We start from the raw sequence: 54003 nt of genomic DNA, 5'->3' as shown, positions 1-54003 counted from the left end.
TGACGAGAAAGTCCAACGTCTGAGAGACGAGCAGGACGCCAAGGCCCGTGCTTTGGGAACCCGCACAGAGGAGGCGCGCCGCCGCTTCCTGACCGTGGCCCAACCGGTGCTGGAGGGATTGTTGCGCGAGGCCGGGGCGATGTTGATCCTCGAACGGCGCACGGTTTTTGTCGCGGCGGATGCCATCGACGTCACCGACCGGGCCATTGCCCTGATCGACGCTCAGATCGGCGATGGAACCCCTGAGGTACCCGACCCGGTGCCCGCCCCCGATCCCACCCCGGACCCGGAAACGCCAGAGCCGCCCGCGGAACAGGATTGAAGGCGTGCTTGCCCCTGAGCGCCGCCGTTGCTAGGGGTGCGCCAAAACAAGAAAGGCCGCCAGTCATGACCGACACGCTTCTGAGCGCGGATATCCAGCTGATCCAGCGTATCCTGCCGCATCGTTATCCCTTTCTTCTGGTCGACCGCGTCGAAGAGATCGACGGCACGCAGTCGGCCCTGGGGATCAAGAACGTCACCATGAACGAGCCGCACTTCCAGGGCCATTTCCCCGGTCTGCCGATCATGCCGGGGGTGACCATCGTCGAGGCGATGGCCCAGACCGCCGCCGTCATGGTGGGTACGGCGCTGGACATGGCCGACAAGGAGATGAAGGTCTATTTCATGTCCATCGACAAGTGCAAGTTCCGGCGCAAGGTCGTGCCAGGCGACCAACTGAAGATGCGCCTGACCACCCTGCGCGGGAAACCCGGCGGCAAGGTCTGGAAATTTGGCGGCGTTGCCGAGGTCGAAGGCGAGATGGCCGCCGAGGCCGAGTTCACCGCGATGATGGATCTGCCGTCTTGACCGAAACCGTGATCCATCCTTCCGCAGTGGTCGAAGAAGGCGCGGTTATCGGCCAAGGCTGCGTGGTCGGGCCGTTCTGCCATGTCGGGCCCGAGGTGGTGCTGCACGACCGGGTCGAACTCAAAAGCCACGTGGTCGCGAACGGCGCGACCGAGATTGGCGAAGAAACCCTGGTCTTTCCCTTCTCCGTGATCGGCGAAATCCCGCAGGATCTCAAGTTCCGGGGGGAAAAGACCCGGCTGATTATCGGTGCCCGCAACCGCATCCGCGAACATGTCACCATGAACACCGGCACCGAGGGCGGTGGCGGCGTGACACGGGTGGGCGATGACGGCCTGTTCATGGCCGGCTGTCATGTGGCCCATGACGCGCAGGTGGGCGACCGGGTTATCCTGGTGAACAATGCCGCGCTGGCGGGGCACTGCGTGATCGAGGATGACGTGATCATCGGCGGCCTTTCCGGGGTTCACCAGTGGGTGCGTATCGGGCGCGGCGCCATCATCGGCGCCGTGACGATGGTCACCAATGACGTGATCCCCTACGGCCTTGTTCAGGGACCGCGTGGCAAGCTGGACGGGCTGAACCTGGTCGGGCTGAAACGCCGCGGCGTCAAACGATCGGACATCACCGCGCTTCGCGCGGCGTTCCAGATGCTGGCGCAGGGCGAGGGTGCCTTTCAGGACCGGGCCCGCCGTCTGGGTGACGAAACCCAGAGCGATTACGTCCGCGAGATCGTCGATTTCGTACTCGGCGACAGCGACCGCAGCTTTCTGACACCGGGCTGAGCGGACCATGCTGGCGTTGATTGCCGGGCGCGGGGCCTTGCCTGCCGCCGTTGCCGGCGCCGCCGGCGAACCGGTCGTGATTTGCGGCATGGCGCATTCTCCGCCAGACCAGGTCGTGGCCGAGCATCTCTTTGCCATCGAACGGTTGGGAGCCTTTCTGGCCTGGCTCAAGCGGCGGGGCGTGTCGCGGGTCTGCATGTGCGGCTCCGTCGATCGACCGGATGTCGCGGTGTCCCGGATCGGATGGCGAACCCTGCCTCTGTTGCCCCGGGTCATGCGGGCGCTGCGGCGCGGGGATGACGGGGCGTTGCGCATTGCCATCGACATTCTCGAAGACGCCGGGTTCACGGTTCTGGCTGCGCATGAACTGGCGCCGTCCTTGTTGCCGACTGCGGGTGTGCCCACAAGCGCCCAGCCCGATGAGGCGGCAGGCGCGGCGGCGCGCCTCGGGGACCGGATCTCTCAGGATCAGGCGCGGCACGATCTTGGACAGGCCTGCGTTGTCAAGGAGGGCGCCCTCATCGCCCGCGAGGATGACCGCGGCACCGATGCCATGTTGCAGGGGCTTGGCCCCGCGGCACGGGGCGGCGTGCTCTACAAGGCGCCGAAACCGGGGCAGGAGCGCCGCGCCGACCTGCCGGTGATCGGCCTTCAGACTGCCGAGGGTGCCGTTGCGGCAGGTCTGTCGGGAATCGTGATCGAGGCCGATGGTGTCATGGTTCTGGACCTGCCACAGGTGCTGGAGCGGCTGGAAGCCGCTGGCCTGTTCCTCTGGGTGCGTGAAAGGGAAACATGATGCGGGTTTTCATCACAGCAGGAGAACCGTCCGGCGACCGATTGGGCGCGGCGCTCATGGCAGGGCTCAAGGAACTGGTGCCGGATGTGACCTTTCGCGGGATCGGTGGGCCGCTGATGCAGGCACAGGGCCTCGACAGCCTGTTCCCGATGGATGAGATCAGCATCATGGGGATCACCGAGATCCTGCGCGAATACCGCGCGCTGAAGGGCCGTATCCGGCAGACCGCCGACGCGGTTGTGGCGGAACAGCCAGACGTTCTGATCACCGTGGATCTGCCGGAGTTTTCCCTGCGTGTTGCACGGCTGGTCAAGGCCGTGTCCGACGTACGCGTGGTGCATTACGTTGCGCCGACGGTCTGGGCGTGGCGTCCCAAGCGGGCGCAGAAGATGGCCGCGCATGTGGATCAGGTGCTGGCGCTGTTGCCGTTTGAACCGCCCTACATGGAGGCGGCGGGGATCGCCTGCGATTTCGTCGGCCATCCGGTGGTGATGGAGCCGCAGGCCAGCGAGGCGGATGCGGCGGCCTTTCGCACGACGCACGGTATCGAGGGCGAGATGTTGCTGGTTTTGCCCGGCTCGCGCCGGTCCGAGGTGGGGCGGCTGATGCCGGTCTTTGCCCGGGCGGCACGCTCCTTGTTGGGCGCACGGCCGGGTCTGCGGCTGGTGATTCCGGCGGCGGGGCCGGTGGCAAGGGCGGTGCGCGAGGCGGTGGCCGACTGGCCCGGCGACCCGCTGGTGATCGCCCCCTCGGACGATCCGGGCGGGACGCAGAAACGCGCGGCCTTCAGGGCGGCCGATGTGGCGCTTGCGGCCTCCGGGACGGTTTCGCTCGAACTCGCCGCGGCGGGTACGCCGATGGTCATCGCCTATGACATGAGCTGGCTCAGCCGCCAGATCATCGGGCGGATGTTGCGCGTCGACAGCGTGACGCTGGTCAACCTGGTGGCCGAAAGCCGGACGGTGCCGGAATTCATCGGCGCGAAATGTCAGCCTGGCCCAATCGCGGATGCGGTGGGCCAGGTGTTGGAGGCTCCTGGGGCGCAGATCGAGGCGATGGACCTGACGATGGAACGCCTTGGCCGGGGCGGTGAACGCCCGGGTCTTCGGGCGGCGCGCGCGGTTCTTGACCGCCTGCGTGACGGCAATACGTTCACCTGAGTTCGGATCGTGTGACGAAAAAAGGGCCGGAAACCTGCGTTTCCGGCCCTGTTCTTGTAGTGCGTTGCGCGCTCAGAGCAGCGACTTGACCTTGGCGGCGACGCCCTCGGCGGTGATGCCGAAGTGGTCGAACAGGACGTCCGCCGGGGCCGAGGCGCCAAAGCTCTCCATGCCGACAAAGCCGGCCTTCTTGGCGCTGCCACGCTCGCCGCACAGCCAACGATCCCAGCCCATGCGCACGCCGGCCTCGACCGCAACGCGCACCGGACCGGCGGGGGGCAGGACCCGGCGGCGATAGCTTTCGTCCTGGGCTTCGAACAGTTCCCAGCAGGGCATGGACACGACGCGCGTGCCAATGCCTTCGGCCTGCAACAGGTCCCGCGCGGCCAGCGCGATGGAGACTTCCGAACCGGTCGCCATCAGGATCGCCTGACGCTTGCCTTCGGCCTCGGCCAGCACATAGGCGCCTTTCTCGACAAGGTTGGCGTTCTTGTGTTCCAGCCGCACGGTCGGCAGGCCTTGGCGGGTCAGCGAGAGGACCGAGGGCGTGCCGGTTTGGCGCAGCGCGATTTCCCAAGCCTCAGCGGTCTCGACGGCGTCCGCAGGGCGGAAGACCAGCGTGTTCGGCGTGGCGCGGCTGATGGCGACATGTTCCACCGGCTGGTGGGTCGGGCCGTCTTCGCCCAAGCCGATGGAGTCATGGGTCATGACAAAGACGGTGGGTGTCTTCATCAATGCCGCCAGGCGCATCGCCGGACGCGCATAATCGGTGAAGGCCATGAAGGTGCCGCCGTAGGGGCGCACGCCGCCATGAAGGCTCATGCCGTTCATAGCCGAGGCCATGCCGTGTTCACGGATGCCGAAATAGATGTAACGGCCCTTGCGGTTGTCGGTGTCGAAGACGCCCAGATCGCCGGTGAGCGTGTTGTTGGAACCGGTCAGGTCCGCGGAACCGCCGATGGTTTCCGGCATGATCGGGTTGATGACCTCAAGCGCCATTTCGCTGGCCTTGCGGGTCGCGACCTTGGGCGTGGTTTCCGAGACCTGCTTTTTCAACGCCTTGACCACGGCAGACAGCTTTTTCGGCGCCTCGCCGTCCATGACGCGCGTGAATTCCTTTTGCCGCGCCGCGCTGGTCTCGGCGAAACGGGTTTCCCAGGCCTCGCGCTCGGCGGCCCCACGGGACCCGACCTCTTCCCACCATGTCTTGATCTCGGCGGGGATCTCGAAGGGCGCGGAGGTCCAGCCCCAGGCGGCCTTGGCGGCTTCGTTCTGATCCGCGTTGGTCAGCGCGCCGTGACCCTTCGAGGTGTCCTGTGCGGCATGGCCCAGTGCGATATGGGTCTTGCAGGCGATCATCGAAGGCTGCGCGGTCTTCTTGGCTTCGACGATGGCGGCGTCGATGGCTTCGGGGTCGTGGCCGTCGATTTCCTGAACGTGCCAGCCCGACGCCTTGAAGCGCGCAACCTGGTCGGTGCGGTCAGAGAGCGACACCTTGCCGTCGATGGTGATGTCGTTGTTGTCCCAGAAGACGATGAGGTGGCCCAGCTCGTAGCGGCCGGCAAGGCCCAGCGCCTCTTGGCTGACACCTTCCATCAGGCAGCCGTCGCCGGCGATGACATAGGTGTTGTGGTCGACCAGCTTCTTGCCAAAGCGCGCGCGTAGCGCCTCTTCGGCGATGGCGAAACCGACGGAGTTGGCGATGCCCTGACCCAGCGGGCCGGTCGTGGTCTCGATTGCCTTGGCCAGGAAGTTCTCCGGGTGGCCGGCGGTCTTGGCACCCAGCTGGCGGAAGTTCTTGACCTCGTCGAGGGTGATTTCCGGATCGCCGCAAAGGTAGAGCAGCGAATACAGCAGCATCGAGCCGTGCCCCGCAGACAGGATGAACCGGTCGCGGTCGGCCCAGTCGGGGCGCGCGGCGTCGAATTTGAGGTGCTTGGAATACAGAACGGTGGCCACGTCCGCCATGCCGATGGGCATGCCCGAATGGCCGGAATTGGCCGCGGCGACGGCGTCGAGCGCAAGCGCACGGATCGCCGTGGCGCGCATCCAATGATCAGGGTTACGGGTGCGAAGCTCTTGGATATCCACCGGGTTTCGATCCTCTGGCTGGGGGTTTGCGGCGTGAATAGCAGTCCCGCGCCGAAGTGCAAGCCAAGCGCTTGACGTCGCATGAAGGGCGCCGTCTAAGGCCTTGGAAGATAAGGGGGCGCATTTTCCTTTTTCGCTTGTTAAACTTTCATTGACCGGATGCGGGACGATTCGTTCCGTGTCGCGATGGGCCGCGCGGGATTGAGGCCGCGCGGCCGGGCAAGAGGACGAAGCAGGGCAGATGAGCCAGATCGAGGACTTGCAGGCGCGCATCACGCGCGCGCTGGATCGTATAGGACAGGGGATCGACGGGCTGGACCACGGCGCCGCCGAACCCGCGGATTTCGAAGCATTGCGCAGCCGCGCCGAAGCGGCGGAACAGGCATTGGCGGAGGCACAGGAGGCGCTGGCCGCCACCCGTGAGCAGGCCGAGGTGGACCGTGACTCGGCCTTGGCCAGCGCGCGAGAAGCCGCCGAGGCCGAGCGGGACATGGCGGTTGCCAACGCCCTGGCCCAGGCCGAAGAGGCACGCGAAGCTGCCGTTGCCGCGGCCCGCGAACAGGCAGAGGCCGACCGCGATGCCGCGATTGCCGCCGTCAAGTCCGAGGCCGCAGCGCAACTGGAACGCGCCCTTGCCGAGGCCCGGGCAGAGGCCGACACCGACCCGGCACCGGAGGCAGCCCCCGAGACTGGGCCTGAGGCAACGCCGACCGATGCCCTTGAGGTCACGGAGCTGGAAGAGGCGCTGGAAGACGAAAAGATGGCCAATGCCCAGCTTGAAGAGCGGCTGCGCGTGTTGCGCGCGCGTCTGGCAGACCTCGAGGCCCAAAGCGCCGAGGCCCCCGAGCCCGAGACAGCCCCGTCGCCCGAGGCCCTGATCGCGCTGGATGAGCAATTGCAGGACCTGCGCGCCGCCAATGAAGAGCTGATTGCTGCAAACACCGCGCTGCGCGAGGCGAATGCGCAGGGTGTGGGCGATCCGGAACTGATCAACCGGGGTCTGCAGGCCGAACTGGACGCGATGCGCACCATGCGGGCGACCGATGCGGCGGAGACTGGCGCGGTGATCGAGGCGCTTGGCCCGCTTCTGGCCGAAGCCGCAGACGGGGAGGCACGGGAATGAGCCAGATCGAAGTCGAGATCAAGATCGGTGGCCGCAGCTTTGAAGTGGCCTGCCAGCAGGGCGAGGAACAATACCTGTTGTCTGCCGCGCAGCTTCTGGACACCGAGGCGCAGGTGCTTGTGACGCAGATCGGGCGGATGCCGGAGGCGCGGATGCTGCTGATGGCCGGGCTGATGCTGGCGGACAAGACCGCGGGCCTTGAAGAACGGCTGCGCGAGGCGCAGGACAAGCTGAAGTCGGTAGAGGCCGAGTTGGCCGATCTCAGGAGCAAACCCGCGCCAGCCCCCGAGCAACGTGAAGTGCCGGTAATCCCGGCGGACGTGACCGACGCGCTGGCCGAGATCGCTGCCCGTGCAGAGGCCTTGGCCAACAGGTTCGACGAGACGAAGGCCGAGTAGCAGGCGCGTGTCGTCTGCTTCAGCCGTCGAGCTGCCGTGTCAAAGCGCGGCCCAGTTCCACGAACTCGGCCACCTCTTCGGGGCGACGCAGGATGTGGCGCAATCTCAGCCGCAAGCCGTGACGGCTCAGCGCGACGATGGGCTGTTGTGCCTCGTTGCGCCCGCTGCGTGCCTCGAGCAGTTCCGGTGCCTCTCGGAGGGCGTCCAGCGCCGTTTCGCGCCCGGGTGTCGCAAACAATGTCCCTGATCCATCCCCGGGCACCGACCGCAGATCAGCCGCTTCGGCGGCAAGCCCGCCGGTCAACTTGTTCAGCACCATCTGGCCGAAACCGCCTCCGCCCATCTTGTCCAGCATCTTGTCGGCTATCGCGGCGGTCTTTTCGGGAATGTCGGGCCCCAGCAGGGCCATCCCGTCCGGCAGCGCCAGCCGTGGCTGGGTGAACTCCGTCCAATGACTTGTGGTGCCGCCGGTAGAGGAATTGGACCGGAAATAGAGGACCAGTTCCCAGCCTTCGGACCGGTCCGAAATCACGGTTCGGCTTCCGCGCCCGCCGGTTTGCGGCTGGTAGTCGAAGGACCAGCCTCGTTCCGCGCACAGGGTCTTCAGTGCCTCTCGGCGCTTCTGGCTGTGCCGGATGGCATAGGCGATCAGCCCGGTGCCGGCGAAAGAGGCCAATATCAGGACGGCGGCTACGAAAAACTCCACGGTGAAACTCCTGTACTCAAATCCAACCGATCAAAGAAAAACGGGCAGGGAAAGCCCCGCCCGTTCGGTATCATCAGGCAATCACATGGCTCAGGCGTTGGCTTCACGGATCTTGTCGGCGGCTTCCTTGTTGTAGGAAACGCCCTTGTCGTCGAAAAGCTGGTCCAGCTCGCCCGAGAGGGTCATCTCGGTGATGATGTCGCAACCGCCCACGAACTCTCCCTTGACGTAGAGCTGCGGGATGGTCGGCCAGTCGGAGAAATCCTTGATCCCCTGGCGCAGGCCGTCGTCCTCAAGCACGTTCACGTCCTGGTAGTCAACGCCCATGTAATTGAGCACGCCGGCCACGCGGCTGGAGAAACCGCATTGCGGCATCGTCTTGTTGCCCTTCATGAAGAGCACGACATCGTTGGATTTCACGGTGTCGTCGATACGGGTCTTAACGTCGGTCATCTGGGGGTGTCCTGTTCTGTGTGGTCTTTGCTGGTGTCATCGGCCCGATCACTCGTGGTCCCGGTCCGATCCAGTATTCTCGGGGTCATAGTCCTGCGGACCGTAGCTGTCCTCGCTGTCCGGGATCGTGCCCACGAAGGTGGTGTTCGACTCGGGGTCATAGGTCAAACCATAGGTCGATTTGCCTTCCGCTCTGAAGCGTCGGTATTCATGCCACGCCGCATAGACGAAAATGGCAAGAAAGGGCAGAAGCAGCAGGGGGACGATGACGCCTAGGGGCATATGGGATCAGTCTGGAGCCTTTGTTGTGAGAGCGAGGGCATGAAGCGCGCCGCTGGGCCCATCCATCTTGCCCTTCAGGGCTGCGTAGACCGCTCTTTGTTGCTGGACCCGGTTCTTGCCGCGAAAGCTCTCGTCGATGACCATCGCCGACATGTGCACGCCGTCTTCTCCATCGACGGTGATCGTGGCGTCTGGAAAGGACTCGCGCAACAGGTCCTCGATTTCCTGGGCATACATCGGCATATAAGGCGTCTCCACGCGTCTGGTGTCTGATACAGAATTAGTGTGCCAGCGAGCGGCGTGCAAGGCACGCGCATCAAGCCGGGCAGGGGTAGCGGTGGTCAGGCGGCAAGCTCGATCCACACCGGGACATGGTCCGAGGGCTTTTCGCGCCCGCGAATGGCAGAGTCGATCTGGCAGTCGGTCATCAGGTCCGCAGCCGCAGGCGTCAGCAGCAGGTGGTCGATGCGGATACCATTGTTCCGCTGCCAGGCGCCAGCCTGGTAATCCCAGAAACTGTAATGCCCCGGCGCCTGCGTCCGTGCCCGAAACGCCTCGGTGAAACCGAGGTTCAGGATCCTGCGAAAGGCCGCGCGGGTCTGCGGCAAGTACAGGGCGTCCTCGGTCCAGGTCTCGGGCCGGGCGGCATCCTCGGCCTGGGGGATCACGTTGTAGTCGCCCGCCATCAACGCCGGCGTTTCCTCGGCCAGCAGATCCCGGGCCCGGGCTTCCAGCCGTTCCATCCATGCCAGCTTGTAGTCGTATTTCGGGCCCGGTGCCGGGTTGCCGTTGGGCAGGTACAACCCGCAGACGCGCACGGCCTGTTCGTCTCCCATGACGGTTGCCTCGATCCAGCGGGCCTGTTCGTCCGCGTCGTCGCCGGGCAGGCCGCGGCGGACATCCTCGAGCGGGCGCTTGGACAGGATCGCCACCCCGTTGAAGCTTTTCTGTCCGTGCGTCTCGACGTTGTAGCCGCGGTCCTCGAAGGGCTCGCGCGGGAAATTCTCGTCGATCGACTTGATCTCCTGGCAGAGAACGACATCCGGCTGAGCCTCGTCCAGCCAGTCGAGCACCGCGGGCAGGCGGGCCTTGATGCCGTTGATGTTGAAGGTGGCGATCTTCATGGCGCGTTTCTCCTGCCTGTCCGGGGGCCATGGATCGCAGGCGCGGGGCTGACGGTCAAGCGCGTCAGGTAAAGCCCTGTTTTGTATCAGTTTGGTTGAGCTTTGTGACGTACCTGCAACCTATCGGCGTAAAGCCTGGCACAAAGCACCCTCTGGAACCCGCTCGATTCGGGTATGATTCGTGGATTTAGGAGTTTGCAAAGTGCCGTTGCGCTGCAAAGTCCGGATTTATCCACAGAAAATTTGTATCTGTGGATAACCCGTATTGTCGCGCGATCCGAAACGCCTGCGCGAATCGCATCTGTGGATAAACTTTTCCTTAAACAACCTTAACAAGAATTAACTTTTTTGCAAACTATTTTTGCGTGCAGATTTCAAGGGCATAGCTGCTCAACCTGAAAAAGGAGCGATCCCATGACTGCCCTCATCAAGCTGCACACCTCTAAAGAAACCGTTTCCAAAGCGGAAACGAGCGCCTTCGCCGGCGACGCCGTCGAGGCCTTTACCTCGTGGTCGGGCCCGGCCGATGGCGACCTGTTCGCGGGTGCCTCTGTCGAAGCCTACACATCCTGGTCCGGTCCGGCGACAGGTACCCGCGAATCTGGTGATGCAGTCGAAGCTTACACCTCTTGGTCCGGTCCCGCTGCGGGTGACATGGAAAACGGTGGCCATGTCGAAGCCTTCACCAGCTGGTCCGGCCCGGCGCGCGGCAGCCGCGACGCAGGCGACAACGTTGAGGCCTTCACCTCGTGGTCCGGCCCGGCGGCTGGCGACATCGAGAGCGGCGACAACGTCCAGGCTTTCACCAGCTGGTCCGGTCCCGCAGCTGGCGACCGTGAAGCAGGCGACAACGTCGAGGCCTTCACCTCGTGGTCCGGCCCGGCGGCTGGCGACATCGAGAGCGGCGACAACGTCCAGGCTTTCACCAGCTGGTCCGGTCCCGCAGCTGGCGACCGTGACGCAGGCGACAACGTCGAGGCCTTCACCTCGTGGTCCGGCCCGGCGCGCGCCTGATCGACGTCACTGATACCCGGGCGGGGCGCAGTGCGCTCTGCCAAGACAGAGGAGAGCCAAGCGATGAACAATGTCGTCCAACTGACCGTCCCGACCCGGATAGCCCCCCTGGAAGCGCGGATCACCGCGCTTCTGGGAGCCTTCGCCGATCATCGCCGCCATGGCGACGACGTTTTCTGGCTGAAGGAGAACGCGGAGCTTCTGAACATCCTTGAATGCACAGGTCAGGCCGTCGCCCCAGAGGCGCTGGCCCGCCACGCGGGGTTCTACGCCCAGGCGGTGCAACGGCTGGAGTTCTTTCCGCAGTACTACCGTTTCATTCTCTCGCTGGCGCTGGATCTCGAGGACCTCGGGATGCCGGGGTACGAGGCGCAGAAAATGGTGGATTTCGCGGCCCGCGAAGGGCTGGCAGAGGCCGAACTTTCGGACTTGCAGCGTGCCGAGGCGCGGCGCCTGATGACCCGTCGCGGCGTCGATCCGATCCGCGATCCCGGCCTGAACGACCGGCTGCGTGCCTTCTGCTCGCGCACAAAGACCTTTGCGCTGCCGAACAAGAAGGCCGCCTATGAATTGACCCACATCGTCTACTACCTGTCCGAGTATGGCCGCCGCGATCCGGACCTGCCTCCTGAGGCCATCCAGAGCCTGCATTTCGCCGGGCTGACCGCTTTCCTGGACCAGAACGCCGACCTGCTGGCGGAAATCTGCATTGCCCTGCGCCATGCGGGACAGATGCCGCCCGCCGTCTGGACGGCCTGGCTGCAACAGGAAACCGGAGCTTACGGTGTCGTCGCGGATGCTCATGCCTCGATCAACGACGACTATCACGAATACCTCGTGTGCAACTGGCACCAGGCCGTCACCGGCGCGCCCCTGTTCCGCAAGCCGGTCTGCGATGAGCGGCTGCGGTTCGAACGCGGCGCCCGAGCCCAGACCGTCCTGCGCGAGCTGAGCCAGGCGATCTACGGGCTGGACCACCGGTCGGGTGACTGGGACAGGATGCGGCCACGGATGGAACCGTCTCTGTCCCCCGAGGCGCGCGATCTGCTCAGCGTCGCCTCCCAGTCCAGCGATCTGTTCGACGCCTATTTCGAAGGCTTTGCCCGGGCAGGCCGCGCATGACCCGGGTGGCGCTTTCCGGGGCGACGCTGGGCGCGGCGCTCATCCTCGTCTACACCGGCATGATGGCCGCCGCGGACGGGATCACCAAGTTCATCGCGGGCGGATATGCGGCGCCGCAGCTCTTCGTCCTGTCCTCGGCATTGGTTCTGCTGTTCTCCCTGGCGGGGGCACGGGCCGACACAAATGGACCCGGCCTGCGGGTCCGCTCGAAAAAGGCGATGGCGATCCGCTCCGTGCTGACGGTGATCGCATCGCTGGCCTTCTTTCAGGCCTTTCGCCTGCTTCCCTTCGCGGATGTATTCCTGTTCATCGGTCTGATCCCGCTGATCGCGGCTGCCCTATCCGGCCCGGTTCTGGGCGAGACGCCGCGTCCCGCGGCCTGGGCGGCCCTGGGACTTGGTGTTGGCGGTATCCTCTTTTTGATGCCGGGCGGCTTGTCCGGTGCGCAGGCCGGTCATGCCTGGGCCTTGCTGGCCGCCGTGTCCGGCTGTGGCTCGATGTTGGCCGCGCGGGCCATTGCCAAGGTCGAGCGTGCGCCTCTGGCACAGGTCTTCTGGCCCAATGCCGCACTCATGGTGGTGATGGCGCTGGCGCTGCCTTTCGTCTGGAAACCGATGAGCCTGAGCGACCTTGGCTGGGTCGGCGCCTATGCCGCCGCGCTTTTCGCAGCCCGCTATGTTGTCGCCGAGGCGCTGCGCCTGCTGCCGGCCTATGTCGCCACGCCCCTGATGAACCTGCAGTTCGTCTGGATGGTCGTGATCGGGTTCCTGGTCTTTGGCGAAGTTCCGACGCTGGGCACCTGGGCGGGTGTGATGCTGGTGGTCGGATCTGGCTTCTGGCTGGTCTTCGAGGAACACCTGTCGCGGCCCCGTGTCATCCCGGCCGAATGATCCGACGGTCAGCTTGAACCAGAAAGGGCGCCCATATGTGGCGCCCTTTTCCAATTCTTCCCGGCCGGCCCGGACTACATTGAAAACGATGTGCCGCAGCCGCAGGAACTGGTCGCATTGGGGTTCTCGATGGTGAACCGCGCACCGATCAGTTCGTCCGTGAAGTCGATGACCGCACCGGACAGGAAGGGCAAGGACACGGGATCGACAATCACGCGCTCCTCGCCCTCGGCGATGATCATGTCGTCATCGGCGGGGTCGTCCAGCTTGATGTCGTATTGAAACCCCGAACAGCCGCCACCCTCGACGGCCACGCGCAGGGCTTTGCCGTCCGCGCCCGCGCCGATTTCGGCGAGGCGGGCAAAGGCACGGTCGGTCACTTTCGGCGGCAGTTGCATTGTGTCCTCTCAACCTGTTCGGCTCAATATATGCATCACATGGGCCCCTTCAAGCAAGCCGCCCCCTCCCGGTTCGGGAAGGGGCGGCGCAGTGGGCAGTTTACGTGTTTTTGGCGCTTATTGCTGGTCGCCGATCCAGTTCGCGAGGTCGATCGTGTGCTGCGCAAAGCGGCGACCAGTCGACAGTTCGTGGCTCAGGTGCAACCCGACGACCGCGCCGGTCGCGGCATCGTAGATCGGCGCGCCGAGGTCGCCGTAATCGCTCAGGCAATTGTGCTCGTAGGACTTGGCGGGCAGGTAGGCCGGATCGGTTGGCAGCGCGCTGCAATGCTGCATCTGCATGGATCCGCCCCGCGGAAAGCTGAGCATGTAGAGCGGTGCGCGCGGATCGGGCGTGGCCTGGCCCACGCGCTGGATGCGGTCGGCAGAGAACTTCGTGTCGGGATCGGCGATGTGCAGGATCGCCAGCCCGGTTTCCCGGCTGGACAGCTCGCTGTCCAGAGTCAGGACATAGCCCTGCGCGGTCCACAGGCGCTGGTCGGGAAAGACGTGGTCGAAAACGATGCGGATTTCCTCGATCTTGCTGGCGCTGACGCGGGGATCTTCGAGGATGCCCGGCACGCAGGCATAGGAGGTCGCCACCACCGAGGGGCCAAAGACGAAGCCAGAGCAATAGACCGGGCCATAGTCCGTGGTCACGCGGATGCGGCCTGCGCCGCGCATACTGTTGATGACCGAGACCTCATAGCCGTCGCTGTAGGCCGGCGCCGCGAAGGAGATATAGGGCATTTCCTCGACCGGTGTGACATCGACCGAGGGCGTCGGATCGATCGGGGCACCGGCGTTGCGCGGTGGCGGACTGCCTGCGGGCGGCACCGGGGTGGGCAGCGGGCTGCGTGCCTGTTGCGGCTCTACCGGGCTGGGGCCGGGCGGCGGCGTAGCGCCTGGATTCTTGATCGGCTGGGTGACAATCGGGCCGCCCGGCGGGGTCGGGCGCGGCGGGCGCGTCGAGGGATTGGGGGCCTTGGCGGGCGGTGCGCCCGGATTGATCGCGGTGGGGTTCTTGGACTTGATCGTGATCGTGCCATCGTCCTTGTCCGGCTTGGCCGTCGGATCAAGGACAAGGGTTTCGTTTATCCGCTTCTTGGGGTCACTGTCCTTGTCGAGGACAAGATCGGCCAGCGCGGGCGCCGGCAGGGCGAGGGTGATGCAGCAAAACGCGACGCTGCGCAGGGGGCTGAACATGGCTTTCTCCAAGGGTTGAACGCTAAAAAAATCTTGGCCCCAGTCTAGCTTCTCGCCGGAACCCGGCAAAGTAAGGAACCCCGGACGTTTGGGAGAGCGCGGAATTCTCCAAGTGCCTGAAAAGGCTCAATCGGCCATTTCCGGCGCTCGTGGCATCAAGGTCCGCGAATCCGTTGCTGCGATGCCGGACGCGGGGATAAAATCGGTTCTCTACATCTGGTGTATACCGGCGATTGGGCGCCGAATTTGGCGGCCGCGCCGGGGCCCGACCGGGCGGTATGTCGCAAGTCGTTGTTATTGCAAGAGCAGCCGGATAAGAGAGCCGCGGGACAAGCAACTTGGGACTGTTTCACATGCGCGCCAGCTTTGCCTCGACACATGACAGTGCGCGGGGACGCCACTTCCCGGAAGAAGAAAGCGCTCACCGGTCCTGTTTCCAGCGCGACCGCGACCGGATCATTCACTGCTCTGCCTTCCGCCGGCTGAAACACAAGACGCAGGTTTTTGTCGAGCACGAGGGCGATTTCTATCGCACCCGGCTGACCCATTCGATCGAGGTGGCGCAGGTGGCACGAACCATCGCCAATGCGCTGGACCTGAACACCGACCTCACAGAGGCAGTGGCGCTGGCGCATGACCTGGGACACACGCCTTTTGGCCACACTGGCGAGGATGCGCTCCATGCGCTCATGGCGCCTTACGGCGGCTTTGATCACAACGCGCAGACCCTGCGCATCGTCACCCGTCTGGAACGTCATTATGCCGAGTTCGACGGGTTGAACCTGACCTGGGACACGCTGGAAGGCATCGCCAAGCACAACGGCCCCGTGGCGCCGCTTGGTCCGGATGGAACGCTGGTCGGCGAGATCCCGCATGCGCTGGCGGAATACAATGCCCAGGATGACCTGGAACTGCACACCCATGCCAGCGCCGAGGCGCAGGTGGCCGCACTGTCCGACGACGTGGCCTACAACAACCATGATCTGCACGACGGTCTGCGCGCCGGGTTGTTCACGGAAGAAGAGATCACCGCGCTACCCATCGTGGGCGACGCCTACGCCGAAGTCGACCGCAAGTACCCCGGCACGGATTCCTACCGGCGCCGGCATGAGGCGCTGCGGCGGGTCTTCGGGGCGATGGTGTCGGACCTGATCGACACCTCGCGTGCCAAACTGATCGGGTCGGGCGCGCAATCCGCGCAGGAGGTGCGGGACCTTGGCCGTCCCGTGATCGCCTTTTCAGACGCGATGTGGGCCGACCTCAAGCAGATCCGCGCCTTTCTGTTTGCCAACATGTATCGCGCGCCCAAAGTCATGGAACAGCGCGCCCGGGTCACGCTGGCGGTCAACGAGTTGTTCCCGATCTACATGGGAGATCCGACGCTGCTGCCTCAGCGTTGGCAGGGCGACGTCGCCGCGGCCAAGGGCGAAGCGGCGCTGGCGCGGCTGGTGGCGGACTACATCGCCGGAATGACCGACCGGTTCGCGCTGCAACAGCACGCGCGGCTGACCGGGCGCGACGTTCTCGAGGGAATGTGGCCCGGCGACGAGGTCAGCTGACGCCACGCCTCCTCGGGGCCGGCATGCTGCGCGGTTGCGGCGGCGCGGGCGCCTGCTAGTTTGACGCGGGGCATCGGGCCGGGCAGCAGGGCAGGGAGCGTTTCATGGCAGTTGCGGAAACGGGCGGGTTGGATCCCGTCCTGGCCTTCGGGCTGGTTGGGGCGCTTGGGGTCGGCAGCCAGTGGCTGGCCTGGCGGCTGCGCCTGCCCGCCATCGTCCTGATGCTGGTCGCGGGGCTGATCATCGGTCCGGTGACCGGTGTATTGGATCCGGCGGCACAGTTCGGCGACATGTTGCAACCGATGATCGCTGTGGCCGTCGCCATCATCCTGTTCGAAGGCGGTCTGACGCTTGACCTGCACCGCCTGTCGGACGCGGCCAAGGGGGTGCGGCGGCTGGTTTTGATCGGCGCGCCGCTGGGCTGGATCGCGTCTGCCGCGGCCCTGCATTTCGTCGCCGGGCTCAGCTGGGAGTCCTCGGCCGTGTTTGGCGGAATCATGATCGTCACGGGGCCGACCGTGATCGCGCCACTGTTGCGCCAGGCGCGGTTGCAGCGCCGCCCCGCCGCGCTGATGCAGTGGGAGGCCATCGTCAACGATCCCGTCGGAGCGCTGGCCGCGGTGCTTGCCTTCGAGGTCGTCATGGTGCTGCGCACTGCGACCAGCGCAGGCCATGCGATGATCGAGATCGGCATGGGCGTTGCCATCGCCACGGTGCTGGGCCTGGCCGCTGGCTGGAGCGTGGTGCGCGCGTTTCGCCAGGCCTTGGTTCCCGAGTACATGAAGGTGCCGGTTCTGTTCGTCGTGCTGCTTGCGGTCTTTGCACTGGCCGACCATGTCCTGCATGAATCCGGCCTGCTGGCCGTGACGATCATGGGCCTCTGGATTGCCAACGCGAAATTGCCCAGTTTCGCGGAGATCTACCGCTTCAAGGAACATGCCACCGTTTTGCTAGTCTCCGGGGTCTTCATCCTGCTGGCGGCGGGGATGAGCTTTGATCGGCTGGCGGTGCTCGACTGGCGGGCCGGAGCCTTCGTTCTGGCGGTGATCCTGCTGGCGCGTCCCTTGCCCGTGCTTGCGGCGCTGGCCTTTACCAATGTGCCCTGGCGAGAACGCCTGCTTGTCGCGTTCACCGGGCCGCGCGGTGTGGTGTTGGTGGCTGTGGCCGGGCTTTTCGGGGAACGGCTGGCGCAACTTGGCCTGCCGGATGCAGAGCGGATCGCGCCGTTGGCCTTTGCGCTGGTGGCGGCAACGGTCGTCCTGCACGGCTTCACCCTGGCCCCGATGGCGCGCCTGCTGGGGCTGAGTGCATCGCGTCTGCCGGGTGTGCTGATCATGGGCGGATCGAAATGGGCGGTGGAACTGGGCGCGGCTTTGAAGAAGATGGATCTGCCCGTGATCATCGCCGATCCCAACAACGCCCATCTTCGCAGCGCGCGTGAGGCAGGTTTGGACACCTTCTACGGAGACATCCTCTCGGAGGCGGCAGAAGATCGGGTCGACCTGGTGGCCTATGAAAAACTGATCTGCGCCAGCGACAATGACGCCTATAACACGCTGGTGGCGACCGACCTGGCGCCGGAATTCGGCCGCGAGAATGTCTTTCAGGTCAAGCGCGTGCGCGAAACCTCCAGCCGGCATTCCCTGCCGGCCACGCTGGGGGGGCAGGCATTCGGCGCCAACGAAACCTATTTCGAGGCCAATGCCGCCATTGCGGGCGGGTGCGAGTTCCGCGTCACCAAGCTGACCGAGGAGTTCACCGCAGCGGACTGGCGCGCGGCCCAACCCGAGGCAGTACCCATGGCCGAGCTGGGGCCGGGGGGTACGCTGCGCCTCCTGGGACCCGAGGATGAACTGCGCGGCGCACCGGGCACGCGCCTTCTGGCCCGACTGCCGAAACGCGCGGAACGGCAGGCGCCCGAGGCCGCCGCCGAGGACGTTTGACGCCACCCTCCAAAGTGATAGAGACCGGCCAACATTGGAGCCGCTGACATGAACCTGTTTTCCGATATTCGCAGCCTCGTGCTGGATGCCATCGCCGCCTGCCAGTCCGAAGGTACGCTGCCCGACGGGCTGAACACCGATCCCGTGACCACCGAGCCGCCGCGCGATCCGCTGCACGGCGACATGGCGACAAATGCCGCCATGGTGCTGGCCAAACCCGCCAAGGCCAAGCCGCGCGACATCGCCGAGGCACTGGCCGCGAAACTGCGCATCGACGACCGGATCGCCAGCGCCGAGGTGGCCGGGCCGGGGTTCCTGAACCTGCGGCTGGCCCCCTCTGTCTGGCAGGCGCTGCCGGGCCGCATCCTGAAAGAGGGCACCGCTTATGGCCGGTCCGATTTCGGGCAGGGCAAGAAGGTGAACGTCGAATATGTCTCGGCCAACCCGACGGGACCGATGCATGTGGGCCACGCGCGCGGCGCCATCGTGGGCGACGCGCTGGCCTCTCTGCTGGCCTATGCCGGTTATGACGTGACCCGCGAATACTACATCAACGACGGCGGCGCACAGGTCGACGTTCTCGCGCGGTCCGTCTACCTGCGCTACCTCGAGGCGCATGGCCACGAGGTCGAATTCCCCGATGGCACCTATCCGGGCGATTACCTCGTCGAGGTGGGCGAGGCGCTGAAATCCAAGGTGGGCGAGGCCTATATCGACCAACCCGAAGAGGTCTGGCTGGCCGAGGTGCGCGAGTTCGCCACCGACGCGATGATGCAGGTGATCCAGGCTGATCTGGGCATGCTGGGTGTGCAGATGGACCACTTCTTTTCCGAGAAGTCGCTCTACGGTACGGGCAAGATCGAGGCGGCCATCGACAGCCTGAAGGACAAGGGGCTGATCTATCGCGGCGTGCTGGAACCGCCCAAGGGCAAGAAACCCGAGGACTGGGAGCCGCGCGAGCAGACCCTGTTCAAGTCCACCGACCACGGCGACGACGTGGACCGGCCGATCATGAAATCCGACGGCAGCTGGACCTATTTCGCGCCCGACATCGCCTATCACCATGACAAGGTGAGCCGGGGTTTCGACCTGTTGATCGACATCTTCGGCGCCGATCACGGTGGCTACGTCAAGCGGATGAAGGCCGCCGTTTCGGCCCTGTCCGACGGCAAGGTGCCGCTGGAGATCAAGCTGATCCAGCTGGTCAAGCTGTTCAAGAACGGCGAGCCCTTCAAGATGTCCAAGCGGGCAGGGACCTTCATCACCCTGCGTGACCTCGTGGAAATGGTGGGTCCGGACGTGGCGCGGTTCCACATGCTGACCCGCAAGAGCGACCAGGCACTGGATTTCGATTTCGACAAGGTGGTCGAGCAGTCCAAGGAAAACCCGGTATTTTACGTCCAGTATGCCCATGCGCGGATCTGTTCGGTCCTGCGCAAGGCGACAGAGGATGGCGTTGACGTCAGCGATGCGGCACTGGCCGGGGCCGACCTGTCGGGCATGACCCACGCATCGGAACTGGGGCTGGCGACCAAGCTGGCTGAATGGCCGCGGCTGGTTGAAATCGCCGCCCGGACGCAGGAACCGCACCGGATCGCCACGTACCTGGGCGAACTGGCCGCCGACTTGCACGGGCTTTGGAACCGGGGCAACGACGCGCCCGAGTTGCGTTTCCTGCAGGATGACCCGGCTGCAACACAGTCGAAAATCGCGCTGGCACGGGCGACCGCGGTTGTGATTTCCGCCGGTCTTGGTATCTTGGGCGTGACCCCGGTAGAAGAAATGCGCTGACAAAACGCGCCTCTGCCGGGGCTGTTCGAGCAGTCAAGGCATTCGGGCGGCAATGCACCGCCCGGGGACAAGAGGCAGAGATGGCGGATTTCACATACGATGGGGCCCCGGCGGCCCCGGCTACGGTAAAGATGGCCTCGGTCGCGAATTGGGCCGGGGCGGCTGTGTCGCTTGCGCTGATCGCCGGGATCGCGGTCTGGGGCTATCGTGTGGTGGCGCGGGATGTTTCCGGTGTCCCCATCGTTCAAGCCATGTCGGGCCCGATGCGCGAAGCCCCCAAGGATCCGGGCGGTCTGCTGGCCGATCACCAGGGGCTGGCGGTCAACGCCGTTGCGGGCAGCGGCGCCGCTGCCGACCCCGCGGATCGGCTGACCCTTGCGCCGCGTCCGGCCGGCCTGCAGGCCGATGACGTGGCTCTTGGCGTGCTGACGCCGGACAAGCCCATCGATCCCAAACCCGCAATGGCGCGCAACGCCGAAGTGATCGCACTGCAGCCCGAGGGGGCACCGATCCCCGAAAGCGCGGACCCCAAGGACACCGGGCCTTTTGCCGCCCTTGCGGACGAGATCGCCGCCAAGTCCAAGCCGCTCAGCCCGCTGCCCGAGGGCACGGAGGCCGAGGTTGTGACGGCCCTGGCGACGGCTTTGCCGGATCAGGCCAAGCCCGAGCGGTATAGCGGTCCGGGGCTTGCACGGTCCCTGCGTCCGCGACTGCGGCCCGCGGGGCTGTCGGCGACGGTTCGGGTGGCCGCGGCCCCCGGCGCTGCCGTCGAATGGGACACCTCCAAACCCGTGAACGAGATTGACCCGGCCACGCTGTCGGCTGGCACGCGCCTTGTGCAGATCGGTGCCTTTGACAGCCCGGAAACCGCGCGCAGCGAATGGGAGCGGCTGGATGGTCGCTTTGGCGATTATCTTGCCGGCAAGGATCGCGTGATCCAGAAAGCCTCGTCCGGCGGGCGTACATTTTACCGGTTGCGCGCGCATGGGTTCGAGGACCTCTCGGATGCCCGCCGTTTCTGCGCCGCCTTCGTCGCGCAGAAAGTGGATTGCATCCCGGTGGTCACCAGATGAGCCGCTTCGGCGCGGTCATCCTGGGCTGCGCCGGTCCGGTTCTCTCGGATGAAGAGATTGCTCTCTTTTCCGAGATGCGCCCCATCGGCTTTATCCTGTTTGACCGGAACCTGCAGAACGCCGACCAGATCCGGGCATTGTGCGATGGATTGCGTGACGCCGCAGGACATGACGCCCCGATTTTCATCGACCAGGAGGGAGGCCGCGTTCAGCGCCTGCGCCCGCCACTGGCGCGGACATGGGCGCCGCCGCTGGAGGATGCTGCAGCCGAGGATGCCGAGCGCCGGTTCTTCGTCCGGGGACGTTTGATTGCGCATGAGCTTCGGGCTCTGGGGATTGACGGGAACTGTGTTCCGACACTGGATATTGCCCGTCCCGACACCCATGCCGTCTTGCGTAATCGCTGCTATGGCACTGACCGTGACAGCGTGATCCGCAACGGGCGTGCGTTGGTGGAGGGGTGCCGGCAGGGTGGTGTGCTGCCCGTGATGAAACACATGCCCGGACACGGGCGCGGCACGTTGGACAGTCATCTTGATCTGCCGCGCGTGTCCACGCCGAAACCCGTGCTGTCGGACGAGGACTTTGCCACATTCTCGGCCTTTGCCGACCTGCCGATGGGCATGACCGCGCATCTTGTCTTTGAGGATATCGACAAGCGCCCGGCCACGCAGTCACCTGTCATGATCCGGCTGATCCGGGATGAAATCGGCTTTGACGGCTTGTTGATGACCGATGACATTTCGATGCAGGCCCTTTTGGGCAGCGTCTCCGAACGGGGGCGTGCCGCGCGCGCGGCCGGTTGTGACGTGATCCTGCACTGCAACGGCGATTTGTCAGAGATGCGTGACTTGTGTGCGGCCGTCGGCAGCATGGATAGGTTGGCGCAAAGGCGCGCAGAGCGCGCTCTGGCCGCGCGCACGGCGCCCCAGCCGGTTGACATCGACGGGCTGCGCGCCGAGGCTGACGCCTTCTTTGTCCAGGACCTGCGCCCCGATCCCGCATGAGCGATCCCGACACTCCCGATCTTGTCCAGCTGTCCGTCTCGGAACGCCTTGCGGCCGAGGCTTTGGTTGTCGATGTCGACGGGTTCGAGGGGCCGCTTGACCTGCTGTTGAACATGGCGCGGTCGCAAAAGGTGGATCTGCGCAGGATCTCTATCCTTCAGCTGGCCCAGCAGTACCTGTCCTTCGTCGAAAAAGCCAAGGCGCTCAGGATCGAACTGGCGGCGGATTACCTGGTCATGGCAGCCTGGCTGGCCTTCCTGAAATCGCGTCTTCTGCTTCCGCCTGACCCGACCGAAGAAGGCCCCTCGGGCGAAGACCTGGCCGCGCACCTTGCGTTCCAGCTGGAGCGCCTGCAGGCGATGCGGGATGCCGCTGCGCGGCTGATGGCGCGGGATCAGCTTGGGCGGGATTTCTTTGCCCGGGGCCTGCCGGAAAAGATGGAACAGGTGCGGCAGGTGAAGTACACGGCCACGCTTCTGGACCTGATGCAGGGCTATGCCCGGATCCGGACCCGCGACGAGTTTCGCCCTTTCGTCATGGACCGGGACAAGGTTTTCACGATGGAACAGGCGCTGGACCGCATGCGCGGGATGATCGGCTTTGCAGGGCAATGGACCGACATCCAGAGCTACCTCCCCGACGGCTGGGGAGAGGATCCGGTGCGTTGGCGTTCGGCCACGGCGGCGACTTTTGCCGCGTCGCTTGAGCTTGTCAAAGAGGGCAAGGCAGAGTTGAAACAGTCCGGGACGTTCGAGCCCATTCTGCTGCGCCGCAAGGAGTCGCGTGATGAGTGACACGCCCGAGATCACGCCCGGAGAAGAGGGCGCCCCGCGCGAAAGCCTGTTCGAGGCCCCGGTCATGGGCGAACAGGAACGCATGGTCGAGGCGATCCTTTTTGCCAGCACGGAACCCGTCACCGTCAGGGAGTTGAATGAACGTATGCCGCATGGTTGCGATGCCGCAGAGGCGCTGGTTCACCTGCGCAAGCGGTACGAGGGACGGGGGGTGCGCGTGGTTCGCGTCGGCGATGCCTGGGCAATCCGCACCGCGCCGGATCTGAGGTTCTTGATGCAGCGCGAGACGGTTGAAACCCGCAAGCTGAGCCGCGCCGCGATCGAGACGCTGGCCATCATCGCCTATCACCAGCCGGTGACCCGTGCCGAGATCGAAGAGATCCGTGGCGTATCCGTCAGCCGGGGCACCGTTGACCAACTGCTGGAGATGGAGTGGATCCGGTTCGGTCGTCGTCGGATGACGCCGGGGCGACCGGTGACATTCGTCGTGACGCAGGAGTTCCTGGATCATTTCGGGCTGGAGTCCGCCCGCGACCTGCCGGGTCTGGCCGATCTGCGCGCCGCCGGCCTGCTGGAAAGCCGTCCCTCGCCCTTGGGTGCCCCTCAGGCTGGCGAAGGCGACGTTGATGCAGAGGAAGGCATGGAGGAGGGCCAGAGCGAGTTGTTCGAGGACTGACGCCCGCAAATCGGCGCAATCCCAAGCTAGCGTTGACTGAAATCCGACAGGTCCAGGACATGACCGCGCATCAGCCGGTCAAGATTGTGCTTTCGCAAGGCGCTGCGCAATCTGGTAACCAAGGGCAATGACGCGGGGATCGATCGCGCCGAAGGGGGCGGCCTTCAGGGGCAATCAGGTGAAACGCGCCACGCGCCAGGTCCGCCGGTTCCAGATGGTGCGCGTCACGCCCGGAAATGCTTGCTGAGTTTCAACCCCTGCCCCTGGTAGTTCGAGGCGATGCCCGCACCGTAGAGCTGACCCGGCACTTCTGACATGCGCTCATAGACCAGCCGTCCGACGATCTGCCCATGTTCAAGAACAAAGGGCGCCTCGTGACAGCGCACCTCGAGGACACCGCGCGCACCCGCGCCACCGGCGGCCGCATGGCCAAACCCCGGATCGAAGAACCCCGCGTAATGGACGCGGAATTCGCCCACCATCGCCAGGTAGGGCGCCATTTCAGCGGCATAGCCGGGCGGAATGTGGACGGCTTCGCGGCTGACGAGGATGTAAAAGGCCCCGGGATCCAGGATCAGTTGTTCGCTGTCGCTGCGCAATTCGTCCCAGAATTCCATCGGGTCATAGGCACCGATCCGGTCGAGGTCGATCACCCCGGTATGAGGCCGCGCGCGATAGCCAACCAGCCCGCTTTCCCCCGGTTGCAGGTCCACCGAAAAGCCGAGACCTTCGGAGATCACCGCCGGCCCGCCACCGACAAGTGTTTGTTCGACGTGCAAGGTCTGCAGTTCCGCATCCGTCAGGACCGACCGTCCCCGGCGGAACCGGATCTGGTTCAGGCGCATTCCGGGCCGCACGAGGACGGAAAAGGAGCGCGGGCAGATTTCGGCGAAAAGCGGGCCGTCGTAGCCGGTGGCGATACGGTCGAATTCGATGCCGCCGTCCGTGATGACGCGGGTCAGAAGGTCCAGCCGCCCGGTCGAACTCTTGGCATTGGCGATCGCCTGGACATCGTCCGGAAGGGTCACGCTTTCCATCAGGGGGACGAGGTAGACACAGCCTTTTTCGAGCACCGCGCCTTGGGCCAGATCGATCCTGTGCATCTCGAATTCGTCGATGCGGGCGGCGACGCTGCGTCCCTCGCCAGCCAGAAAAGACGCACGCACCCTGTAGGCGACGTTGCCCAGCCGCAAGTCAAGACTGGCGGGTTGTACCTGGCCGTCAACAAAGGGGGCCTCCGCTCGGATCGCACCGCTTGCGATCAGCTTTTCGATCTGCTGGCTTGCCAGGACACCGGTCATCGCTTCCCCCTCGTTTCGGTCGTCTTATCAAGCGGGTTGACGAAGGTGGAGAGCAAATTGCCGCGTGGCCTCTCAATATGCCAGATCAAAGACGAAGGCGTCGGCCGCCAGCGGTTCCGGCTCCGGGTCAGGCGGGTCAAAGCTTTGCGCAAAGAGGTACGGCGTGCCGCTGTCGGGCGGTGGGACCAGTTCGGGATCGATCAACCCGGGTTCCAGGCTGTCTCGGTCCGTCGGGATCGGCTCTTGCGGAGGCAGGGGATCCGTGACCTCTGGCAAGGGGCGGCGATAGTCCCATGCGACCTCGAGCGAGGCCTCTTGCGCGATTTCCATATAGCGAATCTCGACCAAGTGCGTGCCTGGGGTCAGGTTGACCTCGGCAATGATGGGATCGTTGCGTTCGGCGTCGGCGCTGTCCAGCACCAGTGTGCCATCGACGTAGACGCGGGCGGTGTCATCGGCCGTCAGGCGCAGGCCATAAATCCCGCCAGAGGGGTTTTCCACGGTGCGTGTATAGCGTGCGGCCATGTGATCCTCTGGTCCTTCGGGCCAGATCGGGCCGGTTTCGTCAAGGAAATCGATCATGATCCGTGTGGCCACGGCATCGGGCGTGTTGAAGTCCACCTCGTCCAGGTCGGTGATGCCCTCGGCCAGAACAAAGTACTCGGCGTCGTAGTACCCGGGGGAGTCCGGGGCCGGGGCCAACACGTCAAAACCTGCTGTTTCCAGTGCCAATTCGATCTGCGCGTTGATCGCGTCGAAATTGGCAAGGACATCGGGGTGAACAGCAACAGGCAGCGTCGCGGGCAAAAGCGGCAATTGTCCATAGCTGGCCTGGAAAGTGATCATCGCCGCAAGGAAATAGGTGGTGTCCGTCCCGTGCGGCGCGTTGTCGACATAAAAGGCCGTTGCGGGCACAGATGACAGAACGCCTGTCATGAGGTCCGACAGGATCGAGCCCACGGGCAAGAGCGCCAGATCGGCGGTGGGCCGTGCGCTGTTCACCATATCCACGAGATCGAGAAACCAGTCGTGATAGGCGCCCATGTTGTAGGCGTGATATTGAGTCAGCGCGTCGGTCGAAATCGGGAACTCCGGGGCATAAGGGCCCATGTCGGCCCAGCCTTCGTAGATCAGCAACTGTGCTGCGGGATGATCTGCAAGCATCCCGTCGACCAGGTCGATCACCGCGTCGAAGGGGGAACGGGTGTCGCCGCCATAGTCCGTATCCGGGGAAAGGTCCTGTATGAAATTCGCCGGTGTGATCAGGATCATGTCGAAGACGGCATCGGCAAAAGCGATCTGGTCAGATCCCCATGCCCCCGCGACCCCGGGAAATCCCCACTGATCATAAGGTTCTGGCCAATCCGCGAAATTCCGCAGAAATCCGTAACTGCCCGAGACGGCATAGGCGAGCCCCGCAGTATCCGCGAAAAGATCCATCCAGATCGGCACATTGGCATGGACTGCGCCGGTGTCGGTGTAGTTCACCAGTGAATTGCCAAAGATGTACTGCGAAACCGATTGGGGCATCCTTGCCGTCCCTGTCGCTGGTCCGAGACTGATTGCCCCTTGGGGCACGGGGCGGCGGCGTACACAATAGAAGGTGTCTGTTACCGATCAATTCACGGCGCAGCGGTGACGTGTTTGCCAGCTTTCGCCAGGCAGTTTCACGTTGGTCAATGTTTGCCATATGACCAACACACAGCGTTACCCCCATAGGGGGGACAACTACTTGTCGTCATAAGAATTTTGTGGGGTGGTTTGATTTGGTCGGGCTAGCAGGACTCGAACCTGCGACCTTCCGTCCCCCAGACGGACGCGCTACCAGGCTGCGCCATAGCCCGACTTGTCGGGGTGTCTTACGCTATTTTTCGGCAAGAGCAACCCCCCGAATGACGAATTTTTGCGCTTCAGGACAGAGGTGTCGAAAGCCGGTCGTGACGCGCCTTCAGCGCGGGGAGCTGCGCCGAAAGGGCCGCCCTCTGATCGGGGGTCAGCGAACGGATTCGTGCCAGTTGTCCCAAGGGTCCGATGGCCGGGGTAGGGGGCGAGGGTACGGGATCCACTTCGGGACCAGCCGCGAAATCCGGCAGGTCGAGCCCGGCCGAGACTGGTGCGGTTTCCGCCGGAATGTCTGGCGTGTCCTCCGGGTCGGGGGGCTCAAGAACCTCCGCGGTGTCGGAGTGCAGGGCTTCGAGCAGATCATCGGGCAGCGAAGGCTTGCGTGCCGGCGGAGCCAGGTCAAACGGCAGTTCCGGAGCGTCGCTGTCACCCCAGAGCTTCGGGGTCGGTGCGGTATCCGTCGCTGTCACGCTGTCAGGCGTATTTTCGCCGCTTTGGGGCACCGGTTCCGCGTCTTCGGTCTCATCACCGGCAATCGCCTCCTCTTCGGCCGGCGCATGCTCGGCGTTGATGGGTGCAGTGGGCGATTCTCCGGTCTCCACGGCGGTATCCGGAAGGGATTCGGTTTTGTCGTCCAAGTCGTCTGCGGCAAGTGCGACATCGGCCAGTTCGGGCGTTGCCGCTTCTTTCTCGTCGGGCTCTTTCGCGGCGGGGTCATCCGGAGCCTCTGGAGCAGCTTCCGGCGCGGTGTCCTGTGCGTCGTCCGGATCATGTTCAGGATCGTTTTCCGGGGTGCCGTCCAGATCCTCGTCGGCCGTTGGCATCCCATTGGACTGTTGTTGCAGGTGTTCACCCGGGAAGGCGACGACGGAATCCGCCTCCTCTTGCAACGGGACCTCGGCATAGGGCGCATCCTCGATCAATGCGCCGTCATCCTTTGTGGCGTCCTCGTCGACCGGTTGCGATGCAAGGGCGGCGACATGGCGCACGCCCTGTTCGCGCAGCACCTTCTGAACGCCCTTGATGGTCATTCCATCATCGTGCAGCAACCGTTTGATTCCGCCCAGCAATTCCATGTCGGCGGGCCGATAGTATCGGCGCCCGCCAGCGCGCTTGACCGGCTTCACCTGGGTGAACTTGCTTTCCCAGAAACGCAGGACATGGGCTGGCGTATCCAGCCATTCCGCAACTTCCGAGATGGTGCGGAAGGCATCGCGGGACTTGGGCATGAAAATTGCCTCAGTGCTTGTTGCCCGCGGCGACGCGGTCTTTCATCAGGTGCGACGGGCGGAAAGTCAGGACTCGGCGCGGCTGAATTGGGACCTCTTCGCCAGTCTTGGGATTGCGCCCGACCCGGGCCGCCTTTTCGCGCACCGAAAACGTCCCGAAGGACGAGATTTTGACCTGTTCGCCTTCGACAAGCGCATCGGACATATGTTGCAGCACCGCCTCGACCAGTTCGGCACTTTCGTTGCGCGACAGGCCTACCTCGCGAAATACCGCTTCGCTCAGATCCATGCGCGTCAGGGTCTTGTCACCCATTTTGGTCCCTCCCGGTGTTTTAACGGGATTATCGACGTCAAAAATCACAAGTCAATATCAACGACTTGCGGTGAGCAATTTATCCATAGCTGAAAGACGGTTATGCAACAGACGCAAGCATGCGCGCCTGTTACCAGCGCAGGACCACCGACCCCCAGGCCAGTCCGCCTCCGATTGCCTCGGTGACGATGAGATCGCCGGACTTGATCTGGCCGCGTGCCTTTCCGACGGACAAGGCAAGGGGAATCGAGGCTGCCGAGGTGTTCCCGTGATCCTGGACGGTTACAACGACCCGGTCCATCGACAGGCCCAGCTTCTTGGCGGTTCCGGCAATGATGCGGATGTTGGCCTGGTGCGGTACGACCCAGTCGATCTGATCCGCGCTCAGCCCCGCCTTGGAGAGCGCCGTCATGGCTGTCGAGGCCAGTTTTTCGACGGCGTGGCGGAAGACCTCCTTGCCCTGCATCCGGAGGAAACCCGTGGACTGCGTGCTGACGCCGCCGTCGACATAAAGGATGTCACGGTAACGGCCGTCGCTGTTGAGGTCGGTTGCAAGGATGCCGCGATCCGCCCCGGTGCCGTCGCCTTCCTGCGCTTCGAGGATCAGAGCACCGGCGCCATCGCCGAACAGGACGCAGGTCGACCGGTCGGTCCAGTCCATGATGCGCGAGAACGTCTCGGCCCCGATGACGAGGACACGTTTGGCCTGGCCCGAGATGATCATAGAGTTCGCCGTGGTCAGGGCATAGATGAACCCGGCACAGACGGCCTGAACGTCGAACGCGAAACCGTGCATCATCTTGAGTTCGGCCTGAACCATCGTCGCTGCTGAAGGGAAAGTCAGATCCGCCGTCGAAGTGGCGACGATGATCGCGTCGACGTCGTCCGGTTCCAGCCCCGCATCCTGCAACGCGGCGCGCGCGGCGCGGGTGGCCAGATCGGATGTGGTCTGTCCTTCGGCCGCGAAATGCCGTCTCTCGATGCCCGAGCGGGACCGGATCCAGGCGTCCGATGTATCCAGGGTTGCTTCGAATTCGGCATTTTCGACGACTCGGTCGGGCAGGTAATGCCCGACGCCGGTGACGACGGCGCGTGTGGTCATGATATATTGCGGTCCTCTTCTGAGGCGCCATCCTGCGCCGCCTCGGCGGCAGAGGCAACCCGTGCCGCCAGACGGTCGGCAAAGCCGGCGCGCGCAAGTTCGAAGGCCAGTTTCACGGCGGCCGAAACCCCGGTCGCATCCGCGGAGCCATGCGATTTCACCACGGTCCCGTTGAGCCCCAGAAAGACGCCGCCGTTCACGCGTCGTGGGTCGATCCGTTTCTGCAGCCGTTTGAGCGAGGTCAGCGCCAGCAATGAGGCGATGCGGGACAGGGGCGAATATGCAAAGGCCTCGCGCAGGAGGTCGCCAATCAGCTTGGCCGTGCCTTCGCCGGTCTTGAGCGCGACGTTGCCGGTAAAGCCGTCGGTGACGATCACGTCACAGGAATCGCCGGGGATGTCGCCGCCCTCGACGAAGCCCACGAATGTGTAGTTGCCTTCGGTCTCATGTGCGGCGATGCGATCATGCGCCTCTTTGAGTTCGGCCCGGCCCTTGTGTTCCTCGGTTCCGACGTTCAGCAGGCCGATGCGCGGGCGTGTCAGCGAAAGACCGTTGCGGGCATAGGCCGCGCCCATCAATGCGTATTGCAGCAGGTCCTCGGCATCGGCGCGAATGTCCGCACCGACATCCAGCATGACGTTGAAGCCCTGCGGATTGCGCGACGGCCAGAGAATCGCGATGGCGGGGCGGTTGACGCCCGGCAGCTTGCGCAGACGGATCATCGACAGCGCCATGAGCGCGCCGGTGTTGCCGCAGCTGACCGCGACGGTCGCCTCGCCTTCGCGGACGGAGTCCAGCGCTGACCACATCGAGGTGCCCTTGCCGTGACGCATCACCTGGCTGGGCTTGTCCTCCATGCTGACGACGCCTTGGGCATCGCGGATCTCGCAACGGTCTGACAGGCCGCGGCGACGCGCGACCAGCTTCTCCAGCTCGTCGGCCGGACCGTGCAGAATGAAATGAATCTGGGGATTCTTGCGGGCGGATTTGTAGATGCCGGCGACCACTGTCGCCGGCCCACTGTCGCCGCCCATAGCGTCGACCGATATCACAATTCGGGACGGGCCTGCGTCCTTGTTGTCCTTCAGCGAGGTCATGCAGGCAACGTCCCGGTTGGGCTATCAGGCCGCGTCTTCGTCCAGGTCGATGTCGTCGTTCATCGCGACGATTTCGCGCTCTGCATAGTGGCCGCAGGACGGGCAGACATGGTGCGGGCGCTTCAGCTCGCCGCAGTTGTCGCACTCGTTCGGGTTCGCTGCGGTCAGTGCATCGTGAGCGCGGCGGTTGTTGCGGCGCGACTTGGAAACCTTGTTCTGTTGGACAGCCATGTCTCAACCTCGTTTTGTCGTCGGGGGCGGGGCCTCCCGGAAGTTTCGGATGGGCCATGCCGCGCTGCCCCCGGAAGGTGCCCGCGGCGACATGCGCCAGACGTACTCATGAGCGCGCGAAAATACGCAGTGCCGAGGATTTGGCAAGCGGATTCTCAGTCGTCCTCGCCCTTCTTCTGCATTTTTTCGCGCAGGTCTGCCAGTCCTGCGAACGGTTTGCTGTCCTCGTCGGTCATCGGGGTCACACCTTCGGCGGCAAACTGTGCCTCGCCCAGTTCCACGCCGTCCTTGCGCGGATAGGTCGGCAAGGCCAACGAGAGCGCCTCCAGCATCACCGCCTCGAGGTCGATTTCGTCCCCGAGTTCCTCGACACTGTCGTCTTCGGGCATCTCCGTCTCTGTACCGGCCTCGGGTTGGGCAATGCGCTCGGGTGGCAAGAATTCGCGCACGACCTGCGTGTCGATCCGCGTCGTCACCGGTTCCAGCGTGACGATGCAGGACTGGACGGCCGTCGCGCCCAGGTCTCCTTCCAATCGCCACCCGAATTTGCCGAGCGGGGTCAGCTGGCCGGTGAACCGCAGTTTTCTCAGGCTTTGCGCGCCCAGTTCGGCGGCGTGGGTGGCGCGTGCCTCTGGCCCCGGCTCCAGCCGGAACGGGGTCGGGCCCGTCTGCCGCAGGCCGGAGACGCGCAGCCGCGCAGGTGTCGGGGATCCATCGGGTTTGTCGGTGGTCATTGTGTCGGGTTTTCCTGCGCTTGAATGGCGGGCGTTCCTTCTGTAAGCGGGATAGGTGGCGAAAAGGCCCGTGACAAGAGGGGCGTGAGATGAACGTATTTGCAGGCAAGCTCAAGGCTGTGATTGCCATGCTGATGATCCTCGGGCTGTCGGCCTGTGCCGCGCAGTACCGCACCCACGGGTATCTGCCCTCCGAGGCGGATCTGCAACAGATCGTGCCCGGCGTCGACACCAAGGCCTCTGTCGAGGACCTGATCGGCGTGCCCAATGCCACGGGGGTCCTGAACGGATCGGGCTTCTACTACATCGAGAGCGAAGTTCGCCATTTCGCCTACCAGAAGCCCAGGGTCGTCGAACGCACCATCGTCGCCATCACCTTCGACGAGGCCGATGTCGTCACCAACATCACGACCTACGGGCTGGAGGATGGCCGCGTCGTGGCGATCAACCGTCGGGTGACCCAGACCACCGATGGCGACATCAGCTTTATCCGCAAGCTCTTCGGCAACATCGGCGGCATCTCGGCCAGCAACCTGCTCGGCGGCTGAACGTCCGGTCGAGCGGCGCCGTGAAAGCGTCATTCGATTGTCACGCGGTTTTGGCATCCCCTGCCGAAGACGGGCGTTCGAATCGAGCGTCCGGGCAGGAGAACGTGAGATGATAAAGCTGAGCCGTGGGCGCTATCGGGCCCGGATGGCCGCGGGCGCGGCAGACATCGAGGCAGCGCAGCGCTTGCGCGGCAGGGCCTTTCACGGCGGCGGCATGGATGCGGACGATTTCGATCCGCTCTGCGATCACGTTCTGGTCGAGGACAGCCGCAGCGGCGCTCTGGTCTGCTGTTTTCGTTTTCTGCCGCTGGCCAGCGGCGGTGAGATCGGGCGCAGCTATTCAGCCCAGTATTACGAGCTTTCGGCGCTGGAAAGTTTTCAGGGCCCAATGGTCGAGATGGGGCGCTTCTGCATCGACCCGGACCTTAAGGACCCGGACATCCTGCGCGTCGCCTGGGGCGCGATGACCGCCTATGTCGATGCGCAGGGCGTCGAATTGCTGTTCGGCTGTGCCAGTTTCTCGGGGACGGATGCGCGCGCCTATTATGATGCCTTCGCAATGCTCAAGGCGCGTCACCTGGCGCCGCGGCGCTGGCTGCCGCGGGTCAAGGCGCCGGATGTCTTCCGGTTCGCCGCGCGGCTGCGGCGCAAGCCCGATGCGAAAATGGCGATGTTGCGGATGCCGCCGCTGTTGCGGACCTACCTGATGATGGGGGGGTGGGTGTCGGATCATGCGGTCGTGGATGCCCGGATGAACACGCTTCACGTCTTTACCGGCGTCGAGATCGCAGCGATCCCGCCGGCCCGCAAGAAATTGCTGCGCGCGGTGGCGGGCTGACGACCGACCCTGGAAGGGGCAGGGCGGGGCGATCTGTTACAAAGCCGTGTCGAAACCTTTGCAAGAGTGCCATCGTCCTGTCGTCTTCGCGGGGGAAAGGTCCGGCAGTCCAAGGATCGGACGTCTTTCCAACAGCTTCAAGGTGACATGCCATGTCCAAAGCCAACCTCTTGTTGCCCCGCCCCAATCGCCGCGCCTTTCTGGCCGGATCGACCGCCTTCGCCGCATCGCTGGCGATGCCGGCGATCAGCCGCGCCTCGGCGCGCCCGGTCTTTACGCATGGTGTCCAGTCCGGCGACGTCGACATGTCCTCGGGCATGATCTGGACTCGCACCGACCGTCCGGCCCGGGTGATGATGGAGGTCTCGACCACCGAGAGCTTTGCAGATGCCCGCCGTCTTGCGCCGCTGGATGCGCTGCCCGAAAGCGATTTCGCGGTGAAGCGTCTGCTCACCGACCTCGCTTCGGACCAGGACGTCTTTTACCGCTTCACGGCCGCCGACCTGAGCGACATCAACGCGGTGTCCGAACCCATCGTCGGTCGTTTCCGCACTGCGCCCGGCGCGCGCCGCTCGGTGCGTTTCGCCTGGTCGGGCGATACCGCCGGCCAGGGCTGGGGCATCGACGATGAAGGCATGCGCACCTATGCCACGATGGCCGGGCACCAGCCCGATTTCTTCCTGCATTCCGGCGACACCATCTATGCCGATGGCCCGATGCAGGACGAGGTTGAAAAGGACGGCGAAGTCATCTGGAAGAACACCGTTCTGACCGATGAGAAACGCAAGGTCGCCGAGACGCTGGACGAATTCCGCGGCCAGTGGAAATACAACATGATGGACGAGCACGTTCTGGCGATGAACGCAGCCGTGCCGACCTTCTTCCAGTGGGACGATCACGAGGTGGTCAACAACTGGTCCTCCTCGCGCAGCCTGATGGAAGATGACCGGTATTCCGAGAAGTCGGTGCATGTGCTGGCTGCCCGCGCCGGCCGCGCCTTCCACGAGATGGCGCCGATCCGCTACACGCCGGCCGAACCGGGCCGTGTCTACCGCAAGATCTCCTACGGTCCGATGCTGGACATCTTCTTCCTCGATCTGCGCAGCTACCGCGGGCCGAACACGGACAACCTGCAGGGCGAGCTGACGGACGAGAGCCGTATCCTTGGCCGCGAGCAGATCGAATGGCTCAAGCGCGAGTTGACGCAATCCAAGGCGACCTGGAAGGTGATCGCCTCCGACATGCCGATCGGCCTGGTGGTCGGTGGCGGACAAGAAGCCATCGCCAATGGCGACAACGGCGAGGCCAAGGGGCGCGAGCTGGAGGTCGCGGGTCTTCTGCGCTTCATCAAGGCTGCAGAGATCCGCAACACGGTCTGGCTGACCGCGGACGTGCACTATACCGCCGCGCACCACTATTCGCCCGACCGGGCCCAGTTCCAGGATTTCGCCCCCTTCTGGGAGTTCGTCTCTGGCCCGCTGCACGCCGGCACCTTCGGCCCGAACGACCTGGACATGACCTTTGGCCCCGAGGTCCGCTATGTGAAAGCACCGGAAGAAGGCCAAGTGAACCTGCCGCCCTCCGCCGGTCTTCAGTTCTTCGGCCTTGTCGACATCGACGGCGCGACCGAGCAGCTGACCGTGCGCCTGATGGACCGTGCGGACACCGAACTCTGGTCCGTGACGCTGGACCCCGAGCGCGCTTGATAGCCGCCTGCTCCTGACAAAAGGGCCGCACCCTCGATCGGGGTGCGGCCCTCGCTTTGTTGACCTGTGTTTCTTTGGGCTGAAAATACTCCGGGGAGCACGAGGGGCTGGCCTCTCGCTCCTGTCCCGAGAGCCAACGCTGCAGTCAGTACCCGCGCCAGATCCAGCCACCACCAAAGATGCGAGAGCCTTCGGGCGCATAGAAGACGCAGGCCTGTCCCGGGCTGACGCCTTCCTCGGCGACCACCAGTTCCACCTCGGCCTCCGTCTCCGAGATCGGGCGCACCACCGCCTCGCGCGGGGGCCGGGTCGAGCGGACCTTGACCATGAGGTGCCACTCCTCGCGGCTGGTGAACGGCTCGTCACCCAGCCAGTTGATCTCACGCACGGGAACCTTGCGGGTCGCCAGCATCTCCTTGGGGCCGACGATGACCTGTCGAGCCTCCACGTCCAGTTTCACGACGTAGAGTGGTTCCGACAAGCCGCCGATGCCAAGGCCCCGGCGCTGGCCGATGGTATAGTGAATGACACCGTCATGTTCGCCCAGCACGCGGCCATCCACATGCACGATCTGGCCGGGCTCGGCAGCACCGGGGCGCAATTTCTCGATCACCGCGGCATAATTGCCGTCGGGTACGAAACAGATGTCCTGGCTGTCCGGCTTCATCGCGACGCTCAGCCCGTATTTCGCCGCAAGCGCGCGGGTCTCGTCCTTGGAGGGCAGGTGGCCCAGCGGGAAGCGCAGGTAATCCAGCTGTTCGGGGGTGGTCGAAAACAGGAAATAGCTCTGATCGCGCGAGGCATCGGCGGCGGAATGCAGTTCCGCACCGCGTTCACCCATCTTGCGCTGGATGTAATGGCCTGTCGCCATGCAATCGGCGTCCAGGTCCTTTGCCGTTTCCAGCAGGTCCTTGAACTTCACCCGTTCGTTGCAGCGAATGCAGGGGACCGGGGTTGCGCCGCCCAGATAGCTGTCGGCGAACTCGTCGATGACCGCCTCGCGAAAGATGTTCTCGTAGTCGAGGACATAGTGCGGAAAGCCCATTGATTCGGCGACGCGGCGCGCGTCGTGGATGTCGATCCCGGCGCAACATGCGCCCTTCTTGGCCAGGGCCGCGCCGTGGTCATAAAGCTGCAGCGTCACGCCGACCACGTCATAGCCTTCTTCCTTGAGCATGGCGGCCACGACGGAACTGTCGACGCCGCCGGACATGGCGACGACCACGCGGGTTTCGGACGGCGGTTTGGGCAGGCCCAGCGAGTTCAGTGGGCGCGTGTCGAGGGGCATGACGTCTCTCCTTGGAATGGCGGGAAATATAGGAAAATCCGACCTATTCTCAAGGGGGCGTTTCAGTCGTCGTTAAGTGCCGCGTGGCTTTATGGCCGCCAACGAAATGTTGGAGCAGGCAACATGTACCTTAAAAAGATCGATGGTCCGCGCGCAGTGAAGCTTCCCGATGGCAGCACGATGACTCGTGCCGACCTTCCGCCCCAGGAAACCCGCCGCTGGGTCGCCTCTCGCAAGGCGGCGGTGGTCAAGGCAGTGACCTTCGGCCTGATCAGCCAGGAACAGGCAAAGGATCACTACAATCTCAGCGACGAGGAATTGATGGAGTGGGTGAAGGCCGCGACCGAACACGGCGAGGACGCCCTGAAAGTCACCCGTGTGCAGAAATATCGTCAACCGTGAGTTGAAAGCTGGATCCTTCTGGTTATGGTAACAGGGCGTTAACCTTTTTCGCTGAAACATGGGTACAACCTTAAGACATTGCCCGGAGACCCAAATGCGTATCTTGCTGGTAGAAGACGATCCCACCACCTCGAAAAGTATCGAACTGATGCTGAGCCATGCAAATCTCAACGTCTATTCGACCGACATGGGCGAAGAGGGGATCGACCTGGCAAAGCTCTATGACTACGACCTGATCCTGCTGGACCTCAACCTGCCGGACATGAACGGGCATGAGGTTCTGCGCCAGCTGCGCGTCGCGCGGATCGACACGCCGATCCTGATCCTGACGGGCGAGGACGATACGCAGTCCAAGATCAAGGGCTTCGGTTTCGGCGCGGACGACTACATGACAAAGCCTTTCCACCGGGACGAACTGGTGGCGCGTATCCACGCGATCATCCGCCGCTCCAAGGGCCACTCGCAGTCGATCATCCGGACCGGCAAGATTTCGGTCAACCTCGATGCAAAGACGGTCGAGGTCGCGGGCAAGCCCGTGCATCTGACCGGCAAGGAATACCAGATGCTGGAACTGCTCTCCTTGCGCAAAGGGACGACGCTGACCAAGGAGATGTTCCTTAATCACCTGTATGGCGGCATGGATGAACCGGAGCTGAAAATCATCGACGTGTTCATCTGCAAATTGCGCAAAAAGCTGTCCGAGGCTACGGGCGACGACAACTATATCGAGACCGTCTGGGGCCGTGGTTACGTCCTGCGTGATCCTGAACCCACGCAGGAAGAACCCAAGGCGATCGCCGCGAACGGGTGATGGCTGGACCTTGTCCCTGACCCCGCCTATCACTTCGGGCAGGTGAGACGCGGGGGCGGAGATGGCCAAGACAGCCTTCAGTGAGAAAACGGTCGGGGATCTGACCGAGGCAGAGGCGCGAGAGGAACTCGCGTCTCTTTCGCATATTCTGGGCGAGGCGAACCAAGCCTATCACGCCGAGGATGCGCCGAAGATTTCCGATGCGGAATACGACGCGCTCAAGCAGCGCAATCTCGAGATCGAGTCGCGTTTCCCGGACCTGAAACGTGCCGACAGCCCCAGCGAACAGGTCGGCGCCGCGCCGGCCGAAGGGTTTTCCAAGGTCCGGCACGCGATCCGCATGATGTCGCTGTCCAATGCCTTCGAGGATGCGGATATCTCGGATTTCGATTCCTCGATCCGCCGCTATCTCGGCCTGGGGCCGGAGGCTCCGCTGCGCTACACGGCCGAACCCAAAATCGACGGGCTCTCGCTCTCGCTGCGCTACGAGGGGGGAAAACTCGTCCAGGCCGCCACGCGTGGTGACGGCAGCGAAGGCGAGAACGTCACTGCCAATGCCCGAACCATTGCCGATATTCCCGAAACCTTGACCGGGGCGCCCGATGTGCTGGAGGTGCGCGGCGAGGTCTACATGAGCCATGCCGACTTCGAGGCGTTGAATACACGGCAGGCAGAGCGGGGCGGAAAGACCTTTGCCAACCCGCGCAACGCAGCCGCCGGATCGCTGCGGCAACTGGATTCGGAAATCACCCGCAGCCGTCCCCTGAGATTCTTCGCCTATTCCTGGGGCGAGCTCTCAGAGCCGCTGGCCGAGACCCAGATGGCGGCCATCGAGCGATTTGCCAAGCTGGGATTCCAGACCAACCCGCTGACCCGCCTGTGCAACGGGCCGGCAGACATGCTTGAACACTACGCCCTGATCGAGGAACAGCGCGCAACGCTGGGCTATGACATCGACGGGGTGGTCTACAAGGTCAACGATCTGGACCTGCAGGCGCGGCTCGGGTTCCGGTCGACAACGCCCCGCTGGGCCATCGCGCATAAATTCCCCGCCGAGCTGGCCTGGACCCGGCTCGAGGCAATTGACATCCAGGTCGGTCGTACCGGCGCGCTCAGCCCGGTGGCCCGGTTGACGCCGGTGACGGTCGGCGGTGTCGTCGTCTCGAACGCCACCCTGCACAACGAGGACTATATCGCCGGGCGCGACAGCAGCGGCAATATGATCCGCGATGGCAAGGACATCCGTATCGGTGACTGGGTGCAGGTCTATCGTGCCGGCGACGTGATCCCGAAGGTGGCGGATGTGGATCTGTCCAAACGTCCCTCGGATGCCGAACCTTACCAGTTCCCGACCACATGCCCGCAATGCGGATCCGACGCGATCCGGGAAGAGGGCGACGCCGTGCGCCGCTGTACCGGCGGGTTGGTCTGCCCGGCCCAGGCGGTCGAAAAGATGAAACACTTCGTGTCTCGCGCCGCTTTCGACATCGAAGGGCTGGGGGCGAAACAGGTCGAGCAATTCCACGCTGACGGCTGGATCGCCGAACCGGCGGACATCTTCGCCTTGGAAGCCCGCTATGGCAGCGGCATGCAGCAACTCAAGAACCGGGAAGGCTGGGGCGAGAAATCCGCGGCCAATCTCTTTGCCGCGATCGCGGAACGCCGCAACATACCGCTGGCGCGCCTGCTGTTTGGCCTGGGCATCCGCCACGTCGGAGAGGTGGCGGCCAGTGATCTGGCCCGGCACTTTGGCACCTGGGATACGCTGGTTGCGGCCATCGACGCGGCTGGTCCTGCGGCGAAGGCCCAGCGCGATGCCGATGCCGCCGAAGAGGCCGAGCGCCGTGCAGCCGCAACAGAAGGGCGCCGCGCGCGTATCAAGGAAAGCCGAGACGCCGCCTGGGCCGATGTGCCCGCAGAGGCACGCGCCGCCTGGGACGAGATCACCGGCATCGACGGCATCGGCGCCACGGTCGCCGTCGCCCTTGTCACCAGTTTCGCGCAAGAGGCCGAACGCGCCTCGATCGACCGGCTGACCGACCATCTGACCATCCAGGAGGCCGAACGCCCCGATACCGAAGGCTCTGCCGTCGCGGGGAAAACCGTGGTCTTTACCGGTTCGCTCAAGCGGATGACGCGGGCCGAGGCAAAGGCGCGCGCCGAGGCCCTGGGCGCGAAGGTCTCGGGCTCGGTCTCGAAAAAGACGGATATCGTGGTTGCTGGCCCCGGCGCCGGCAGCAAGGAGAAGAAGGCGCGCGAACTGGGGCTGATGGTGCTGGACGAGGACAGCTGGCTGGAGCTGATCGGCGCATGAGTGGACGGCCCGAGCCGCTCTGGCCACTCTTTGCCGATCTCACTGGATTGGATGGGATCGGGCCGAAGTCGGCGCAGGCCCTCGAAGCGGCGGGGATCGAGACCCCGCGCGACCTTCTGTTTACCTTGCCCTATTCCGGGATCGACCGACACCTGAAGGACAGCGTGATCGCCGCAGAACTGCCCGGTGTCGCGACGGTCGAGGCCATGATCGGGAATCATCGTCCATCCGCGCGACGCGGTGGTGCCTACCGGGTCGAGGCCGACGATGCGCGTACGCGCTTTCAGGTGGTCTTTTTCCATGGCGGCGGCGAGTACATCAAACGCATGTTGCCCACGGGGCAAAGGCGTATCCTCTCTGGCCGGGTCGAGCTTTTCGACGGCGTGCCGCAGATGGTCCACCCAGAGCATATGCTGCGCCCCGAAGAGGTGGATCAACTGCCGGGATTCGAGCCGGTCTACCCGCTCACCGGGAACATCACGCAAAAACTGATGACCCGGGCGATGACCGACGCGCTGACCCGATTGCCGGACCTGCCGGAATGGATCGACACGGTGCAGAAGTCCTCTGAAGGCTGGCCCGATTGGGACGCGGCGCTGCGTGCGGCTCATGCGCCCGAGGGGCAGCAGGATCTGTCGCCGATGGCGCCGGCACGGGCGCGCCTGGCCTATGACGAACTGATGGCGCACCAGCTGACCCTGGCCCTGGCCCGGGCGAAACGGCGGCGCGCCCCGGGGATCGTCAGCCAGGGCACGGGCCGTTTGCGGGACCGCGTGCTGGCCGCGCTGCCCTATAGCCCGACCGGGGCGCAGACGCTTGCGATCCGGGAGATCGCCGAGGATATGGCCAAGCCGCAGCGGATGAACCGGCTGTTGCAGGGCGACGTGGGCGCGGGCAAGACGCTGGTCGCTTTCATGGCGTTGCTGACCGCGGTCGAGGCGGGCGGGCAGGGGGTCATGATGGCCCCGACCGAAATTCTTGCCCGTCAACACCTTGAGGGCTTGCAGCCGCTTGCCGAAAGCGCAGGTGTGGTTCTGGAACTGCTGACCGGGCGCGACAAGGGAGCGGAGCGCAAGGCCAAGCTGGCGGCGCTTGCGCAGGGCGACATCCAGATCCTTGTCGGCACCCATGCGGTGTTTCAGGCGGATGTGGAATTCGCCGACCTTCGGCTGGCCATCATCGACGAACAGCACCGCTTTGGCGTGCGTCAACGGATGGAACTGGGCAAAAAGGGCGTGGGCGCGGATGTGCTGGTCATGACCGCCACGCCGATCCCGCGCAGCCTTGCGCTGGCGCAGTACGGCGACATGGATGTTTCGGTTCTGGATGAGAAACCGCCGGGCCGCAAACCGGTCAAGACGGCGCTGATTTCCAACGAACGCATGGACGAAGTTGTCGACCACCTGCGCCGCGCCATTGCCGAGGGACGGCAGGCCTACTGGGTCTGTCCGCTGGTCGAAGAGAGCGAAAGCTCCGATCTGGTGGCCGCCGAGGCGCGGTTTCAGCACCTGCGCGCGGCGCTTGGCGAAGGGGTTGTGGGTCTCGTGCACGGCCAGTTGCCGCCAGCGGAAAAGGACGCGGCAATGGCGCGTTTCGTGGCCGGGGAGACCGCCGTCCTGGTCGCGACCACGGTGATCGAGGTCGGGGTGAACGTGCCCAATGCCTCGATCATGGTGATCGAACGGGCCGAGAGTTTCGGTCTGGCGCAGTTGCACCAGTTGCGCGGACGTGTGGGACGGGGCGAGTCGGCCTCGACCTGCCTGCTGATGTATCAACCTCCGTTGTCAGAGACGGGGATGAAGCGCCTGACCACGCTGCGTGAGACGGAAGACGGGTTCCGCATCGCCGAGGTCGACCTCGAGATGCGCGGCGCGGGGGATGTGATCGGCGTGGCGCAATCCGGGCTGCCACGTTTCAGAATTGCGGATCTTGAACGGCAGGCGGCGCTGATGTCCGTTGCGCAGTCCGATGCCCGCAGGCTTTTGGCAGAGGATCCGGATCTGACCGGCCCGCGCGGACAGGCGGCACGCCTGCTTCTCTGGCTGATGCGGCAGGACGAGGCCATCCGCCTTATCGGCGTTGGCTGACATCGTGCGGCCAACCCGGGGGGACCCGGACCTGCATGGCTCCGATCGCCGGGGACAGCGCATTTCCAGTGGAACTCACAATTTGTTCCCAAATGTTCTCATTAAGTTCTTTACAGGTTGTTAAGAATATGAGAACAAAGGGTCAACAAACGGAACACTGGAGCCGAGCCATGATCGACACCGTCAAGACCGTCCTGAACCGCCAGCACGATACGCTCTGGCAGGATGCCCTCGGCGCCGTTGCCTTGGCGGTGATCTTCATCGGTGCGCTGCACCTGCCGTCCGTTTTCTGAGTTTCTGCCTGCGTGTCTGTAGCCCTGGTCAAACGCACATGCCTGTCCGGATGTGCCGCCTGTCCCCAGATCGGTTCGCCTGCCTGTAACCGGTCACGACCACGGTTTCCTATGGATCAACACGCTCCTGGCCGCCGCCTCCTTGTCCCGGAGTGCGGCGGCTTTTTTCTTTTCGGGATAGTGGATTGAGCCAGTCAGGCGGACTGCGAGTCCCGCGCTTCCTCGACTGCTTGGCTGGCCGCGTCGAGCGCCAACATGATCGAGGCATGCCGGTTCTTGTAGGCGGCTGCCGGGCGCAGCACTTCCAGCCCGTCGAAAGGTGCGGGTGGCGTCGGGCCGTCCTCTTTCAACATGGCGCGCAGGGAATCGCGGGCGGCCTGAATTTCCTCCGGTGTGCGCCCGATGATGGCGCTGCCGACGACGGAAGCCGCTGCCTGGCCAAGCGCGCAGGCCTTCACGTCCTGGCCAAAGTCGGCAACCTTGCCGTCCTTCATGGTCAGGTCGACAGTCACGGTCGAACCGCACAGCGGCGAGCGCTTCTTGACGCTGACCTGAGGATCCTCGAGCCGGGAATTATGCGGAATCTCCGCCGCCAGTTCGAGGATGCGACCGGAATAGAGCTTGATCAGGTCGGTTTCGCCGCTCATGGCTTTCTCCTGCTGCAGGTCTCACATACATAGGCGGCACGGTCCCCGATGCAAAAGGTTTTTCCAATGGCTTTCGACACCTCCACACTAAAGTATGATGATCGCGGCCTGATCCCCTGCATTGCGCAGGACGCCGAGGGGGGCGAGGTGCTGATGATGGCCTGGATGAATGCCGAGGCCGTGGCCAGAACGCTGGAATCGGGCCGCGTGACCTATTGGTCGCGGTCGCGGCAGGCTTTCTGGATCAAGGGAGAAAGTTCGGGGCACATCCAGGAACTGGTCGACCTGCGGGTGGATTGTGACCGGGATTGCCTTTTGGCCCTGGTGCGGCAGACGGGTCCGGCCTGCCATACCAACCGGCGCAGTTGTTTCTACACCGCGCTGCGCGACGGCGACGAAGTGGAACTGATGAAGCCGATGATCGGGTAAGAGATTACGCGGTCAGGCCGACCATTTCTCGGAGTTCCCGAGGGGTTCGGCCCTCGGCGCGATAAGTGGCGATGGCGCGGGCGTCGTCGCGCTTGGCGAGGCGTCGACCGTTTTCATCGCGGATCAGGCGGTGATGCAGGTAGACAGGTGTCTCCAATCGCAGAAGCGCCTGCAATAGAACGTGGATCTGCGTCGCGTCGTAAAGATCCTCACCCCGGATCACATGGGTGACGTCCTGTGCGGCGTCATCCAGCACCACCGATAGATGGTATGATCCAAGAAAATCTTTTCGAGATAATACGATATCACCCACACTTAATGTCAAATCAGGAGCGGAGAGGGTGATCCTGCGGCCCGGCGTGCCGCCGTCGGGACCGGTTTCAACGAAGTCCGCCAGCGGTGTTTTCAAGGTCGCCAGTGCGGCGGCCATGTCCAATCTCAGCGCCATCCCGTCGGGTGGCTTCGCGGTGTCGCGCGGATAGCGGTGTCGGCAGGTGCCGGGGTAGACCACGCCATCCGGCCCATGAGGCACTTCGGCGCCTTCCTGCGGAGCGGCAACGGCGGCGGAGATGTCGCGGCGCGTACAGCTGCAGCCGTAGAGCAGGCCGCGCGACCACAGGTCTTGCAGCGCGGCTTCATAGGCCTGCGTGCGGTCGGATTGGCGCATCGGCAGGGCATCCCAGGTCACCCCGAGCCATGTCAGGTCGTCCAGGATTTGACGTTCCCACTCTGGGCGAGAGCGTGTGTGGTCAATGTCCTCAATCCGCAACAGAAAACGCCCGGCTGCTGCGCGCGCCAGATCATGCGCCAGAAGCGCCGAATAGGCATGTCCCAGATGCAGTGGACCGGTCGGGGACGGCGCAAAGCGTGTAGTGAATATCACTTCTTTTCAACAACATATACGGTTGATTCAATGTTCTTTCCGGGCAGGTGAGGGCCGTGCTCGCGGAAGAGTTGCGTCAGGCACCCGTCGGCCACGCGGCGTTCCACCAGGGCTTCGAAAGCCGGATCCTCAAGCGTATGATCGTTGAAGGAAAAGACGCATTTCGCACCCGCATCCAGGGCGTCGAAGATGCGTTCAAGCGCGCCAAGGGGCGCGGCCCCGGCACCGATGACACCGATGGCGGCGATTGCGGCATAGCCGCCGGGCAGTGGATCGTCCGTGCCGATCGGGGTCAGGTTGCGGTACGTCTGGCGCTCTTGTGCCAGTTCCAACATGCCGGGCGACAGGTCGACACCGTCGATGGTCGAGAATCCGGCCAGTCGCAACGCCAGTCCCGACAGGCCGGTGCCACAGCCGAAATCAAGGATCGGGGCGGTCAGATCCGGCATGAACGTGTGCAGGGCCTCGGCGCAGCGGCGTGGGGTGGCATAGCCTTCGCCCTCGACCGATGCGTCGTAAGTCTTTGCCCAAGCGTCATATAGTTCCCGGGTCTCTTCGTCTGTGCGGGCCTTGTAGACCTTGTCGAAATAGGGATCGCTCATGCAGACAGGGTTCTACTCTGCGGCCTGGTCGTCAACCCCCTGTTCGGCGAGCCATGCGCTCCAGACCTCCTTGGCACGGTCGGTGTAGCCCTTGTAGCGTTCCCGACGTCCCTTGCGGCCACCGCGCAGACCTTCGAGGGGGCGGAACAGACCGAAGTTGACGTTCATCGGCTGAAAGGTCTTGGCCTCGGCGCCGCCCGTGATGTGGTGGATCAGCGCGCCATGAGCGCTGTCCTGCGGCACGGAAGGCATTGTCTTTCCAAGGATTTCCGAGGCCGCCATGCGCCCGGCGATCAGCCCCATGGCCGCCGATTCCACGTAACCCTCGACGCCGGTGACCTGGCCGGCGAAGCGGATGTTCGGCTTGGACCGCAGCCGCATCTGTTCGTCCAGCAGGGTCGGGCTGTTCAGGAAGGTGTTCCGGTGGATCCCGCCGAGACGCGCGAAACTGGCATTCTCCAGCCCTGGAATCATTTTGAAAACAGAGGCTTGCGCGCCATACTTCATCTTCGTTTGAAAGCCGACGATATTGTAGAGCGTGCCCAGGGCATTGTCGCGGCGCAACTGCACGACGGCATAGGGTTTTTCCTCGGGCTTGTGCGCATTGGTCAGGCCGATGGGTTTCATCGGCCCATGGCGCAGGGTCTCTCGCCCGCGTTCGGCCATGACCTCGATCGGCAGGCAGCCGTCGAAGTAACCTGCTGTTTCGCCTTCATGAAATTCGGTCTTGTCCGCCGCCAGAAGGGCGTCGATGAAAGCTTCGTACTGATCCTTGGTCATCGGGCAGTTGAGGTAGGCCTTGCGCTCTTCCTCCGTCTCGCCCTTGTCATAGCGGGATTGCCGCCAAGCCACTGACATGTCTATGCTTTCTGCATAGACAATCGGCGCGATCGCGTCGAAGAAGGCCAACCGGTCAGAGCCGGTCTCGCGCTGGATCGCTTCGCCCAAGGCGGGGGAGGTCAAGGGCCCGGTGGCAAAGATCCACTGGCCCTCGTCCGGAAGTTTGTCGATTTCTTCGTATGAAATCAGTATGTTGGGGTGGTCTTGCAAGGCGGCGGTGACGCTCTCGGCAAAACCGTCGCGGTCCACGGCCAGGGCGCCGCCTGCGGGCAGGCGCCGGTCATAGGCCGTGGCCATGATCAATCCGCCGGCCTGCAGCATCTCCCAATGCAAAAGGCCCACGGCATTCTGTTCGTGATCATCCGACCGGAAGGAGTTGGAGCAGACCATTTCTCCAAGGTTTCCAGTCTGATGCGCGAAGGTCTTCACCTCGGGGCGCATCTCGTGAAGCACCACTTTCACGCCCATGTTGGCGGCCTGCCAGGCCGCCTCGGATCCGGCCATTCCGCCGCCGACGATATGCAATTCCTGTGTCATGGCGCGCATCTAGGCCAGGACAGCGCCGCTGCCAAGACCCCTTTGGAGTTTGTACGTTTTGTACGAAACGTACGCCGATTCCGACGTTTTGTACAAACGAGTCAGAAAGCCTTAACTCTTCTGCCAGTCGGGCAGACGTTTTTCCAGAAAGGCCGAGATCCCCTCGTCGGTGTCGCGCCACAGCATGTTCTCGACCATGACCTGACCGGCGTGGGCATAGGCCGCGTCCAGGTCCATCGTGATCTGTTCGTAGAAGGTGCCCTTGCCGATTTTCACCGCCGCCGTCAGCTTGGCGGCCACGGTCTCGGCCAGGTCGCGCGTCGCGGTGTCTAGCTGGTCAGGCGGCACGACCTTGTTCACGAGGCCCGCGGCCTCGGCCTCATCGGCTGACAGGAAACGTCCCGTTGTCAGCATCTCGAAGGCCTTCTTGCGGTGGACATTGCGCGTCAGCGCCACCATCGGTGTCGAGCAGAACAACCCGATGTTCACCCCGTTGACGCCAAAGCGCGTGCCCTCGGCCGCCACGGCCATGTCGCAGGAGGCGACCAACTGGCAGCCAGCGGCGGTGGCGATGCCATGCACCTGGGCAATCACCGGCTGGGGCAGGCGGGTCAGCCCGGTCATGACGCTGGTGCAGCGGGCGAACAGATCGGCGAAGTAACCGCGGCCGCCATCCTTGGCCTGGCGTCCGGCCTGCATCTGCTTCAGGTCATGCCCGGCGCAAAAAGCCTTGCCCGCGCCCGAAATCACGACGACGCGGGTTTCGCGGTCTTCGGCCAGGGCGTCGATCTGGGATTGCAGCGCGGCCAGCATCTCGTCCGAGAGGGCGTTCAGCCGTTCGGGGGCGTTCATGTGCAGATGCGCGATGCCGTCCGTGTCGTGACGTTCCAGGATTTGCATCTTGTCCTCCTCGTTTGGGGCAGATTAGCTGCCGCCAGATCGGGAGGAAAGACGGTGACGCTGAAACTGAATGCCGCAGAGGTGAGTGACTACCTGGAGGAGGTTTTTCCGCAGGTGGATGGCATGTTCGGGATCGACAGGCTGGACGAGGACCTGCTGGTCATGCGCCTGTTCAACGACGAGCGGCACCTGCGGCCCGGGGGCACGGTGTCCGGTCCCGCGATGTTCAGCCTGGCGGATGTGGCGGCCTATGTGGCGACGCTGGCGCGAATCGGAAAGCAGGCGCTGACCGTCACCACGCATTGTTCGATCGACTTCATGCGTAAACCCGCCGCCGGGGTCGATGTGCTGGCCGAGGCGCGGGTGTTGAAACTGGGACGTACGCTGTCGGTGACGGATGTTCTTCTGTTCAGCGAGGGCGAGGCCAAACCGCTGGCCCATGCCTCGCTGACCTATTCGATTCCGCCCGCGCGGTGAGGGGGCGGCGGCGTGACCCCCGCCTTGCACCCGTGCTCCGCCGTCAGGGCATCAGCTTCAACACGTAGCCGGGCAGGGCAAAGGCGGCCTTGTGCACCTCGGGCGTGTAGTAGTCGCAGGCGATGCCGGCGGTGGCGAAACGCTCTGTCAGGTCCTTGACCGTCACGCTGCGCGCCGTGCCATCGGTGCCCCAGCCGAAGGCCATTGGCCCGCCCGCGTAGGTCGGCACGGTGGCCATGTAGCAGGTGGCATCGGTGAACAGGGCCTGGAAGGCACGCATGGTGTTGGTCAGTTCATCGCCCTGCAGGAAGGGCACGCCGTTCTGGGTTACCAGGATGCCGCCAGGGGCCAGCGCGCGCTTGGCATGGCCGTAGAAAGTGTCGGTGAACAGGACCTCGCCGGGGCCGATGGGATCGGTGCTGTCGACGATGATGACATCGTAGCCGCCCTGGGTGACCTTCATGAACTCGGCCCCGTCGGCGATCATCAGGTCAAGGCGGTCGTCGTCGAAGGCGCCCTGGGACAGCATCGGCAGGTATTGCTTGGAAAACTCGACCACGCCGGCGTCGATCTCGACCATCGTGACCTGTTCGACACCCGCATGTTTCAGCACCTCGCGCGCCATGCCGCCATCGCCGCCGCCGACGATGCAGACCCGTTTCGCCGCGCCGTGAGCGAGGATCGGGACATGGGTCAGCATCTCGTGGTAGATGAAATTGTCGCCCTCGGTGGTCTGCACCACGTCGTCCAGCGTCAGCATCCGGCCAAAAGTGCCATTCTGGAAGACGCGCAGGCGCTGGTGGTCGGTCTCGCTGTCGTAGAGCAATTCATCGACGGTAAAGCTCTGGGCGTAATGGCCGTGCAGGGCTTCGCGCATCCAGGTCTTGTCGGTCATCGGGTCGGTCTCCTTGCGGTATGCGGGCGCGAGGATAGCGGGCGGTCCGGCCACCTCGACGGGGGCAATGAAAAAAGGGCGGCAGGGGCCGCCCTTTGACGCGATCTGCGCGGATTGGTCAGGCGGCGACGCCGGCCTCGGCCACCACGCCTTCGCCGCGCTTGAGCTCCTTGACGCGCACGTCGGCAGTCGAGAAGGCGCGGCCCAGCACGTCGACGGCCTTCCACGGTTCGGCATCGCCGCACATGAAGACGTCGAAGGCGCCGTAGCCGATTTCCGGCCATGTGTGGACCGAGATATGGCTTTCGGCCAGCACGGCCACGCCGCTCACGCCCTGGGGGCTGAACTTGTGCGTGTGGATGTGCAGCAGGGTCGCGCCGCAGGTGTCCACGCAGTCGCGGAAGGCCTGCTGGATGCGTGCCTCGTCGTCGAGACCCTCTCCGTCGACCACTTCGATGATCAGGTGGGTGCCCGCAAAGACGCTGCCGTCGCGGCGGATGAAGTGATCGTCGCGGTTTTCGTCAAAGACGTCGCGCGGCATCACGGATTCATTTGCGGGGGCCAGACCCCGGGTGGTGTCTTCCTCTTGGGCGCCTGTCTCCAGACCGTACCCCAGTTGGAAGAGGTTGATGTCCTTCATGACATGCCTCCTTCAAGCCAGCAGTGCGTTCCAGTCGGTCCCTTAGCGCCCCCCGAAGACACATGAGCCCAGCACGATGGCTGGGCGTCCGGGTTGGGATCGGGTCCGAAAGTAAGGCCCACCTAAGAGCCTGCCTTGAGTCGTTCAAGAGAAAATTTCTGCAAGCGCGAGAAAATCCGCCATGCGTTCGGAACAGGGCGGTCAGGGCGCGGCGCCGATACCCCAGAACAGGCCGAAGCCCATCACCGCCAGGCTGGCCAGGGCGGCGTATCCCGTCAGCTTCCAGCGGCAGAAGGGGCGTTCGCCGAAGGTGCGCCCGTCGAGGCCGGAGACCACCACCTTCATCGGCGTGTCGTTCCAGCGATAGTGCAGGATCCAGACCGGCAGCAGGATGCGGCGATAGCGGATGCCCGAGGTGTCGGCGTTGAAGCCGATGTTGGACACGCGGCTCTTGTTGATGTGGCCCTTGATGCGGTTGCGGATCAGCAGCCGCTTGTCCGCCTCGTTGGCGGCCAGGCCTTCGGCGACGCTCTGGTGATGGCGTTCGGCGGCGAAACCGGCGAGGTATCCGGCGCGGTAGGGGCGCAGGCGGCGGGGGTCGAAATGATGCAGGATGCCGTCGCGGATCAGTGGCGTGACATGCGGGCTGGCGGGCATCAGAAGGTCGTCGAAATCCACGGTCATGCTGCCATTGGTGCGCCGGGTGCGGCGGTTCTTGCCGCTGCCGGTGGTGTAGCTGGCCCAGTAGTCCACGGCCTCGGTGCTGTCGAAGGTCCAGAAGGGGGCATAAAGCCCTGCGACACGGCCCTTTTCCACGGTCGCGGCCAGGTCCTTGGGGGCCGCGAGCCGGCCGCGCACCCAGTCCAGCGCATGTTTCTGCGCGTCCTTTTCCGGGACGCGAAACGGGATCAGCGCGGTGGTGCGATAGCCCGTGTCCGCCGAGGACAGCACCACGGCGCCATCGCAATAGGGGCAGCGGTCCGACAGGGCGGCGCCGGTAAAGACCACTTCGCCGCCGCAGGTTTCGCAACGGTGGGCGCGGCTGTCGGGCAGGTCGGGCGGCAGGGTTTCGGGCGTGTCGACGTGATAGTCCGTTTCGGCGCTGGCGGCCCCGTCCCAGGGCGTTTCCAGCGTCCGGGTGTCGCCGCAACTGGTGCAGGCCAGCGCCTGCACCGCGGGATCGTAGAGACACTGGCCGCCGCAGTTCGGGCAGCGGAGCTCTGACTGGTCGGTGTCGATCATGTTCATGAATCGGCGTCCGAGAGCGCGCTGGCGATGTGCAGCAGGATTTCAAGCCTCAGCCAGGACCGCGCGATGGCCCCGTCGAGATCGCCCGAAGCGCCCCAGTCGCCGATGATCGTGGCCAGGAACCAGGTGGCCATTGCCCAGATCGCGATCCAGGACCATCCCGCGATGGTTCGCAGAAACCCGGCGGATCCCTGTTTCAGCTCGTGCTTGGCCTCGTAGACGTGAACCAGCTTGCGCATGGCCCCGGCGCCAATGGCGGTCGACAGTGCCATCAGGGCGAGGCCGGACAGAAGCGGACCGAGAAGAGAAAATGGTTGCATCGGGGGTCTTGTCGTTGTTCGGGCGCAGACTGCATGGCGGCCAGACCTATCGCAAGGCAGTATTCCCTGACCTTGTGCGGTGGTCGAGAGGTGCGAAAATTTGGGGTAATATGATACCGTAATCGCAAGTTAATGATTTTATTGCATTAATTCTGTGGTCGTGCGCTTGACTGGGGAAATCGCCTGCGTATAACGGCGCAATCGAATTCAGGGCCGGGGCTTCGCCTCGGCTTTCTCACTCGAAACGGACCGATACATATGAAAACCTACTCTGCAACTCCGGCAGACATCGACAAGAAATGGATCGTGATCGACGCCGAAGGCCTCGTTCTGGGTCGTCTTGCCTCGATCGTCGCCACGCGGCTGCGCGGCAAGCACAAGCCTTCCTTCACCCCGCACATGGACTGTGGTGACAACGTCATCATCGTGAACGCGGACAAGGTGCAGCTGACCGGCAAGAAGCGCGACGAGCACTTCTACTGGCACACCGGCCACCCGGGCGGCATCAAGTCGCGCACCAAGGCGCAGATCCTTGAAGGCGCCCACCCCGAGCGCGTCGTCTTCCAGGCCGTCAAGCGCATGCTGCCGGGCAACCGCCTGTCGCGCAAGGTGCTGACCAACCTGCGCATCTACGCCGGCGCCGAGCATCCGCACGAAGCCCAGAACCCCGAGGTTCTGGACGTGAAATCGAAGAACTCCAAGAACACCCGGGTGGCGAAATAATGGCTGATCAGATCAACTCTCTGGAAGAGCTGGGCGCAGCAGCCGGCGTCGAGGACGTCGTCGTCGCCGAGGAAACCCCGCGTGAGCCGGTCCGTGACGAGCTGGGCCGCTCCTATGCCACCGGCAAGCGGAAGGACGCGGTGGCCCGCGTCTGGATCAAGCCGGGTTCCGGCAAGGTCACCGTCAACGGCAAGGAAATGGACAAGTACTTTGCCCGTCCGGTTCTGCAGCTGATCCTGCGCCAGCCGTTCCAGGTGGCCGGTGTCGAAGGCGAATTCGACGTCTATGCCACGGTCAAGGGCGGCGGTCTGACCGGTCAGGCCGGCGCGGTCAAGCACGGTGTCTCGAAGGCGCTGCAGCTGTACGATCCCTCGCTGCGCGGCCCGCTCAAGGCGGCCGGCTTCCTGACCCGCGACAGCCGTGTCGTCGAGCGTAAGAAGTTCGGTAAGCGCAAGGCGCGTCGTTCGTTCCAGTTCTCGAAGCGCTAAACGTTTCGACATCGCGATTGCAGGGGCCCTTCGGGGCCCCTTCTTTTTTGGGTGTGGGGGTTCCGGCCCGATGCTTGCCTGTGGCAAGCCCCCGGAGGTATTTGGGACGCAGGAAAGAAGGGGTGCGGCGCGGGTGGAAACGGTCGGGATCGAGGATGCGGGAAGGCTGGCGCATGTTGTGTCGGGGACGGTCGATGCCGAGCGGCTGACGCTGTTTTCCACGATGAAGAACGAGATGGGTTTCCTGCCGGCCTGGCTGGACCATCATCGCGCCATCGGGTTCGAACAGTTCCTGATCTGGGACGATGCCAGCGACGACGGATCGTTCGATTATCTGTGCGCGCAGCCGGACGTGGTGGTGATGCACTCGGACCTCTCTTTCGGGGATCTGCTGCGCTATCGTGATCCGGACGGGGCCGTGCGCGAGGAGCGGGCGGGGACCTATTTCAAGATCGCCCTGCCGCATCTTTTCTTCGATGGTGCCTTTGTCGGTTACGTCGACGCGGATGAATTCCTGATCCTGCCACCGGGTGTCACCTCGATCCGTGAGGTGGTCGACCGGTTGCGGACAGAAGGCGCGCCTTCGGCGGTGGCCTCGGTGGTGGAGTTCTTTCCGGCCTCGGCCAATGGGTTGAAAGGGGAACTGCCGCAGAATTTCGACGCGCTGATCAAGGCCTATCCGTATTTCCAGTGCGAGCCGCTGGTGGCCCTGCGGCCGGGCGCCCAGCCCGAGCTGCTGGGCAAGTCCAAGACGGCCCGGCTGTTCAAACGGTACGGGGTCGAACCGCAGGTGGTGCGCCGGGGCTGGCAGCGGGTCTGGATGTCGTCGCGCGCCAAGAAGGCGCAGCAGTTCCAGAAATCGCCCCGACACAAGACGCCGCTGGTGCTGCGCGATGCGCAAAGCCGGCTGACCGGGTCACATTATGGCAACTTGGCCCCCTCGTCCGAGGTGCTGCTGACGGTGGCGCACTTCGTCTTTACGGCGCAGTTTGCCGACAAGATCGACCGGGCGACCGCCTGGGGCGCCCATGCCAACGCTGCCGCCAAGTATCGATATTACGCCCAATTGCTGGAGCGTATGCAGGACGTCGAGGATGGATTCCTCGATGAGAGCTCTGTGTCCTACGAAGGACCGGAGCAGCTGCTGCGTTGCGGGCTCATGCGCTGGTAGGCGGCAGCACGAAACGGGCTGAGGGCCAGGCCTCGGCGACCTGGGGCAGGCGGAGGGCCGCTGCCTCGTAGACGGGGGCATAGTGACGGGCGATTTCGCCTTCCAGCTCTTCCGAAAGGCCCGATCCCTTGGCGCGGCTGTTGACCGCGCGCATCCCGGCCTGGGCATCCACCGCCACATCCGCAAAGCGCGACAGGTCGGCGATTCCATTGGCCGTGAACAGCGTCTCGAACGGGGTCAGAAAGACGTCGCCGGGGTCAAAGACCGCCTCTATGGCCGACAGGGTCTGATCGTATCGGCTGCGCGCCTCGGCCTCCGGGGTGGCGTAGAAGGCGCGCAGGGGAGCCTCGTTCTCGGCGGCCTCTGGCAGGCGGCCCTTTTCCATTTCCATCCGCATGTGAGAGCGCAGGCGGTCGACCGGGTCGCGCATGGAGAACAGCAGCTTGACGGCGATGCCCCGGCTGGCGAACCCGTCGCGAATGCGGGCCAGAATATCGGCGGGAAGCGCCGCGTAGGAGGGGGTGATGTCACCCGTGCGCGTGATTCCGTCCTGTGCGAGGAGCCCGGCGAAATAGTCGAAATAGGCGTTTTCGTCCTGTTGCAGGCGCCAGCGCAGATGCGCCGCCGGCTCCGGCGCGCCGAGCGCGACCTTGGCACGGGCGCGCAGCTTGCCCAGAGTTGAGGGTTCGGGCGCGCGGTAGCGGGCAAAGATGCCGCCGCGGTGATGTTCCCAGGACTGGTATTCCCCCAAGCGGCCGAAATCCGATCCCGGCTGGCGTGCCAGGTAGGCCTGGATCCAGGAGGATCCGCATTTCTGGCCCCCGAGGCCGAGAAAGAAGGTCTTGGTCATCCTGGCTCCCTGGCGGCGGTCATGGCGCGCGCCTGTCGTTTCGCTGGGCCGGAAATACCTCGGGCGGCTTGCCCCTGGCAAGCGGGGGCAAGCCGCCACCCGGCCGCTTCTATTGATCCGGCGGTATCAGGCCCAATCCGCGCAGGTAGACGCCGATGCCCGATTCCAGCAGGTCCTCGGGCGGGAAGGGGGCCTGGGTGCCGGGCGAGTTGCGGGCGAAAAGCTCGACCACCCCGTGACTGAGGGCCCAGACATGGGCCGAGAACATTGCCGGGGGCGGGCGTTTTTCGGGCGGGATATGCTGCGAGAGCTTCTCTGCCGCGGTTTCCAGCACCGCGCGCGCCCGGGACGAGGCCATCGCCAGTTCCGGTGAATGGTTGACCGAAACGCCGGATTCGAACATCGCGATGTAGTGGCCGGGATATTTGCGCGCAAACGCCAGGTAGGCCCGGCCCGTCGCCTCGAAGGCGGCCAGAGCCGAGGGTTGGCCCTTGTCATAGGCGTATTGCATGACATCGGCGAAAATCTCGTAGCCCTGCCGCGCGGCTTCGGCGATCAGGTCCTCGCGGCCGGAAAAATGCCGGTAGACCGCCGCCGGGGTGACGCCGGCCTGTTTCGCCGCCTCCGAGAGGGTAAAGCCCGAGGGGCCTTTCTGCTCGATCAGCTTCAGCGCGGCCTCGACCAGGGCCTGGCGCAGGTTGCCGTGATGGTATCCGCGTTTCTTGACCATGTCCGGCCCGTCAGGCCTCCCAGATCTCCGGCCCGCCCAGGACCTTGGAATCGGGCGCGCCCAGGGCCTTGCTGTTCTTGCGCGCGTAATCGAGATGGGTCAGCACATGGCGGATTGCGGCCAGCCGGGCGCGTTTCTTGTCGTCCGACCGGACCACCGTCCAGGGCGCGGGGGAGGTGTGTGTGCGGGTCAGGGTTTCCTGGATGGC

General features: G+C 64.3%; 59 protein-coding genes and 1 tRNA gene (2 of these 60 cut by a window edge). 30 read left to right on the top strand and 30 right to left on the bottom strand.

The window, feature by feature from the left end:
* The 5 genes from ACQY5B_RS11875 to lpxB all read left to right on the top strand — a co-directional run.
* Positions 1 to 322, top strand: the 3' portion of a protein-coding gene (locus tag ACQY5B_RS11875; protein ID WP_420325122.1) for an OmpH/Skp family outer membrane protein. The gene continues 308 nt to the left of window position 1, outside the view; only the last 322 of its 630 coding nucleotides appear in the window; its start codon lies beyond the left edge, outside the window; its stop codon occupies positions 320 to 322.
* Positions 323 to 387: 65 nt separating this feature from the next.
* Positions 388 to 849 (top strand): 3-hydroxyacyl-ACP dehydratase FabZ, encoded by a 462-nt coding sequence (gene fabZ, locus ACQY5B_RS11870; RefSeq protein ID WP_043139294.1) that lies wholly within the window; start codon positions 388 to 390, stop codon positions 847 to 849.
* Positions 846 to 1634 carry an acyl-ACP--UDP-N-acetylglucosamine O-acyltransferase gene (lpxA, locus tag ACQY5B_RS11865; protein ID WP_420325123.1) on the top strand — a complete coding sequence of 263 codons (789 nt, stop codon included), beginning with the start codon at positions 846 to 848 and terminating at the stop codon, positions 1632 to 1634. The genes fabZ and lpxA overlap by 4 nt, the downstream gene beginning before the upstream one ends.
* A gap of 7 nt (positions 1635 to 1641) precedes the next feature.
* A complete protein-coding gene (locus tag ACQY5B_RS11860; RefSeq protein WP_420325125.1) occupies positions 1642 to 2430 on the top strand; it encodes an LpxI family protein in 789 nt (262 codons plus the stop codon).
* Complete coding sequence (lpxB, locus tag ACQY5B_RS11855) at positions 2430 to 3590, top strand: lipid-A-disaccharide synthase (protein WP_420325126.1); 1161 nt, start codon at positions 2430 to 2432, stop codon at positions 3588 to 3590. The genes ACQY5B_RS11860 and lpxB overlap by 1 nt, the downstream gene beginning before the upstream one ends.
* A gap of 72 nt (positions 3591 to 3662) precedes the next feature.
* Here the strand turns inward: lpxB and tkt are convergent, their stop codons facing one another.
* Positions 3663 to 5681 carry a transketolase gene (gene tkt, locus ACQY5B_RS11850; RefSeq protein ID WP_420325127.1) on the bottom strand — a complete coding sequence of 673 codons (2019 nt, stop codon included), beginning with the start codon at positions 5679 to 5681 and terminating at the stop codon, positions 3663 to 3665.
* 241 nt (positions 5682 to 5922) lie between these two features.
* On the opposite strand from tkt, the gene ACQY5B_RS11845 reads away from it, so the two are divergent.
* Positions 5923 to 6804, top strand: coding sequence for a hypothetical protein (locus ACQY5B_RS11845; protein ID WP_420325128.1), 882 nt, complete (start codon positions 5923 to 5925; stop codon positions 6802 to 6804).
* Positions 6801 to 7202 (top strand): cell division protein ZapA, encoded by a 402-nt coding sequence (locus tag ACQY5B_RS11840; RefSeq protein ID WP_305970324.1) that lies wholly within the window; start codon positions 6801 to 6803, stop codon positions 7200 to 7202. Before ACQY5B_RS11845 ends, ACQY5B_RS11840 begins: the two co-directional genes overlap by 4 nt.
* Positions 7203 to 7221: 19 nt before the next feature.
* Here the strand turns inward: ACQY5B_RS11840 and ACQY5B_RS11835 are convergent, their stop codons facing one another.
* The 5 genes from ACQY5B_RS11835 to xth form a co-directional block, all read right to left on the bottom strand.
* Positions 7222 to 7908, bottom strand: coding sequence for a hypothetical protein (locus ACQY5B_RS11835; RefSeq protein ID WP_420325129.1), 687 nt, complete (start codon positions 7906 to 7908; stop codon positions 7222 to 7224).
* 90 nt (positions 7909 to 7998) lie between these two features.
* The gene (grxD, locus tag ACQY5B_RS11830; protein WP_305970322.1) at positions 7999 to 8361 is read right to left on the bottom strand and encodes a Grx4 family monothiol glutaredoxin; all 363 of its coding nucleotides are present in this window, start codon (positions 8359 to 8361) and stop codon (positions 7999 to 8001) included.
* A 48-nt stretch (positions 8362 to 8409) separates the two neighbouring features.
* The gene (locus ACQY5B_RS11825) at positions 8410 to 8643 is read right to left on the bottom strand and encodes a hypothetical protein (RefSeq protein ID WP_420325130.1); all 234 of its coding nucleotides are present in this window, start codon (positions 8641 to 8643) and stop codon (positions 8410 to 8412) included.
* Between the two features lie 6 nt (positions 8644 to 8649).
* On the bottom strand, positions 8650 to 8886 hold the full coding sequence (locus ACQY5B_RS11820; protein WP_305970320.1) for a BolA/IbaG family iron-sulfur metabolism protein: 237 nt from the start codon (positions 8884 to 8886) through the stop codon (positions 8650 to 8652).
* A gap of 98 nt (positions 8887 to 8984) precedes the next feature.
* On the bottom strand, positions 8985 to 9767 hold the full coding sequence (gene xth / locus ACQY5B_RS11815; RefSeq protein WP_420325131.1) for an exodeoxyribonuclease III: 783 nt from the start codon (positions 9765 to 9767) through the stop codon (positions 8985 to 8987).
* A 414-nt stretch (positions 9768 to 10181) separates the two neighbouring features.
* Between xth and ACQY5B_RS11810 the strand changes: the two genes are divergently transcribed.
* The 3 genes from ACQY5B_RS11810 (at position 10182) to ACQY5B_RS11800 (ending at position 12793) form a co-directional block, all read left to right on the top strand.
* Positions 10182 to 10781 carry a hypothetical protein gene (locus ACQY5B_RS11810; protein WP_420325132.1) on the top strand — a complete coding sequence of 200 codons (600 nt, stop codon included), beginning with the start codon at positions 10182 to 10184 and terminating at the stop codon, positions 10779 to 10781.
* Positions 10782 to 10844: 63 nt separating this feature from the next.
* On the top strand, positions 10845 to 11903 hold the full coding sequence (locus ACQY5B_RS11805; protein ID WP_420325133.1) for a DUF6902 family protein: 1059 nt from the start codon (positions 10845 to 10847) through the stop codon (positions 11901 to 11903).
* Positions 11900 to 12793, top strand: coding sequence for a DMT family transporter (locus tag ACQY5B_RS11800; RefSeq protein WP_420325134.1), 894 nt, complete (start codon positions 11900 to 11902; stop codon positions 12791 to 12793). The genes ACQY5B_RS11805 and ACQY5B_RS11800 overlap by 4 nt, the downstream gene beginning before the upstream one ends.
* Before the next feature lie 74 nt (positions 12794 to 12867).
* Here ACQY5B_RS11800 and ACQY5B_RS11795 read toward each other — a convergent pair whose 3' ends face one another.
* Together ACQY5B_RS11795 and ACQY5B_RS11790 are read right to left on the bottom strand one after the other, a co-directional pair.
* Complete coding sequence (locus tag ACQY5B_RS11795) at positions 12868 to 13191, bottom strand: HesB/IscA family protein (protein ID WP_305970315.1); 324 nt, start codon at positions 13189 to 13191, stop codon at positions 12868 to 12870.
* A gap of 117 nt (positions 13192 to 13308) precedes the next feature.
* Entirely contained in the window at positions 13309 to 14436 is a 1128-nt protein-coding gene (locus ACQY5B_RS11790) for a trypsin-like serine peptidase (RefSeq protein ID WP_420325135.1), read from the bottom strand.
* Between the two features lie 353 nt (positions 14437 to 14789).
* Here ACQY5B_RS11790 and ACQY5B_RS11785 point away from each other — a divergent pair, with 353 nt between their 5' ends.
* The 7 genes from ACQY5B_RS11785 to scpB all read left to right on the top strand — a co-directional run bounded on the left by ACQY5B_RS11785 (position 14790) and on the right by scpB (position 23279).
* Positions 14790 to 15995, top strand: a complete 1206-nt coding sequence (locus tag ACQY5B_RS11785; RefSeq protein ID WP_420328658.1) for a deoxyguanosinetriphosphate triphosphohydrolase — start codon at positions 14790 to 14792, stop codon at positions 15993 to 15995.
* A 104-nt stretch (positions 15996 to 16099) separates the two neighbouring features.
* Complete coding sequence (locus ACQY5B_RS11780) at positions 16100 to 17938, top strand: cation:proton antiporter (RefSeq protein ID WP_420325136.1); 1839 nt, start codon at positions 16100 to 16102, stop codon at positions 17936 to 17938.
* A 48-nt stretch (positions 17939 to 17986) separates the two neighbouring features.
* Positions 17987 to 19729: an arginine--tRNA ligase gene (gene argS, locus ACQY5B_RS11775; RefSeq protein WP_420325137.1), complete on the top strand. Its 1743-nt coding sequence runs from the start codon at positions 17987 to 17989 to the stop codon at positions 19727 to 19729.
* 80 nt (positions 19730 to 19809) lie between these two features.
* A complete protein-coding gene (locus ACQY5B_RS11770) occupies positions 19810 to 20802 on the top strand; it encodes an SPOR domain-containing protein (RefSeq protein WP_420325138.1) in 993 nt (330 codons plus the stop codon).
* Complete coding sequence (locus ACQY5B_RS11765) at positions 20799 to 21809, top strand: glycoside hydrolase family 3 N-terminal domain-containing protein (protein ID WP_420325139.1); 1011 nt, start codon at positions 20799 to 20801, stop codon at positions 21807 to 21809. The genes ACQY5B_RS11770 and ACQY5B_RS11765 overlap by 4 nt, the downstream gene beginning before the upstream one ends.
* Positions 21806 to 22603: a segregation and condensation protein A gene (locus ACQY5B_RS11760; protein ID WP_305970309.1), complete on the top strand. Its 798-nt coding sequence runs from the start codon at positions 21806 to 21808 to the stop codon at positions 22601 to 22603. Before ACQY5B_RS11765 ends, ACQY5B_RS11760 begins: the two co-directional genes overlap by 4 nt.
* Positions 22596 to 23279 (top strand): SMC-Scp complex subunit ScpB, encoded by a 684-nt coding sequence (scpB, locus tag ACQY5B_RS11755; protein WP_420325140.1) that lies wholly within the window; start codon positions 22596 to 22598, stop codon positions 23277 to 23279. The genes ACQY5B_RS11760 and scpB overlap by 8 nt, the downstream gene beginning before the upstream one ends.
* A gap of 224 nt (positions 23280 to 23503) precedes the next feature.
* Here the strand turns inward: scpB and ACQY5B_RS11750 are convergent, their stop codons facing one another.
* From ACQY5B_RS11750 to ACQY5B_RS11710, 9 genes are all read right to left on the bottom strand, one after another.
* Positions 23504 to 24580 carry a 2'-deoxycytidine 5'-triphosphate deaminase gene (locus ACQY5B_RS11750; protein WP_420325141.1) on the bottom strand — a complete coding sequence of 359 codons (1077 nt, stop codon included), beginning with the start codon at positions 24578 to 24580 and terminating at the stop codon, positions 23504 to 23506.
* Between the two features lie 72 nt (positions 24581 to 24652).
* Positions 24653 to 26110, bottom strand: coding sequence for a PA14 domain-containing protein (locus ACQY5B_RS11745; protein ID WP_420325142.1), 1458 nt, complete (start codon positions 26108 to 26110; stop codon positions 24653 to 24655).
* Positions 26111 to 26347: 237 nt separating this feature from the next.
* Positions 26348 to 26424 (bottom strand) — tRNA-Pro (locus ACQY5B_RS11740).
* 66 nt (positions 26425 to 26490) lie between these two features.
* Positions 26491 to 27651 carry a MerR family transcriptional regulator gene (locus ACQY5B_RS11735; RefSeq protein WP_420325143.1) on the bottom strand — a complete coding sequence of 387 codons (1161 nt, stop codon included), beginning with the start codon at positions 27649 to 27651 and terminating at the stop codon, positions 26491 to 26493.
* A gap of 10 nt (positions 27652 to 27661) precedes the next feature.
* A complete protein-coding gene (ihfA, locus tag ACQY5B_RS11730; RefSeq protein ID WP_219514535.1) occupies positions 27662 to 27964 on the bottom strand; it encodes an integration host factor subunit alpha in 303 nt (100 codons plus the stop codon).
* A 130-nt stretch (positions 27965 to 28094) separates the two neighbouring features.
* Positions 28095 to 29066, bottom strand: coding sequence for a beta-ketoacyl-ACP synthase III (locus ACQY5B_RS11725; protein ID WP_420325144.1), 972 nt, complete (start codon positions 29064 to 29066; stop codon positions 28095 to 28097).
* A complete protein-coding gene (gene plsX, locus ACQY5B_RS11720) occupies positions 29063 to 30163 on the bottom strand; it encodes a phosphate acyltransferase PlsX (RefSeq protein WP_305970303.1) in 1101 nt (366 codons plus the stop codon). Before plsX ends, ACQY5B_RS11725 begins: the two co-directional genes overlap by 4 nt.
* A gap of 24 nt (positions 30164 to 30187) precedes the next feature.
* A complete protein-coding gene (gene rpmF / locus ACQY5B_RS11715; RefSeq protein ID WP_420325145.1) occupies positions 30188 to 30394 on the bottom strand; it encodes a 50S ribosomal protein L32 in 207 nt (68 codons plus the stop codon).
* Between the two features lie 155 nt (positions 30395 to 30549).
* The gene (locus ACQY5B_RS11710) at positions 30550 to 31128 is read right to left on the bottom strand and encodes a YceD family protein (protein ID WP_420325146.1); all 579 of its coding nucleotides are present in this window, start codon (positions 31126 to 31128) and stop codon (positions 30550 to 30552) included.
* An 89-nt stretch (positions 31129 to 31217) separates the two neighbouring features.
* On the opposite strand from ACQY5B_RS11710, the gene ACQY5B_RS11705 reads away from it, so the two are divergent.
* The 3 genes from ACQY5B_RS11705 to ACQY5B_RS11695 all read left to right on the top strand — a co-directional run bounded on the left by ACQY5B_RS11705 (position 31218) and on the right by ACQY5B_RS11695 (position 34220).
* Positions 31218 to 31676: an outer membrane protein assembly factor BamE gene (locus ACQY5B_RS11705; protein ID WP_420325147.1), complete on the top strand. Its 459-nt coding sequence runs from the start codon at positions 31218 to 31220 to the stop codon at positions 31674 to 31676.
* 109 nt (positions 31677 to 31785) lie between these two features.
* Positions 31786 to 32514, top strand: coding sequence for a GNAT family N-acetyltransferase (locus ACQY5B_RS11700; RefSeq protein ID WP_305970300.1), 729 nt, complete (start codon positions 31786 to 31788; stop codon positions 32512 to 32514).
* Positions 32515 to 32666: 152 nt separating this feature from the next.
* On the top strand, positions 32667 to 34220 hold the full coding sequence (locus tag ACQY5B_RS11695; RefSeq protein ID WP_420325148.1) for an alkaline phosphatase D family protein: 1554 nt from the start codon (positions 32667 to 32669) through the stop codon (positions 34218 to 34220).
* Between the two features lie 145 nt (positions 34221 to 34365).
* Here ACQY5B_RS11695 and mnmA read toward each other — a convergent pair whose 3' ends face one another.
* Positions 34366 to 35508 (bottom strand): tRNA 2-thiouridine(34) synthase MnmA, encoded by a 1143-nt coding sequence (mnmA, locus tag ACQY5B_RS11690; protein ID WP_420325149.1) that lies wholly within the window; start codon positions 35506 to 35508, stop codon positions 34366 to 34368.
* Between the two features lie 123 nt (positions 35509 to 35631).
* Between mnmA and sciP the strand changes: the two genes are divergently transcribed.
* From sciP to ACQY5B_RS11665, 5 genes are all read left to right on the top strand, one after another.
* The gene (sciP, locus tag ACQY5B_RS11685) at positions 35632 to 35910 is read left to right on the top strand and encodes a CtrA inhibitor SciP (protein ID WP_305970297.1); all 279 of its coding nucleotides are present in this window, start codon (positions 35632 to 35634) and stop codon (positions 35908 to 35910) included.
* A 94-nt stretch (positions 35911 to 36004) separates the two neighbouring features.
* Positions 36005 to 36721, top strand: coding sequence for a response regulator transcription factor CtrA (gene ctrA / locus ACQY5B_RS11680; protein WP_305970296.1), 717 nt, complete (start codon positions 36005 to 36007; stop codon positions 36719 to 36721).
* Between the two features lie 61 nt (positions 36722 to 36782).
* Positions 36783 to 39035: an NAD-dependent DNA ligase LigA gene (gene ligA, locus ACQY5B_RS11675; protein ID WP_420325150.1), complete on the top strand. Its 2253-nt coding sequence runs from the start codon at positions 36783 to 36785 to the stop codon at positions 39033 to 39035.
* Positions 39032 to 41122 carry an ATP-dependent DNA helicase RecG gene (gene recG, locus ACQY5B_RS11670; protein WP_420325151.1) on the top strand — a complete coding sequence of 697 codons (2091 nt, stop codon included), beginning with the start codon at positions 39032 to 39034 and terminating at the stop codon, positions 41120 to 41122. Before ligA ends, recG begins: the two co-directional genes overlap by 4 nt.
* 170 nt (positions 41123 to 41292) lie before the next feature.
* Positions 41293 to 41415, top strand: a complete 123-nt coding sequence (locus ACQY5B_RS11665) for a hypothetical protein (RefSeq protein ID WP_305970293.1) — start codon at positions 41293 to 41295, stop codon at positions 41413 to 41415.
* Positions 41416 to 41609: 194 nt separating this feature from the next.
* Here ACQY5B_RS11665 and ACQY5B_RS11660 read toward each other — a convergent pair whose 3' ends face one another.
* Positions 41610 to 42062 (bottom strand): iron-sulfur cluster assembly scaffold protein, encoded by a 453-nt coding sequence (locus ACQY5B_RS11660; protein WP_420325152.1) that lies wholly within the window; start codon positions 42060 to 42062, stop codon positions 41610 to 41612.
* A gap of 48 nt (positions 42063 to 42110) precedes the next feature.
* On the opposite strand from ACQY5B_RS11660, the gene hisI reads away from it, so the two are divergent.
* The gene (gene hisI, locus ACQY5B_RS11655; RefSeq protein WP_420325153.1) at positions 42111 to 42491 is read left to right on the top strand and encodes a phosphoribosyl-AMP cyclohydrolase; all 381 of its coding nucleotides are present in this window, start codon (positions 42111 to 42113) and stop codon (positions 42489 to 42491) included.
* A 4-nt stretch (positions 42492 to 42495) separates the two neighbouring features.
* On the opposite strand, the gene gluQRS is transcribed toward hisI, so the two are convergent.
* The 4 genes from gluQRS to ACQY5B_RS11635 all read right to left on the bottom strand — a co-directional run bounded on the left by gluQRS (position 42496) and on the right by ACQY5B_RS11635 (position 46253).
* A complete protein-coding gene (gene gluQRS / locus ACQY5B_RS11650; protein WP_420325154.1) occupies positions 42496 to 43374 on the bottom strand; it encodes a tRNA glutamyl-Q(34) synthetase GluQRS in 879 nt (292 codons plus the stop codon).
* Positions 43371 to 43976: a class I SAM-dependent DNA methyltransferase gene (locus ACQY5B_RS11645; RefSeq protein WP_420325155.1), complete on the bottom strand. Its 606-nt coding sequence runs from the start codon at positions 43974 to 43976 to the stop codon at positions 43371 to 43373. The genes gluQRS and ACQY5B_RS11645 overlap by 4 nt, the downstream gene beginning before the upstream one ends.
* A 12-nt stretch (positions 43977 to 43988) precedes the next feature.
* Entirely contained in the window at positions 43989 to 45353 is a 1365-nt protein-coding gene (gene trmFO, locus ACQY5B_RS11640; protein WP_420325156.1) for a methylenetetrahydrofolate--tRNA-(uracil(54)-C(5))-methyltransferase (FADH(2)-oxidizing) TrmFO, read from the bottom strand.
* A gap of 111 nt (positions 45354 to 45464) precedes the next feature.
* Entirely contained in the window at positions 45465 to 46253 is a 789-nt protein-coding gene (locus ACQY5B_RS11635; protein ID WP_420325157.1) for an enoyl-CoA hydratase, read from the bottom strand.
* A gap of 123 nt (positions 46254 to 46376) precedes the next feature.
* Here ACQY5B_RS11635 and ACQY5B_RS11630 point away from each other — a divergent pair, with 123 nt between their 5' ends.
* Positions 46377 to 46730, top strand: coding sequence for a PaaI family thioesterase (locus ACQY5B_RS11630; RefSeq protein ID WP_371931769.1), 354 nt, complete (start codon positions 46377 to 46379; stop codon positions 46728 to 46730).
* 43 nt (positions 46731 to 46773) lie between these two features.
* Here the strand turns inward: ACQY5B_RS11630 and speE are convergent, their stop codons facing one another.
* From speE to ACQY5B_RS11610, 4 genes are all read right to left on the bottom strand, one after another.
* Complete coding sequence (gene speE, locus ACQY5B_RS11625; protein WP_420325158.1) at positions 46774 to 47625, bottom strand: polyamine aminopropyltransferase; 852 nt, start codon at positions 47623 to 47625, stop codon at positions 46774 to 46776.
* 118 nt (positions 47626 to 47743) lie between these two features.
* Positions 47744 to 48265 (bottom strand): adenosylmethionine decarboxylase, encoded by a 522-nt coding sequence (gene speD, locus ACQY5B_RS11620; RefSeq protein WP_305970285.1) that lies wholly within the window; start codon positions 48263 to 48265, stop codon positions 47744 to 47746.
* 201 nt (positions 48266 to 48466) lie between these two features.
* Positions 48467 to 49513, bottom strand: coding sequence for a TFIIB-type zinc ribbon-containing protein (locus tag ACQY5B_RS11615; protein ID WP_420325159.1), 1047 nt, complete (start codon positions 49511 to 49513; stop codon positions 48467 to 48469).
* Entirely contained in the window at positions 49510 to 49833 is a 324-nt protein-coding gene (locus ACQY5B_RS11610) for a hypothetical protein (RefSeq protein ID WP_420325160.1), read from the bottom strand. Before ACQY5B_RS11610 ends, ACQY5B_RS11615 begins: the two co-directional genes overlap by 4 nt.
* Before the next feature lie 258 nt (positions 49834 to 50091).
* Between ACQY5B_RS11610 and rplM the strand changes: the two genes are divergently transcribed.
* The 3 genes from rplM to ACQY5B_RS11595 all read left to right on the top strand — a co-directional run bounded on the left by rplM (position 50092) and on the right by ACQY5B_RS11595 (position 52215).
* Entirely contained in the window at positions 50092 to 50556 is a 465-nt protein-coding gene (rplM, locus tag ACQY5B_RS11605; RefSeq protein WP_305970282.1) for a 50S ribosomal protein L13, read from the top strand.
* Positions 50556 to 51044 (top strand): 30S ribosomal protein S9, encoded by a 489-nt coding sequence (gene rpsI / locus ACQY5B_RS11600; RefSeq protein WP_305970281.1) that lies wholly within the window; start codon positions 50556 to 50558, stop codon positions 51042 to 51044. Before rplM ends, rpsI begins: the two co-directional genes overlap by 1 nt.
* A gap of 133 nt (positions 51045 to 51177) precedes the next feature.
* On the top strand, positions 51178 to 52215 hold the full coding sequence (locus ACQY5B_RS11595; RefSeq protein WP_420325161.1) for a glycosyltransferase family 2 protein: 1038 nt from the start codon (positions 51178 to 51180) through the stop codon (positions 52213 to 52215).
* On the opposite strand, the gene ACQY5B_RS11590 is transcribed toward ACQY5B_RS11595, so the two are convergent.
* The 3 genes from ACQY5B_RS11590 to ppk2 form a co-directional block, all read right to left on the bottom strand.
* Positions 52202 to 53065: a hypothetical protein gene (locus ACQY5B_RS11590; protein WP_420325162.1), complete on the bottom strand. Its 864-nt coding sequence runs from the start codon at positions 53063 to 53065 to the stop codon at positions 52202 to 52204. The two genes, ACQY5B_RS11595 and ACQY5B_RS11590, sit on opposite strands and share 14 nt — an antisense overlap.
* A 109-nt stretch (positions 53066 to 53174) precedes the next feature.
* Complete coding sequence (locus ACQY5B_RS11585) at positions 53175 to 53795, bottom strand: TetR/AcrR family transcriptional regulator (protein ID WP_305970278.1); 621 nt, start codon at positions 53793 to 53795, stop codon at positions 53175 to 53177.
* Positions 53796 to 53805: 10 nt separating this feature from the next.
* A protein-coding gene (gene ppk2, locus ACQY5B_RS11580) for a polyphosphate kinase 2 (protein WP_420325163.1) crosses the window boundary here: on the bottom strand, positions 53806 to 54003 show its final stretch. 672 nt of this gene lie beyond the right edge of the window; 198 of the gene's 870 nt are visible here — the last part of the coding sequence; its start codon lies off the right edge, out of view — the gene reads right to left on this strand; the stop codon is at positions 53806 to 53808.

This window comes from Antarctobacter sp. (assembly GCF_965277915.1).
GTDB lineage: Bacteria > Pseudomonadota > Alphaproteobacteria > Rhodobacterales > Rhodobacteraceae > Antarctobacter.
This window is presented reverse-complemented; position numbering and strand designations above follow the sequence as displayed.

Excerpts from the sequence above, each read along its gene's own strand:
- fabZ (WP_043139294.1), top strand. The coding sequence starts at position 388 with ATGACCGACACGCTTCTGAGCGCGGATATCCAGCTGATCCAGCGTATC.
- ACQY5B_RS11860 (WP_420325125.1), top strand. The coding sequence starts at position 1,642 with ATGCTGGCGTTGATTGCCGGGCGCGGGGCCTTGCCTGCCGCCGTTGCC.
- lpxB (WP_420325126.1), top strand. The coding sequence starts at position 2,430 with ATGCGGGTTTTCATCACAGCAGGAGAACCGTCCGGCGACCGATTGGGC.
- ACQY5B_RS11845 (WP_420325128.1), top strand. The coding sequence starts at position 5,923 with ATGAGCCAGATCGAGGACTTGCAGGCGCGCATCACGCGCGCGCTGGAT.
- ACQY5B_RS11840 (WP_305970324.1), top strand. The coding sequence starts at position 6,801 with ATGAGCCAGATCGAAGTCGAGATCAAGATCGGTGGCCGCAGCTTTGAA.
- grxD (WP_305970322.1), bottom strand. The coding sequence starts at position 8,361 with ATGACCGACGTTAAGACCCGTATCGACGACACCGTGAAATCCAACGAT.
- ACQY5B_RS11825 (WP_420325130.1), bottom strand. The coding sequence starts at position 8,643 with ATGCCCCTAGGCGTCATCGTCCCCCTGCTGCTTCTGCCCTTTCTTGCC.
- ACQY5B_RS11820 (WP_305970320.1), bottom strand. The coding sequence starts at position 8,886 with ATGCCGATGTATGCCCAGGAAATCGAGGACCTGTTGCGCGAGTCCTTT.
- xth (WP_420325131.1), bottom strand. The coding sequence starts at position 9,767 with ATGAAGATCGCCACCTTCAACATCAACGGCATCAAGGCCCGCCTGCCC.
- ACQY5B_RS11810 (WP_420325132.1), top strand. The coding sequence starts at position 10,182 with ATGACTGCCCTCATCAAGCTGCACACCTCTAAAGAAACCGTTTCCAAA.
- ACQY5B_RS11805 (WP_420325133.1), top strand. The coding sequence starts at position 10,845 with ATGAACAATGTCGTCCAACTGACCGTCCCGACCCGGATAGCCCCCCTG.
- ACQY5B_RS11800 (WP_420325134.1), top strand. The coding sequence starts at position 11,900 with ATGACCCGGGTGGCGCTTTCCGGGGCGACGCTGGGCGCGGCGCTCATC.
- ACQY5B_RS11795 (WP_305970315.1), bottom strand. The coding sequence starts at position 13,191 with ATGCAACTGCCGCCGAAAGTGACCGACCGTGCCTTTGCCCGCCTCGCC.
- ACQY5B_RS11790 (WP_420325135.1), bottom strand. The coding sequence starts at position 14,436 with ATGTTCAGCCCCCTGCGCAGCGTCGCGTTTTGCTGCATCACCCTCGCC.
- ACQY5B_RS11785 (WP_420328658.1), top strand. The coding sequence starts at position 14,790 with ATGCGCGCCAGCTTTGCCTCGACACATGACAGTGCGCGGGGACGCCAC.
- ACQY5B_RS11780 (WP_420325136.1), top strand. The coding sequence starts at position 16,100 with ATGGCAGTTGCGGAAACGGGCGGGTTGGATCCCGTCCTGGCCTTCGGG.
- argS (WP_420325137.1), top strand. The coding sequence starts at position 17,987 with ATGAACCTGTTTTCCGATATTCGCAGCCTCGTGCTGGATGCCATCGCC.
- ACQY5B_RS11770 (WP_420325138.1), top strand. The coding sequence starts at position 19,810 with ATGGCGGATTTCACATACGATGGGGCCCCGGCGGCCCCGGCTACGGTA.
- ACQY5B_RS11765 (WP_420325139.1), top strand. The coding sequence starts at position 20,799 with ATGAGCCGCTTCGGCGCGGTCATCCTGGGCTGCGCCGGTCCGGTTCTC.
- ACQY5B_RS11760 (WP_305970309.1), top strand. The coding sequence starts at position 21,806 with ATGAGCGATCCCGACACTCCCGATCTTGTCCAGCTGTCCGTCTCGGAA.
- scpB (WP_420325140.1), top strand. The coding sequence starts at position 22,596 with ATGAGTGACACGCCCGAGATCACGCCCGGAGAAGAGGGCGCCCCGCGC.
- ACQY5B_RS11750 (WP_420325141.1), bottom strand. The coding sequence starts at position 24,580 with ATGACCGGTGTCCTGGCAAGCCAGCAGATCGAAAAGCTGATCGCAAGC.
- ACQY5B_RS11745 (WP_420325142.1), bottom strand. The coding sequence starts at position 26,110 with ATGCCCCAATCGGTTTCGCAGTACATCTTTGGCAATTCACTGGTGAAC.
- ACQY5B_RS11735 (WP_420325143.1), bottom strand. The coding sequence starts at position 27,651 with ATGCCCAAGTCCCGCGATGCCTTCCGCACCATCTCGGAAGTTGCGGAA.
- ihfA (WP_219514535.1), bottom strand. The coding sequence starts at position 27,964 with ATGGGTGACAAGACCCTGACGCGCATGGATCTGAGCGAAGCGGTATTT.
- ACQY5B_RS11725 (WP_420325144.1), bottom strand. The coding sequence starts at position 29,066 with ATGACCACACGCGCCGTCGTCACCGGCGTCGGGCATTACCTGCCCGAC.
- plsX (WP_305970303.1), bottom strand. The coding sequence starts at position 30,163 with ATGACCTCGCTGAAGGACAACAAGGACGCAGGCCCGTCCCGAATTGTG.
- rpmF (WP_420325145.1), bottom strand. The coding sequence starts at position 30,394 with ATGGCTGTCCAACAGAACAAGGTTTCCAAGTCGCGCCGCAACAACCGC.
- ACQY5B_RS11710 (WP_420325146.1), bottom strand. The coding sequence starts at position 31,128 with ATGACCACCGACAAACCCGATGGATCCCCGACACCTGCGCGGCTGCGC.
- ACQY5B_RS11705 (WP_420325147.1), top strand. The coding sequence starts at position 31,218 with ATGAACGTATTTGCAGGCAAGCTCAAGGCTGTGATTGCCATGCTGATG.
- ACQY5B_RS11700 (WP_305970300.1), top strand. The coding sequence starts at position 31,786 with ATGATAAAGCTGAGCCGTGGGCGCTATCGGGCCCGGATGGCCGCGGGC.
- ACQY5B_RS11695 (WP_420325148.1), top strand. The coding sequence starts at position 32,667 with ATGTCCAAAGCCAACCTCTTGTTGCCCCGCCCCAATCGCCGCGCCTTT.
- mnmA (WP_420325149.1), bottom strand. The coding sequence starts at position 35,508 with ATGCCCCTCGACACGCGCCCACTGAACTCGCTGGGCCTGCCCAAACCG.
- sciP (WP_305970297.1), top strand. The coding sequence starts at position 35,632 with ATGTACCTTAAAAAGATCGATGGTCCGCGCGCAGTGAAGCTTCCCGAT.
- ctrA (WP_305970296.1), top strand. The coding sequence starts at position 36,005 with ATGCGTATCTTGCTGGTAGAAGACGATCCCACCACCTCGAAAAGTATC.
- ligA (WP_420325150.1), top strand. The coding sequence starts at position 36,783 with ATGGCCAAGACAGCCTTCAGTGAGAAAACGGTCGGGGATCTGACCGAG.
- recG (WP_420325151.1), top strand. The coding sequence starts at position 39,032 with ATGAGTGGACGGCCCGAGCCGCTCTGGCCACTCTTTGCCGATCTCACT.
- ACQY5B_RS11665 (WP_305970293.1), top strand. The coding sequence starts at position 41,293 with ATGATCGACACCGTCAAGACCGTCCTGAACCGCCAGCACGATACGCTC.
- ACQY5B_RS11660 (WP_420325152.1), bottom strand. The coding sequence starts at position 42,062 with ATGAGCGGCGAAACCGACCTGATCAAGCTCTATTCCGGTCGCATCCTC.
- hisI (WP_420325153.1), top strand. The coding sequence starts at position 42,111 with ATGCAAAAGGTTTTTCCAATGGCTTTCGACACCTCCACACTAAAGTAT.
- ACQY5B_RS11645 (WP_420325155.1), bottom strand. The coding sequence starts at position 43,976 with ATGAGCGATCCCTATTTCGACAAGGTCTACAAGGCCCGCACAGACGAA.
- trmFO (WP_420325156.1), bottom strand. The coding sequence starts at position 45,353 with ATGACACAGGAATTGCATATCGTCGGCGGCGGAATGGCCGGATCCGAG.
- ACQY5B_RS11635 (WP_420325157.1), bottom strand. The coding sequence starts at position 46,253 with ATGCAAATCCTGGAACGTCACGACACGGACGGCATCGCGCATCTGCAC.
- ACQY5B_RS11630 (WP_371931769.1), top strand. The coding sequence starts at position 46,377 with ATGTTCGGGATCGACAGGCTGGACGAGGACCTGCTGGTCATGCGCCTG.
- speE (WP_420325158.1), bottom strand. The coding sequence starts at position 47,625 with ATGACCGACAAGACCTGGATGCGCGAAGCCCTGCACGGCCATTACGCC.
- speD (WP_305970285.1), bottom strand. The coding sequence starts at position 48,265 with ATGAAGGACATCAACCTCTTCCAACTGGGGTACGGTCTGGAGACAGGC.
- ACQY5B_RS11615 (WP_420325159.1), bottom strand. The coding sequence starts at position 49,513 with ATGAACATGATCGACACCGACCAGTCAGAGCTCCGCTGCCCGAACTGC.
- ACQY5B_RS11610 (WP_420325160.1), bottom strand. The coding sequence starts at position 49,833 with ATGCAACCATTTTCTCTTCTCGGTCCGCTTCTGTCCGGCCTCGCCCTG.
- rplM (WP_305970282.1), top strand. The coding sequence starts at position 50,092 with ATGAAAACCTACTCTGCAACTCCGGCAGACATCGACAAGAAATGGATC.
- rpsI (WP_305970281.1), top strand. The coding sequence starts at position 50,556 with ATGGCTGATCAGATCAACTCTCTGGAAGAGCTGGGCGCAGCAGCCGGC.
- ACQY5B_RS11590 (WP_420325162.1), bottom strand. The coding sequence starts at position 53,065 with ATGACCAAGACCTTCTTTCTCGGCCTCGGGGGCCAGAAATGCGGATCC.
- ACQY5B_RS11585 (WP_305970278.1), bottom strand. The coding sequence starts at position 53,795 with ATGGTCAAGAAACGCGGATACCATCACGGCAACCTGCGCCAGGCCCTG.